Origin of the sequence: Streptomyces sp. NPDC086023 (genome assembly GCF_044540325.1) — a bacterium.
Classification (GTDB): Bacteria; Actinomycetota; Actinomycetes; order Streptomycetales; family Streptomycetaceae; genus Streptomyces.
The window spans coordinates 230,687-286,776 of record NZ_JBITRX010000008.1 but is presented as its reverse complement, the minus strand read 5'-3'; the positions used below and the strand labels follow the sequence as shown (position 1 = coordinate 286,776).

The 56,090-nt window shown below is 74.6% G+C and carries 53 protein-coding genes (2 of these 53 running past the window's edge); 36 read left to right on the top strand and 17 right to left on the bottom strand.

The features are described 5' to 3' along the window. Together eat and ACIF6F_RS18540 are read right to left on the bottom strand one after the other, a co-directional pair. Positions 1–579 carry the start of an ethanolamine permease gene (gene eat / locus ACIF6F_RS18545; protein ID WP_399947735.1) on the bottom strand. Its footprint begins 906 nt before the window's first position, so only the first 579 of its 1,485 coding nucleotides appear in the window; it begins with the start codon at positions 577–579; its stop codon lies beyond the left edge, outside the window. A 175-nt stretch (positions 580–754) separates the two neighbouring features. Continuing rightward, the gene (locus tag ACIF6F_RS18540; RefSeq protein WP_399947733.1) at positions 755–1,492 is read right to left on the bottom strand and encodes a FadR/GntR family transcriptional regulator; all 738 of its coding nucleotides are present in this window, start codon (positions 1,490–1,492) and stop codon (positions 755–757) included. A 77-nt stretch (positions 1,493–1,569) separates the two neighbouring features. On the opposite strand from ACIF6F_RS18540, the gene ACIF6F_RS18535 reads away from it, so the two are divergent. The 4 genes from ACIF6F_RS18535 (at position 1,570) to ACIF6F_RS18520 (ending at position 6,547) form a co-directional block, all read left to right on the top strand. Then, positions 1,570–2,934 (top strand): glutamine synthetase family protein, encoded by a 1,365-nt coding sequence (locus tag ACIF6F_RS18535; protein WP_399947731.1) that lies wholly within the window; start codon positions 1,570–1,572, stop codon positions 2,932–2,934. Positions 2,935–2,954: 20 nt separating this feature from the next. Next, positions 2,955–4,310 (top strand): aldehyde dehydrogenase family protein, encoded by a 1,356-nt coding sequence (locus ACIF6F_RS18530; protein ID WP_399947856.1) that lies wholly within the window; start codon positions 2,955–2,957, stop codon positions 4,308–4,310. Between the two features lie 5 nt (positions 4,311–4,315). After that, the gene (locus tag ACIF6F_RS18525; protein WP_399947729.1) at positions 4,316–5,110 is read left to right on the top strand and encodes a 3-oxoacyl-ACP reductase; all 795 of its coding nucleotides are present in this window, start codon (positions 4,316–4,318) and stop codon (positions 5,108–5,110) included. Positions 5,111–5,227: 117 nt separating this feature from the next. Beyond that, entirely contained in the window at positions 5,228–6,547 is a 1,320-nt protein-coding gene (locus tag ACIF6F_RS18520) for a haloacid dehalogenase-like hydrolase (RefSeq protein WP_399947727.1), read from the top strand. A gap of 50 nt (positions 6,548–6,597) precedes the next feature. On the opposite strand, the gene ACIF6F_RS18515 is transcribed toward ACIF6F_RS18520, so the two are convergent. Both ACIF6F_RS18515 and ACIF6F_RS18510 read right to left on the bottom strand, forming a co-directional pair. Next, positions 6,598–7,575 carry an NAD(P)/FAD-dependent oxidoreductase gene (locus ACIF6F_RS18515; protein ID WP_399947725.1) on the bottom strand — a complete coding sequence of 326 codons (978 nt, stop codon included), beginning with the start codon at positions 7,573–7,575 and terminating at the stop codon, positions 6,598–6,600. Between the two features lie 103 nt (positions 7,576–7,678). Beyond that, positions 7,679–8,881: an amino acid deaminase/aldolase gene (locus ACIF6F_RS18510; protein ID WP_399947854.1), complete on the bottom strand. Its 1,203-nt coding sequence runs from the start codon at positions 8,879–8,881 to the stop codon at positions 7,679–7,681. A gap of 124 nt (positions 8,882–9,005) precedes the next feature. Between ACIF6F_RS18510 and ACIF6F_RS18505 the strand changes: the two genes are divergently transcribed. The 3 genes from ACIF6F_RS18505 to ACIF6F_RS18495 all read left to right on the top strand — a co-directional run bounded on the left by ACIF6F_RS18505 (position 9,006) and on the right by ACIF6F_RS18495 (position 12,929). After that, positions 9,006–9,824, top strand: a complete 819-nt coding sequence (locus ACIF6F_RS18505; RefSeq protein WP_399947723.1) for a hypothetical protein — start codon at positions 9,006–9,008, stop codon at positions 9,822–9,824. Positions 9,825–11,002: 1,178 nt separating this feature from the next. Beyond that, entirely contained in the window at positions 11,003–12,163 is a 1,161-nt protein-coding gene (gene mycP / locus ACIF6F_RS18500) for a type VII secretion-associated serine protease mycosin (protein WP_399947722.1), read from the top strand. A gap of 22 nt (positions 12,164–12,185) precedes the next feature. Further along, on the top strand, positions 12,186–12,929 hold the full coding sequence (locus ACIF6F_RS18495; protein WP_399947720.1) for an SseB family protein: 744 nt from the start codon (positions 12,186–12,188) through the stop codon (positions 12,927–12,929). A gap of 130 nt (positions 12,930–13,059) precedes the next feature. Here ACIF6F_RS18495 and ACIF6F_RS18490 read toward each other — a convergent pair whose 3' ends face one another. Next, on the bottom strand, positions 13,060–13,446 hold the full coding sequence (locus ACIF6F_RS18490) for a DUF1844 domain-containing protein (protein ID WP_399947718.1): 387 nt from the start codon (positions 13,444–13,446) through the stop codon (positions 13,060–13,062). A 420-nt stretch (positions 13,447–13,866) separates the two neighbouring features. On the opposite strand from ACIF6F_RS18490, the gene infC reads away from it, so the two are divergent. From infC to ACIF6F_RS18440, 10 genes are all read left to right on the top strand, one after another. Next, positions 13,867–14,541: a translation initiation factor IF-3 gene (gene infC, locus ACIF6F_RS18485; RefSeq protein WP_399947852.1), complete on the top strand. Its 675-nt coding sequence runs from the start codon at positions 13,867–13,869 to the stop codon at positions 14,539–14,541. Positions 14,542–14,644: 103 nt separating this feature from the next. After that, positions 14,645–14,839: a 50S ribosomal protein L35 gene (rpmI, locus tag ACIF6F_RS18480; RefSeq protein ID WP_030192941.1), complete on the top strand. Its 195-nt coding sequence runs from the start codon at positions 14,645–14,647 to the stop codon at positions 14,837–14,839. A gap of 105 nt (positions 14,840–14,944) precedes the next feature. Further along, on the top strand, positions 14,945–15,331 hold the full coding sequence (gene rplT / locus ACIF6F_RS18475) for a 50S ribosomal protein L20 (RefSeq protein WP_043227974.1): 387 nt from the start codon (positions 14,945–14,947) through the stop codon (positions 15,329–15,331). Between the two features lie 168 nt (positions 15,332–15,499). Then, positions 15,500–16,357, top strand: a complete 858-nt coding sequence (locus ACIF6F_RS18470) for a TrmH family RNA methyltransferase (protein ID WP_399947716.1) — start codon at positions 15,500–15,502, stop codon at positions 16,355–16,357. Positions 16,358–16,412: 55 nt separating this feature from the next. Beyond that, a complete protein-coding gene (locus ACIF6F_RS18465; RefSeq protein WP_399947714.1) occupies positions 16,413–17,597 on the top strand; it encodes an ATP-binding protein in 1,185 nt (394 codons plus the stop codon). A gap of 148 nt (positions 17,598–17,745) precedes the next feature. Further along, a complete protein-coding gene (gene pheS / locus ACIF6F_RS18460) occupies positions 17,746–18,873 on the top strand; it encodes a phenylalanine--tRNA ligase subunit alpha (RefSeq protein WP_399947712.1) in 1,128 nt (375 codons plus the stop codon). Further along, the gene (pheT, locus tag ACIF6F_RS18455; protein ID WP_399947710.1) at positions 18,873–21,401 is read left to right on the top strand and encodes a phenylalanine--tRNA ligase subunit beta; all 2,529 of its coding nucleotides are present in this window, start codon (positions 18,873–18,875) and stop codon (positions 21,399–21,401) included. The genes pheS and pheT overlap by 1 nt, the downstream gene beginning before the upstream one ends. A gap of 195 nt (positions 21,402–21,596) precedes the next feature. Further along, entirely contained in the window at positions 21,597–22,697 is a 1,101-nt protein-coding gene (locus ACIF6F_RS18450) for a PP2C family protein-serine/threonine phosphatase (RefSeq protein WP_399947708.1), read from the top strand. A 281-nt stretch (positions 22,698–22,978) separates the two neighbouring features. Then, positions 22,979–24,313 (top strand): transcriptional regulator, encoded by a 1,335-nt coding sequence (locus tag ACIF6F_RS18445; protein ID WP_399947707.1) that lies wholly within the window; start codon positions 22,979–22,981, stop codon positions 24,311–24,313. Between the two features lie 85 nt (positions 24,314–24,398). Continuing rightward, positions 24,399–24,929, top strand: coding sequence for an NUDIX domain-containing protein (locus ACIF6F_RS18440; RefSeq protein ID WP_399947705.1), 531 nt, complete (start codon positions 24,399–24,401; stop codon positions 24,927–24,929). A gap of 92 nt (positions 24,930–25,021) precedes the next feature. Here the strand turns inward: ACIF6F_RS18440 and ACIF6F_RS18435 are convergent, their stop codons facing one another. Continuing rightward, positions 25,022–25,915, bottom strand: coding sequence for a 3-hydroxybutyryl-CoA dehydrogenase (locus ACIF6F_RS18435; protein WP_399947703.1), 894 nt, complete (start codon positions 25,913–25,915; stop codon positions 25,022–25,024). Between the two features lie 151 nt (positions 25,916–26,066). Here ACIF6F_RS18435 and ACIF6F_RS18430 point away from each other — a divergent pair, with 151 nt between their 5' ends. Beyond that, positions 26,067–27,332, top strand: coding sequence for a glycoside hydrolase family 10 protein (locus ACIF6F_RS18430; protein WP_399947701.1), 1,266 nt, complete (start codon positions 26,067–26,069; stop codon positions 27,330–27,332). Between the two features lie 55 nt (positions 27,333–27,387). Here ACIF6F_RS18430 and ACIF6F_RS18425 read toward each other — a convergent pair whose 3' ends face one another. After that, the gene (locus tag ACIF6F_RS18425) at positions 27,388–27,585 is read right to left on the bottom strand and encodes a DUF1918 domain-containing protein (protein ID WP_399947700.1); all 198 of its coding nucleotides are present in this window, start codon (positions 27,583–27,585) and stop codon (positions 27,388–27,390) included. Positions 27,586–27,797: 212 nt separating this feature from the next. Beyond that, a complete protein-coding gene (locus ACIF6F_RS18420) occupies positions 27,798–28,748 on the bottom strand; it encodes a DMT family transporter (RefSeq protein WP_399947698.1) in 951 nt (316 codons plus the stop codon). Between ACIF6F_RS18420 and ACIF6F_RS18415 the strand changes: the two genes are divergently transcribed. From ACIF6F_RS18415 to ACIF6F_RS18400, 4 genes are all read left to right on the top strand, one after another. Beyond that, a complete protein-coding gene (locus ACIF6F_RS18415) occupies positions 28,747–30,168 on the top strand; it encodes a PLP-dependent aminotransferase family protein (RefSeq protein ID WP_399947696.1) in 1,422 nt (473 codons plus the stop codon). The genes ACIF6F_RS18420 and ACIF6F_RS18415 overlap by 2 nt on opposite strands. 317 nt (positions 30,169–30,485) lie before the next feature. Then, positions 30,486–31,061: a histidine phosphatase family protein gene (locus tag ACIF6F_RS18410; protein WP_399947694.1), complete on the top strand. Its 576-nt coding sequence runs from the start codon at positions 30,486–30,488 to the stop codon at positions 31,059–31,061. Positions 31,062–31,138: 77 nt separating this feature from the next. Further along, on the top strand, positions 31,139–31,930 hold the full coding sequence (locus ACIF6F_RS18405; RefSeq protein ID WP_399947692.1) for an N-acetyltransferase: 792 nt from the start codon (positions 31,139–31,141) through the stop codon (positions 31,928–31,930). Positions 31,931–32,133: 203 nt separating this feature from the next. Next, positions 32,134–32,718: a hypothetical protein gene (locus tag ACIF6F_RS18400; RefSeq protein ID WP_399947690.1), complete on the top strand. Its 585-nt coding sequence runs from the start codon at positions 32,134–32,136 to the stop codon at positions 32,716–32,718. Here ACIF6F_RS18400 and ACIF6F_RS18395 read toward each other — a convergent pair. Together ACIF6F_RS18395 and ACIF6F_RS18390 are read right to left on the bottom strand one after the other, a co-directional pair. Next, positions 32,700–34,559 carry a BTAD domain-containing putative transcriptional regulator gene (locus ACIF6F_RS18395; protein WP_399947688.1) on the bottom strand — a complete coding sequence of 620 codons (1,860 nt, stop codon included), beginning with the start codon at positions 34,557–34,559 and terminating at the stop codon, positions 32,700–32,702. The genes ACIF6F_RS18400 and ACIF6F_RS18395 overlap by 19 nt on opposite strands. 218 nt (positions 34,560–34,777) lie before the next feature. Continuing rightward, entirely contained in the window at positions 34,778–35,326 is a 549-nt protein-coding gene (locus ACIF6F_RS18390) for a GNAT family N-acetyltransferase (protein WP_399947686.1), read from the bottom strand. Between the two features lie 103 nt (positions 35,327–35,429). Here ACIF6F_RS18390 and ACIF6F_RS18385 point away from each other — a divergent pair, with 103 nt between their 5' ends. The 4 genes from ACIF6F_RS18385 (at position 35,430) to ACIF6F_RS18370 (ending at position 37,898) form a co-directional block, all read left to right on the top strand. After that, the gene (locus ACIF6F_RS18385; protein WP_399947684.1) at positions 35,430–36,032 is read left to right on the top strand and encodes a TetR/AcrR family transcriptional regulator; all 603 of its coding nucleotides are present in this window, start codon (positions 35,430–35,432) and stop codon (positions 36,030–36,032) included. 36 nt (positions 36,033–36,068) lie between these two features. Next, positions 36,069–36,572 (top strand): DinB family protein, encoded by a 504-nt coding sequence (locus ACIF6F_RS18380; protein ID WP_399947682.1) that lies wholly within the window; start codon positions 36,069–36,071, stop codon positions 36,570–36,572. 195 nt (positions 36,573–36,767) lie between these two features. After that, entirely contained in the window at positions 36,768–37,151 is a 384-nt protein-coding gene (locus ACIF6F_RS18375) for a hypothetical protein (protein ID WP_399947680.1), read from the top strand. A 24-nt stretch (positions 37,152–37,175) separates the two neighbouring features. Further along, on the top strand, positions 37,176–37,898 hold the full coding sequence (locus ACIF6F_RS18370; RefSeq protein ID WP_399947678.1) for a DUF72 domain-containing protein: 723 nt from the start codon (positions 37,176–37,178) through the stop codon (positions 37,896–37,898). A gap of 15 nt (positions 37,899–37,913) precedes the next feature. Here ACIF6F_RS18370 and ACIF6F_RS18365 read toward each other — a convergent pair whose 3' ends face one another. After that, positions 37,914–38,129 (bottom strand): hypothetical protein, encoded by a 216-nt coding sequence (locus ACIF6F_RS18365; protein ID WP_399947677.1) that lies wholly within the window; start codon positions 38,127–38,129, stop codon positions 37,914–37,916. A 117-nt stretch (positions 38,130–38,246) separates the two neighbouring features. Then, positions 38,247–38,711 carry a DUF6228 family protein gene (locus ACIF6F_RS18360; protein WP_399947675.1) on the bottom strand — a complete coding sequence of 155 codons (465 nt, stop codon included), beginning with the start codon at positions 38,709–38,711 and terminating at the stop codon, positions 38,247–38,249. Between the two features lie 135 nt (positions 38,712–38,846). Between ACIF6F_RS18360 and argC the strand changes: the two genes are divergently transcribed. From argC to ACIF6F_RS18335, 5 genes are all read left to right on the top strand, one after another. Continuing rightward, a complete protein-coding gene (argC, locus tag ACIF6F_RS18355) occupies positions 38,847–39,875 on the top strand; it encodes an N-acetyl-gamma-glutamyl-phosphate reductase (RefSeq protein WP_399947673.1) in 1,029 nt (342 codons plus the stop codon). Positions 39,876–39,960: 85 nt separating this feature from the next. Next, positions 39,961–41,136 (top strand): bifunctional glutamate N-acetyltransferase/amino-acid acetyltransferase ArgJ, encoded by a 1,176-nt coding sequence (argJ, locus tag ACIF6F_RS18350; protein WP_399947671.1) that lies wholly within the window; start codon positions 39,961–39,963, stop codon positions 41,134–41,136. Beyond that, complete coding sequence (gene argB / locus ACIF6F_RS18345) at positions 41,133–42,071, top strand: acetylglutamate kinase (RefSeq protein ID WP_399947669.1); 939 nt, start codon at positions 41,133–41,135, stop codon at positions 42,069–42,071. Before argJ ends, argB begins: the two co-directional genes overlap by 4 nt. Then, a complete protein-coding gene (locus ACIF6F_RS18340) occupies positions 42,068–43,264 on the top strand; it encodes an acetylornithine transaminase (protein ID WP_399947667.1) in 1,197 nt (398 codons plus the stop codon). Before argB ends, ACIF6F_RS18340 begins: the two co-directional genes overlap by 4 nt. A 7-nt stretch (positions 43,265–43,271) precedes the next feature. Next, positions 43,272–43,808: an arginine repressor gene (locus ACIF6F_RS18335; RefSeq protein ID WP_399947665.1), complete on the top strand. Its 537-nt coding sequence runs from the start codon at positions 43,272–43,274 to the stop codon at positions 43,806–43,808. A 77-nt stretch (positions 43,809–43,885) separates the two neighbouring features. Here the strand turns inward: ACIF6F_RS18335 and ACIF6F_RS18330 are convergent, their stop codons facing one another. Genes ACIF6F_RS18330 through ACIF6F_RS18320 form a run of 3 tightly spaced genes read right to left on the bottom strand, consistent with a single transcriptional unit; the run spans position 43,886 to position 48,321 of the window. Further along, the gene (locus ACIF6F_RS18330) at positions 43,886–44,599 is read right to left on the bottom strand and encodes a L,D-transpeptidase (RefSeq protein WP_399947663.1); all 714 of its coding nucleotides are present in this window, start codon (positions 44,597–44,599) and stop codon (positions 43,886–43,888) included. Positions 44,600–44,640: 41 nt separating this feature from the next. Beyond that, entirely contained in the window at positions 44,641–45,222 is a 582-nt protein-coding gene (locus ACIF6F_RS18325; RefSeq protein WP_399947661.1) for a pyridoxamine 5'-phosphate oxidase family protein, read from the bottom strand. A 51-nt stretch (positions 45,223–45,273) separates the two neighbouring features. Continuing rightward, positions 45,274–48,321 carry a hypothetical protein gene (locus ACIF6F_RS18320; RefSeq protein ID WP_399947659.1) on the bottom strand — a complete coding sequence of 1,016 codons (3,048 nt, stop codon included), beginning with the start codon at positions 48,319–48,321 and terminating at the stop codon, positions 45,274–45,276. A gap of 178 nt (positions 48,322–48,499) precedes the next feature. Between ACIF6F_RS18320 and argH the strand changes: the two genes are divergently transcribed. Both argH and bla read left to right on the top strand, forming a co-directional pair. Continuing rightward, positions 48,500–49,930: an argininosuccinate lyase gene (gene argH, locus ACIF6F_RS18315; RefSeq protein ID WP_399947658.1), complete on the top strand. Its 1,431-nt coding sequence runs from the start codon at positions 48,500–48,502 to the stop codon at positions 49,928–49,930. Between the two features lie 153 nt (positions 49,931–50,083). Next, positions 50,084–51,034, top strand: a complete 951-nt coding sequence (gene bla, locus ACIF6F_RS18310) for a class A beta-lactamase (protein WP_399947656.1) — start codon at positions 50,084–50,086, stop codon at positions 51,032–51,034. A gap of 5 nt (positions 51,035–51,039) precedes the next feature. On the opposite strand, the gene ACIF6F_RS18305 is transcribed toward bla, so the two are convergent. Continuing rightward, positions 51,040–51,549: a hypothetical protein gene (locus tag ACIF6F_RS18305; protein ID WP_399947654.1), complete on the bottom strand. Its 510-nt coding sequence runs from the start codon at positions 51,547–51,549 to the stop codon at positions 51,040–51,042. An 83-nt stretch (positions 51,550–51,632) separates the two neighbouring features. On the opposite strand from ACIF6F_RS18305, the gene ACIF6F_RS18300 reads away from it, so the two are divergent. The 3 genes from ACIF6F_RS18300 to ACIF6F_RS18290 all read left to right on the top strand — a co-directional run bounded on the left by ACIF6F_RS18300 (position 51,633) and on the right by ACIF6F_RS18290 (position 55,343). Further along, positions 51,633–52,181 (top strand): TetR/AcrR family transcriptional regulator, encoded by a 549-nt coding sequence (locus ACIF6F_RS18300; protein WP_399947652.1) that lies wholly within the window; start codon positions 51,633–51,635, stop codon positions 52,179–52,181. Next, a complete protein-coding gene (locus ACIF6F_RS18295; RefSeq protein ID WP_399947650.1) occupies positions 52,178–53,722 on the top strand; it encodes a DHA2 family efflux MFS transporter permease subunit in 1,545 nt (514 codons plus the stop codon). The genes ACIF6F_RS18300 and ACIF6F_RS18295 overlap by 4 nt, the downstream gene beginning before the upstream one ends. 136 nt (positions 53,723–53,858) lie before the next feature. Beyond that, positions 53,859–55,343, top strand: a complete 1,485-nt coding sequence (locus ACIF6F_RS18290) for a membrane-associated oxidoreductase (protein WP_399947648.1) — start codon at positions 53,859–53,861, stop codon at positions 55,341–55,343. Between the two features lie 56 nt (positions 55,344–55,399). Here ACIF6F_RS18290 and ACIF6F_RS18285 read toward each other — a convergent pair whose 3' ends face one another. Further along, on the bottom strand, positions 55,400–56,090 hold the 3' portion of the coding sequence (locus tag ACIF6F_RS18285; RefSeq protein ID WP_399947646.1) for a lysophospholipid acyltransferase family protein. Its footprint extends 44 nt past the window's final position; 691 of the gene's 735 nt are visible here — the last part of the coding sequence; its start codon lies off the right edge, out of view; the stop codon is at positions 55,400–55,402.

The window sequence follows — 56,090 nt, the reverse complement described above, 5'->3', positions numbered from 1 at the left end:
GAGCAGCGCGGCCACGGCGATGGCGGTGACCACCAGGCTGAAGCGGAGGGCCTCGCCGACGCCCCAGAGGTGGATGCCGATGAAGACGGCGAAGCAGGCCAGGTAGACCGGCCAGCCCGAGGTCAGGCCGAAGAGGTTCAGGGACTCGACGTAGTCGCCGATGAAGATGGCGATGGCCGCCGGGGCCAGGATGTACTCGATGAGGATCGCGGTGCCGGTGAGGAAGCCGCCCCAGGTGCCGAGCGCCCGGCGGGCGAAGCCGTAGCCGCCGCCCGCCGTGGGGAGGATGGCGGACAGCTCCGCGAGGGAGAAGACCAGGCATGCGTACATGGCGCCCATGAGGAGGGTGGCCAGGGCGAGTCCGCCGAAGCCGCCGTGCGCCAGGCCGGTGTTCCAGCCGGAGAAGTCGCCGGAGACGACGTACGCGACGCCGAGGCCGGTCAGCAGCAGCCAGCCGGCGCTGCCGCGGCGCAGGGTGCGCCGCTCCAGGTAGGCGGCGTCGCCGTCCGGGGCGGCGGCCTCGGGGGAGGCGGTGGGCGGGGGGACGGCGGCGGTGCGCGCCTCGGTGTCGTCGGCCATGTGCGCTCCTGCATCGAGGGGGGACGGGGGCGGCAAGCAATGGTTCGAGGCGATACCTTTGCCCTAGAGGGGTGGTGAGCGCAAGCCCCTGGAGTAAAAGGGGTGTGACGAGCGGCCGGCGGCCGCGCCCTGCACCGCCGCCCTTCCGCCTTTCCCGCCCCTCCCGCCCCGCCCCCTACGCCAGGAACCCGCGCAGCAGGGCCGCCGTGCCGCAGCAGTGCTCACGCATCAGTTCCCGGGCGGCCTCGGCGTCCCGTTCCAGGATCGCGTCGACCAGGGCCGCGTGCTGGCGCTGGGAGTGCTCCAGGTTCCGCACCAGCAGCGGGATGCAGTCCAGCAGGTCGTTGACCGTGGCCCGGACCGCCGCGTACTGGGCGGTGAGCGTCGCCGAGCCGGAGAGCTCGGCCAGCGTCAAGTGCAGCAGGGTGTCCAGCCGCCGGTACTCGCTCAGGGGCGCGTCCTGGGTGGCGGCGAGGGCCTCCCGCAGCCGCCGGGCGCCCTCGGTGGTCAGGCCCTGGGCCGCGCACAGCCCGGCCGCCCCGGTCTCCAGCACCTCGCGGAACCGCAGGACGTCCTCGATGTCGACGCCCGCGACCCGGCGGCGCAGCTCCTCCTCGGCGCCGCCGGCCGGGGTGTCGGGGCGCGGGAGCACGAACGTACCCCCGTACCGGCCGCGCCTGCTCTCCACCAGGCCCTGGTCCTGGAGCACCTTCAGCACCTCGCGCAGGGTCACCCGGCTGATCCCCATCCGGTCGGCCAACTCGCGCTCCGGGGGCAGGCGTTCGCCGCCGGCGACCAGTCCGAGGCGGACGATCCTGAGGATCTGCTGGAGCGCCTCCTCGAAGCCGTTCCCGGCCCGCACCTGGCGCAGCACCGGGCCGAGCAGGTCGTCGTTACCGCTTTCCGGTGTCATCTGGAAATCGCCCCTTCCCAAGCAATGGTCTTCCCGCATACCTTAGGCGCTCTCGGCTCACCGAAGGAGAGAATCCCGTGGTAGACCGCACACCGCCGCTGACGACGGAGGAGCTCCGCGCCCTCGTCGCGAGCGGCGAGATCGACACGGTCGTCCTGGCCTTCCCCGACATGCAGGGACGGCTCCAGGGCAAGCGGTTCGCCGCACCGTTCTTCCTCGACGAGGTCCTCGCACACGGCACCGAGGGCTGCAACTACCTGCTGGCCGTCGACACCGACATGAACACGGTCGACGGCTACGAGATGTCGTCCTGGGACCGTGGCTACGGCGACTTCGCCATGCACCCCGACCTCGCCACCCTCCGCCGCCTGCCCTGGAACGCCGGCACCGCCATGGTCATGGCCGACCTGGCCTGGGAGGACGGCTCACCCGTCGTGGCCGCCCCGCGCCAGATCCTGCGCCGCCAGCTGGAGCGGCTGGCCGAACTCGGCCTCACCGCGCAGGTCGGCACGGAGCTGGAGTTCATCGTCTTCAAGGACAGCTACGAGCAGGCCTGGGACGCCGGCTACCGCGACCTGACGCCCGCCAACCAGTACAACATCGACTACTCGGTCCTCGGCACCGGCCGCATCGAGCCCCTGCTGCGCCGCATCCGCAACGAGATGGCGGGCGCGGGGCTGGTCGTGGAGTCGGCCAAGGGCGAGTGCAACCTCGGCCAGCACGAGATCGCCTTCCGCTACGACGAGGCCCTCGTCACCTGCGACCAGCACTCCGTCTACAAGACGGGCGCCAAGGAGATCGCCGCCCAGGAGGGCATGTCGCTCACCTTCATGGCGAAGTTCAACGAGCGCGAGGGCAACTCCTGCCACATCCACCTCTCGCTCGCCGACGCCGACGGCCGCAACGCCATGGCCGGGGAGGGCCCCGGCGGGACGTCGGAGCTGATGCGGCACTTCCTCGCCGGACAGCTGGCCGCGCTGCGGGAGTTCTCCCTCCTGTACGCGCCCAACATCAACTCGTACAAGCGCTTCCGGCCCGGCTCCTTCGCGCCGACCGCCGTCGCCTGGGGCCGGGACAACCGCACCTGCGCCCTGCGGGTGGTCGGCCACGGCCGCTCCACGCGCTTCGAGAACCGGGTGCCCGGCGGGGACGTCAACCCGTACCTGGCCGTCGCGGCGATGGTCGCCGCCGGTCTGTACGGCGTGGAGAACCGGCTCGAACTGCCCGAGCCCTGCCCGGGCAACGCGTACACCGCCGACTTCGAGCACGTGCCCGGCACCCTGCGCGAGGCCGCCGAGCTCTGGGAGAACAGCGCCGTCGCCAAGGCGGCCTTCGGGCCCGAGGTCGTGGCCCACTACCGCAACATGGCGCGCGTCGAGCTCGACGCCTTCGACTCCGCGGTCACCGACTGGGAACTGCGCCGCTCCTTCGAACGTCTGTGAGGCACCCCTTGTCCGAGACCGTGCACGAGGTCTTGAACCCGGCGACCGAGGAGGTCGTCGCCACCGTCCCGGCCGCCACGGCCGCCGACGTCGACGCGGCCGTCGTACGGGCCGCCGCCGCCCAGCGCGGCTGGGCCGCCGCCGCGCCGGCCGACCGGGCCCGCCTGCTGCGCCGGTTCGCCTCCGTGGTCGACGACCACCGCGAGGAACTCGCCCTGCTGGAGGTCCGCGAGGCCGGCCACACCATCGGCAACGCCCGCTGGGAGGCGGGCAACGTGCGCGACCTGCTCGACTTCGCCGCCGGGGGAGTGGAGCGGCTCTCCGGCCGGCAGATCCCGGTACCGGGCGGGCTGGACGTGACCATCCTCGAACCGCTCGGTGTGGTCGGCGTGATCGCCCCCTGGAACTTCCCCATGCCGATCGCCGCCTGGGGCGCCGCGCCCGCCCTCGCCGCGGGCAACGCCGTGGTGCTCAAGCCGGCCGAGACCACCCCGCTCACCGCGCTGCGGCTGGCGGAGCTGGCGCTGGAGGCCGGACTGCCCGAGCACCTGTTCCAGGTGCTGCCGGGTGCCGGGCCGGTCGCCGGGCACGCCCTCGTCGAGCACCCGGGGGTGGCGAAGATCGTCTTCACCGGCTCGACCCGGGTCGGCAAGCAGATCATGGCGGCCTGCGCGGACCGGGTGAAGCGGGTCACGCTCGAACTCGGCGGCAAGAGCCCGAACATCGTCTTCGCGGACGCCGACGTCGAGGCGGCCGCCGCCGCGGCGCCGATGGCCTTCCTCGACAACACCGGCCAGGACTGCTGCGCCCGTACCCGGATCCTGGTCCAGCGCTCGGTCCACGACCGGTTCATGGAACTGCTGGAGCCCGCGGTCAAGGAGGTCCTGGTCGGGGATCCGATGGACGAGCGGACGCAGGTGGGGCCGCTGATCTCGCGGGCGCAGCTGGACCGCGTACGGTCGTATGTCACAGATGACCTTGCAATGGTCCGCGGCAGTGCCCCCGAGGGACCGGGCTTCTGGTTCCCGCCCACCGTCGTCACCGGGGTCGACCCCACCGCCCCGGTCGCCACCGAAGAGGTCTTCGGCCCGGTCGCGGTCGTACTGCCCTTCGAGGACGAGGACGACGCGGTGCGGCTGGCCAACGCCACCGAGTACGGCCTCTCCGGGTCCATCTGGACCCGGGACGTGGGCCGCGCGCTGCGGCTCTCCCGCGCCGTCGCCGCCGGCAACCTCTCCGTCAACTCCCACAGCAGCGTCCGCTACTGGACCCCCTTCGGCGGCTACAAGCAGTCCGGACTGGGCCGGGAGCTGGGCCCCGACGCCCTCACCGCCTTCACCGAAACCAAGAACGTCTTCATCAGCACGGAGGCCTGAACCCCATGAGCACCGAAGCAACGTCCGAGGTCGTCTGCCGCCGCCTGGTCGGCCGTACCGCGGTCATCACCGGCGCCGGCAGCGGCATCGGCCTGGCCACCGCGCGCCGCCTGGCCTCCGAGGGCGCCAACGTCGTCTGCGGCGACATCGACGAGACCGCCGGCAAGGCCGCGGCCGAGGCCGTGGGCGGCACCTTCGTGAAGGTCAACGTCACCGACCCCGAGGAGGTCGAGAACCTCTTCAAGGTCGCCTTCGACACCTACGGCTCCGTCGACATCGCCTTCAACAACGCGGGCATCTCCCCGCCCGACGACGACTCCATCCTCACCACCGGCCTGGAGGCCTGGAAGCGCGTCCAGGACGTCAACCTCACCTCCGTGTACCTGTGCTGCAAGGCCGCCCTCCCCTACATGCAGCGCCAGGGCCGGGGCTCCATCATCAACACCGCCTCCTTCGTCGCGATCATGGGTGCGGCCACCTCCCAGATCTCGTACACCGCCTCCAAGGGCGGCGTGCTGGCGATGTCCCGCGAGCTGGGCGTCCAGTTCGCCCGCGAGGGCATCCGCGTCAACGCCCTGTGCCCGGGCCCCGTCAACACCCCGCTGCTCCAGGAGCTGTTCGCCAAGGACCCGGAGCGCGCCGCGCGCCGCCTGGTGCACATCCCGGTCGGCCGGTTCGCCGAGGCCGACGAGATCGCCGCCGCCGTGGCCTTCCTGGCCAGCGACGACTCCTCCTTCATCAACGCCACCGACTTCCTCGTCGACGGCGGCATCTCCGGCGCGTACGTCACGCCGCTGTAGGACCGCCGGAAGACCGTCTCCCCTTCTCTCCCCCACACCGGCAGCCGGGCGTCGCACGACGCCCGGCTGTCCTGCTCCACCGTCCGCGACGACCCTCGTACGACAGGAGTGACCCGAGTGACCCGAGTGACCCGAGTGACCAGAGCCGGCGGCCGTCGCCTCCCGGCCGCGGCGGCCGCCGTCGCGCTCGCCGCGGGCGGCCTCGCCGCCGCCACCCCCGCCCAGGCCGGCCCGCCGGCCCCGCAGGGCGGGGCGCACTGCCCCCGGCTGACCGTCACCGAGGGCTGGTACGGGCAGAACCGGGCCCGCCTCCAGGAACTCATCGACACCTACGGCACGTGCGCCCCCTACCGACCGGGCCGGACGCGGCCCGTGGCCGTCTTCGACTGGGACAACACCGTCGTCAAGAACGACGTCGGCGACGCGACCTTCTTCTGGCTGCTGCGCAACGGCAAGGTGCGCCAGCCCGCCGGGCGGGACTGGAGCACCACCAGCCGCCACCTCACCCCGGCCGCCGCCCGCGCCCTCTCGGCGGCCTGCGACCCCCTCGCCGAGCCGGGCCGGCCGCTGCCCACCGGCACCCCGGGCGGCACCCGCTGCGCCGACGAGCTGAACGCCGTCTACGGCACCGCCGCCACCACCACGGCCGAGCCGGCCTTCGCCGGCTGGAACCGGCGGACCACCGAGCCCGGGTACGCCTGGCTCGCCCAGCTCACGCAGGGCTGGACCCCCGCGCAGATACGTTCCTTCGCCGCGGCGGCCCGCACCGAGAACCTGGCCGCGCCCATCGGCGCCAGGCAGCAGGTGGGCAGCACCACCGCCACCGGCTGGGTCCGCTACTACGACCAGCAGAAGGACCTGATCGGCACCCTCCGGCGGGCCGGGTTCGACGTGTGGATCAGCTCTGCCTCCCCGCAGCCCGTGGTCGAGGCCTGGGCCGGGGAAGCGGGCATCGCACCGGACCGGGTGATCGGCATCCGCAATGTCACACGTCACGGTGTACTCACCCCGCGCCTCCAGGGCTGCGGGAGCGTCGCCGACGGGGCCGACACGATGATCACGTACATCGACGGCAAGCGGTGCTGGATCAACAAGGTCGTCTACGGCGTGCGGGGCGCCGCCGCCGAGAGGGTCCTGCCGGCGGCGCGGCGCCAGGTCTTCGCCGCGGGCGACTCCGACACCGACGTGACGTTCCTCCGGGACGCCACGGCCCTCCGGCTGGTCGTCAACCGGAACAAGAACGAACTGATGTGCCGCGCCTACGACAACAGCGACGGCAGGTGGCTGGTCAACCCGATGTTCATCGAGCCGAAGAAGCAGAAGACCGGCCCCTACCCGTGCGCCACCACCGGCTACACCGGCCCCGACGGCACCCCGGGCGCCGTCCTGCGCGGCGACGGCAGCGTCGTCCCGGACCAGCAGGACACCGTCTTCTAGGGCCCCCCACGGCGGGCCGCGCCCCTCGGCCGATCCGCGGGGGCCCGGACTCAGATCCCGCGGAGCGCGCGCCGGGCGGCCACAGCCCGGCGCGTGTCGTCCGCCACCAGGTCGCCGTTGATCTGCGCGGCCGCCCAGGCACCCGCCGCGGCGGCCGCGCCCACCTGGGCCGACGGGTCGGTGACGTTGCCCGCCGCCCACACCCCGGGTACGTCGGTACGCCCGGCCGCGTCGACCGGCAGGTACTCGCCCGCCCCGCTCGGATGCTGCGCGGGCCGCAGCCCGAGCCCGGCCAGGAACCCGGCGCGCAGCACCGCCCGCGGCTGGACCGCCAGCACCTCGCGCGCGACCCGCGTCCCGTCGGCCAGTGCCACCCCCACCAGCCGGTCCGCCTCCGTCTCCACGGCCGTCACCGCGCCCTCCACCACCACGACGTCACGAGCGGCCAGCTGCTCCGCCTCCTCGGCCGTCGGCTCCGGCGCCGTGTGCCGGAAGAGGGTCACGTCCGCACTCCACTGCCGGAACAGCAGCGCCTGGTGCACCGCCATCGGCCCGGAACCCAGCACGCCGACCGCCCGGTCCCGCACCTCCCACCCGTGGCAGTACGGGCAGTGCACCACGTCCCGGCCCCAGCGCTCCCGCAGCCCCGGGACCTCGGGCAGCACGTCCACCAGCCCGGAGGCCACCAGCAGCCGCCGCGCCCCCACCCCCCGGCCGTCCGCCAGCGCCACCCCGAAGGCGGTGCCGTCCGGCGCGCCCCGGCGGGTGACGCCGGTGACCTCGCCGGTGACGACCAGGCCGCCGTACCCGCGCACCTCCTCCCGCCCGCGCGCGGTCAGCACCGCCGGGGCAGTCCCCTCGCGGCCCAGCAGGCCGTGCACGGCGTCGGCCGGGGCGTTGCGCGGCGCGCCCGCGTCCACCACCAGCACCGACCGCCTGGCCCTGGCCAGCGTCAGCGCGCCGCTCAGCCCCGCTGCGCCACCGCCGACGACCACCACGTCGTACGCGTCCTCCACCTGCTCGGCCACCGTGACCACCTCCTCGCGGCCACCCTCCGCCGCGGCGCCGGAAACGGCAAACCCCGTTGCCGAACCGGCAACGGGGCTCGCGGGGGACGCCCCGGCGGCGGGCCTACAGGAAGGTCTTCCCCTCGCCCCGGTACGTCGGCACCGTGGCCGTCACCCGGTCGCCCTCGACCAGGTGCAGCGCATCGAACCGCTCGCACAGCTCACCCGCCTTGGCGTGCCGGAACCACACCCGGTCCCCGATCAGCAGGTCGTCCGCCGGCGCCCCCAGCAGCGGGGTCTGCACCTCGCCCGCCCCCTCCTGGGGGTCGTACCGCAGGCCCTCCGGCAGGTACGGCACCGGCAGCCGGTCCGCGCCCGCCGCGCCCGAGGCCGGGTAGCCGCCGCCGAGCACCGTCACCACGCCCACCCCGGGCCGGCGCACCACGGGCTGCGCGAACAGCGCGGCCGGGCGGCCCGAGAACGAGGTGTAGTTGTCGAACAGCCGCGGCACGTACAGCCCGGAACCGGCCGCGATCTCCGTCACCGCGTCCTCGGCCGCCGTGGTCTGCACGCTGCCCGTCCCGCCGCCGTTGACGAACTCCAGGTCCGGCGCCACCGCCCGGACCGCCCGCACCGTCTCGGCCCGCCGCGCCGCCAGCTCCCGGCGCGCCGCGGCCTGCATCAGCCGGATCGCGCGGGAGCGCAGCGGACGGCCCGCCACCGCGTCCCCGACACCGGCGACGTGCCCCTCGTACGCCATCAGGCCGACCAGCCGGAAGCCGGGGCGGCGGGCGATCTGCCGGGCCAGACCGGCGAGCTGGGCCGGCTCGCGCAGCGGCGAGCGGCGCGCACCGACGCGTACGCGCCCCCCGAACAGGTGAAGCGCGGTGTCGAGCTCCAGGCACACCCGGATCTCCTCGCGCCCGCCCGCCCGGGCCGCGTCGACCAGGTCCAGCTGCGCCGGGTCGTCGACCATCACCGTGACCGCCGCGGCCAGCTTCGCGTCGCCCGCCAGCTCCGCGAAGCCGGCCCGGTCCGCCGACGGGTACGCCAGCAGCACGTCCTCGAACCCCGAACGCGCCAGCCACAGCGACTCCGCCAGCGTGTACGACATGATCCCGGCGAACCCGTCGCGGGCCAGCACCCGCTCCAGCAGCGCCCGGCAGCGCACCGACTTCGACGCCACCCGCACCGGCTTGCCGCCGGCCCGGCGCACCAGGTCGTCCGCGTTGGCGTCGAAGGCCGCCAGATCGACGATCGCGAGCGGCGCGTCCAGGTGCGCGGTGGCCCGGTCGTAGCGGGCCCGGTCAGCGGCGGGTGAGGTCACCGGAGTCGTCATGGGCGCAGCTTGCCAGACCGGATTACCCGGGGGTAGGGGAATGATCGAGCCCGTAGAGTACGGCCAGTGCGCGCGGGCGGCGCGCCGTCGAGCGGGGGGTGTGCGAAGCCGTATGGCCGTCGAACCGGACCTGGCGGACCTGCCGGAGCGGCCGGGCGTGCCGAGGATGCCGGGCGGGCCTGCTCCGATCGGGATGCCGGACGCGCCGGGCGTGCCGGGTTCCGGACGGCGGCCCCGGGGCGGCGTGGCCGCGGCCGTGTGCGGCGTGCTCGGGGTCGGACTGATCGGCGGCGCCGTCGCGGGCACCTGGCTGCTCGGCCGGGCCGAGGCCGTGCCGCCGGTGGACGCCGCGTACCGCAAGGCCGCCGTGCTCTGGCGGTCGGCGGCCGTCGACACCCTCTTCCCGCCCGTCCTCGTGGGCGACGGCGCCGGGCCCGGCGGCGCGGACCGGCGCTGGACGCGGATCGCGGTGGACCCGGACACCCGGTGCGAGACCTGGACCCGGGTGCTGGCCCCCGCGGGCTGCGACCGGGAGCTGCGGGCCACCTACACCGACGCCACGCGCAGCTCCGTGATCGGCGTCGGCCTGGTCTTCACGCCCGCCGACGCGGCGACGATGGGCGCACTGCGGAACCGGCTCGGCACCCGGCCGCCGCTGCCGCCCGCGTACGGGCTCGCCGACCGGCAGCGCGCGGGCTGGACGGTGTCCGTGCTGACCGACGCGCCCGTGGTCGTCTACGCGGTGTCCGGCTTCGCCGACGGCCGCCCGGTCCCGACGCCGGCCCCGGCCGCCGAAGCGATGTCCCCGGACGACACCGGCGCCGTCGCCCAGGCGGGCCTCGGCCACGAGGCGAAGGCGGTCGCGGACCGCCTGGAACGCGCCCTCCGCCGGGACGCTGCGCGGCTGGCGGGGACGGGGGGTGCGCGGTGAGCGGGGGCAGCGGTACGAGGACGAGTGCGGGCGCGGCCCCCGCCGGGGAACTGCGCACCGGCGCGGGCCCGGATGCCGGTCCGGCTGCGGGCCGGGCGGCCGAAGTGGCTGCGGCCGGGGCCCCGGGTACGGGTGCGGCCGCGGGTGCGGGCCCGGCTGCGGCCGCGGGCCCGGATGCCGGCGCGGTTGCGGGCCTGGACGCAGGCGCGGTTGCGGGCCTGGACGCCGGCGCGGCAGCGGCCGCGGGCGAGGCTGTTGATGCGGCTCCGAACCGGGGTACGGCTGCGGGTGCGGGCCCGGCTGCGGGTGGCGGCGCCCTGCGGGGCTGGTCCCCTACCCGCCCTTCCACCGTTCCCCGGGGCCCCGCCCCGGACCCCGGGGCTTCGGCCCCGACTCCGCGGCGCGCGACGCCGGCACCCTGGGCCTCCGTCCAGGGCCGGCTGGGCTCTTCCCCGGCTGCCGGGGCTTCGGCCTTGACCCCGTGGCGTGTGGCGCCGGGGTCCGGGGGTTCCGCCCAGGGCTGGTTGGGCCCCGTCTCGGCTTCCGGGGCCGCGGCCCCGGCCTCGCGGCGCGCGACGCCGGCACCCGGAGGTTCCGTCCAGAGTCGGTTGGGCTCTTCCCCGGCACCCGGGGGTTCCGCCCCCGACCCCGGGGCTTCGGCCCCGACTCCGTGGCGCGGGACGCCGGCACCCTGGGCCTTTGTCCAGGGCTGGTGGGGCTCTGTCCTGGCTCCCGGGGCTGTGGTCCCGACTGCGTGGCGTGTGGCGCCAGCTCCCTGGGGGTCCGCCCTGGCCCCCGGGACTTCGGCCCCGGCCCCGCGGGGTGTGACGCCGGATTCGCTGGGCTGGGCCCCGGCCCGCCTGGGTACCGCGCCGGGCGTCGTCGGTTCCGGCCCTGCCGTTCGGGCCTCGGCCTCCGGGCCGCGGCACGGCGGCCCCGATGCTTCCGGCTGCGCCTCGGCCGTCCGGACCGGCGTTCCCGAGCCGTCGGCGCCGGCGACGGTCGGGCGGGCTTCGCTTCCCGGGGCGCCCGGTGCCGCCTCCGGTCACCCCCGCGTTGCCCCCGGCCCCGTGCACTCCGCGCCGGAGGCGGGGGGCGCGGGGCATGCCCCGGTCCGGGAACGGGCGGGACGCGCGAGCGGCTCCGGGCAGGACGGGCGCGGAGCGTGGCGGCGCGGGGTGCTGCCGAGGCGCGGGGCCGTCCTCGCCTTCGGCCTCGCGGTCGCGCTCGGGTCCGGGAGCGGGACCGCCCGGGCCGACGGGATCCGGGACCGGGAGTGGGGGCTGAACGCGCTGCACGCGGAGCGGGCCTGGGAGACCACGCGCGGGCAGGGCGTCACCGTCGCCGTGCTCGACACCGGGGTCGACGGCAGCCACCCCGACCTGCGCGGCGCCGTGGTGCCCGGCACCGACCTCATCGGCTTCGGCGCGCAGCGCGGCCAGCGCTCCTGGGCCCGCCACGGCACCGCCATGGCCGGCATCATCGCGGGCCGCGGCCACGGCACCGGCCGCCGGCAGGGCGTACTCGGCATCGCGCCCGAGGCCGACATCCTGCCCGTACGCGTGATCCTGGAGGAGGGCGACCCGGGCCGGGAGAAGGCCCGGGCCGACAAGGGCGGTGCGCTCGCCCAGGGCATCCGCTGGGCCGCCGACCACGGCGCCGACGTCATCAACCTCTCCCTCGGCGACGACAGCGAGTCCGCCCACCACGAGGCCGCCGAGGACGAGGCCGTCCAGTACGCCCTCGCCAAGGGCGTCGTGGTCGTCGCCTCCGCGGGCAACGGCGGCGAGCAGGGCGACCGCGCCTCGTACCCCGCCGCCTACCCCGGCGTGATCGCCGTCACGGCCGTCGACCGCGACGGCACCAGGGCCCCCTTCTCCACCCGCCGCTGGTACGCCACCGTCAGCGCCCCCGGCGTCGACATCGTGATCGCCGACCCCGACCGCAGCTACTACGAGGGCTGGGGCACCAGCGCGGCCGCCGCCTGGGTCTCCGGCACCGTCGCCCTGGTCCGCGCCGCCCACCCCGACCTCAGCCCCGCCCAGATCAAGCGGCTGCTGGCGGACACCGCCCGCAACGGCCCCGCCGGCGGCCGGGACGACGCCCGCGGCCACGGCCTGGTCGACCCCGCCGCCGCGCTCGCCGCCGCGGAGGACCTCACCCCCGAGCCCGCGGTCCCGGTGCCGTCCCGGTTCCCCGCCGCCCACTTCGGGCCGGGACCGGACCCGGCCCGCCCGCCGGAGCCGCGCGGCCGGCTCGTCGCCCCTGCCGCGGCGGCCGCCGGAGCGGCCCTGCTCGCGGCCGGCCTGGTTCTCGGGCGCCGACGGCGCGCCCGGTAGCAGGGGATAGGGTCGGGGGATTGTGGCGCACGAAAAGAACATCCCGGACCCCGGTTTCTCCGACGACGACGGCTCCGCCGACCCCCGGCTGAGCGCGGCCCTGGCCGCCTGGGCCGAGGACAGAACGGCCGAACCCCGCCTGCTGGAGGCCCTCAGGGACGCCCGCCTGCTGGTGCCCGTCGTGGCCGTGCTCGGCGAGGTGGAGACCGACCCCGAGACCGGGCTGCGCCGCGAGAAGACCAGCGACATGGCCGTGCCCACCCTCACCGCGGGCGAGCGCAGGGCCCTGCCCGCCTTCACCTCCCTCGCCTCGCTGGCCCTCTGGGACCCCAAGGCCCGGCCCGTCGCGGTGCCGCTGCACCAGGCCCTGCGCGCGGCCGCCCACGAGAAGGCCGACACCCTGGTCATCGACCTCGCCGGCCCCGTGCCCTACCAGCTCACCGGCTCCGCCCTGCTGGCCCTGGCCGAGGGGCGCACCACCGCCGACCCGCTCCGGGACCCCGCCGTCACCGAGGCGGTGCGCGCGGTGGTGGCCGCCGAGCCCGCGGTGGTACGCGCCCACCTGCTGCCCGGCGGGTCCGGGGCGGACGGCGTCCTCGCCGTGGTCCTGGACGCCCCCGCGGACGCCGTCCCGCACGCGGCCCGCCGGGTGGCCGAGGCGCTGGCGGCCGACGAGACGCTGCGGGCCCGGCTGGTGCGGGGCCTGAACCTGGCGCTGCTGCCGGCCGATGCCGCCGCGCCGGGCGAGCCGCTCTTCGCACGCTGAGAACGCACGCCGCGCGCGTTCAGAAGAACGCCGCCCACGCCGGAGCCGCCGCCCAGGCCGGCGCGCCCCACGCGCGAGAGGGGCCCGGGGAGAACCCCGGGCCCCTCTCGGTGCCGTACTGCGGGAGCGGTCAGGCGTAGACCGGGCCCGTGAACTTCTCGCCCGGGCCCTGGCCCGGCTCGTCCGGCACGATCGAGGCCTCGCGGAACGCCAGCTGGAGCGACTTCAGGCCGTCGCGCAGCGGGGCCGCGTGGAAGGAGCTGATCTCGGTGGCGCTCGCGGTGACCAGCCCGGCCAGGGCGGTGATCAGCTTGCGGGCCTCGTCCAGGTCCTTGTGCTCGGAGTCCGGCTTGTCCAGGCCCAGGTTGACCGCGGCCGCGCTCAGCAGGTGCACCGCCACCGTCGTGATCACCTCGACCGCGGGGACGTCCGCGATGTCACGGGTCAGGGTGTCGTAGTCGGGAGCCTCGGGGGACCCGGAGGCCTCGGGGGCGGGGGAGGGCGTCGCGTCAGTCATGCCTCACACGATAAGCCGGGCGGACGGAAGCGGACGACGCCCACCCGGTCCGGCCGGGGAACGCCCACCCGGTACGTCCGGCGAACACCCGGCCGCCGTCCCCGACCGGTTCCGGCCACCCGGTTCGCACCCGGGCCGTCCTCCTGCTAACCTTGTGTGACGACCGGCCGGATACGTGTGTAACCGGCCCACAAGTGGAGGCTCCGCACTCCCACCTGACCGTCCTCCGGGACGGCGGGTCACCGGTCAGGTGGCATCCATCGTTCCGTACGGACGATGGAAAGCCGCCCGAGTCTGCGCCCCGTGTGGTTCATGCGGCGGTGCTCCGGTTGTATGAGGAGCTCCCGCCTGTGTTCCGGTCGGGGCATTTTTCGTGTTCCGGCGCGGTTGGGTCGAACGACACAGACGTCACGCGGCTGTCTGCCAGGCAGCCGTTGGTGCAACCGAGGAGGATCCATCAGCACCGAGCCCCGCATCAACGACCGGATTCGCGTTCCCGAGGTGCGACTTGTCGGTCCCAGCGGCGAGCAGGTCGGGATTGTTCCGCTCGCCAAGGCGCTCGAGCTCGCGCAGGAGTACGACCTCGACCTCGTAGAGGTCGCGGCGTCCGCCAGGCCTCCGGTCTGCAAGCTCATGGACTACGGCAAGTTCAAGTACGAGTCGGCCATGAAGGCCCGTGAGGCGCGCAAGAACCAGGCGCACACGGTCATCAAGGAAATGAAGCTCCGGCCGAAGATCGACCCGCACGACTATGACACCAAGAAGGGTCACGTCGTCCGGTTCCTCAAGCAGGGCGACAAGGTCAAGATCACGATCATGTTCCGTGGTCGCGAGCAGTCCCGGCCGGAGCTCGGCTACCGACTGCTGCAGCGCCTGGCGGAGGACGTCCAGGACCTCGGTTTCGTCGAGTCGAACCCGAAGCAGGACGGCCGCAACATGATCATGGTCCTCGGTCCGCACAAGAAGAAGACCGAGGCGATGGCCGAGGCCCGCGAGGCGCAGGCCGCCCGCAAGGCCGAGCGCCAGGGTCAGCCCGCCGCGGAGTCCGCCGAGGTTCCGGCCGAGGCCTCCGCCGAGGAGACCGCCGAGGCCTGATTCCGGAGCAGCCTGCCCCGGATCAACCGACACAACATGACGCTCCCGTTCGCCGGTCCGCGAGGACCGGTGGGGGCGCCACCGACGAGGAGATAACGGCGCTATGCCGAAGAACAAGACGCACAGCGGTTCCAAGAAGCGCTTCAAGATCACCGGCTCCGGCAAGGTGCTCCGCGAGCGCGCCGGCAAGCGCCACCTGCTCGAGCACAAGTCGTCCAAGCTGACGCGTCGCCTCACCGGCAACGCCGAGATGGCCCCGGGCGACGCCGCGAAGATCAAGAAGCTTCTCGGCAAGTGACGTCAGCCGCTCCCCCTGCCGGGAGCGGAGACGTCTGGACCGGGACCCAATCGAATTTCCGGGCCGTGTGAGGACAACCACGGCCCCGCTACAAGGAGTTAACAAGTGGCACGCGTCAAGCGGGCAGTAAACGCCCACAAGAAGCGCCGGGCGATCCTCGAGGCGGCCTCCGGCTACCGCGGTCAGCGTTCGCGCCTGTACCGCAAGGCCAAGGAGCAGGTCACCCACTCGCTGGTCTACAACTACAACGACCGCAAGAAGCGCAAGGGCGACTTCCGTCAGCTGTGGATCCAGCGCATCAACGCCGCTGCCCGTCAGAACGGCATGACGTACAACCGCCTCATCCAGGGTCTGAAGGCCGCCAACATCGAGGTGGACCGCAAGATCCTCGCGGAGCTGGCCGTCAACGACTCCAACGCGTTCGCCGCGCTGGTCGAGGTCGCGCAGAAGGCCCTCCCGGCCGACGTGAACGCGCCGAAGGCCGCCGCGTAAGGCCTCGCCGGCCGCCTTACAGGCCGGCAGTCACGGACCCGCAGGCGACATGCCTGCGGGTCCGTGTGCGTTCACACGTACCGTCGCCCGGCCGTCCGGCGGGACCGGACCGCATCCCGGAACCGGCCGCCCGTCCGCCGTCGCCCCGACCAGAGAGACCGCCGCGTCATGAGCACCCCCGCCGAGCCGATCTCCCCGCGATCCCCGCGCGTGGCCGCCGCCAGGCGCCTCGCCCGGCGCAACTTCCGCACCAAGGAGCGCCGCTTCATCGCCGAGGGCCCCCAGGCCGTGCGCGAGGCCGTCGCCCACCGCGGCGAGCACGGCCCCACGCTGATCGAGCTCTTCTCGACCGCCGAGGCCGCCGAGCGGTACGCCGACATCATCGACGCGGCCCGGGACGCGGGCGCCCGCATCCACCACGCCTCCGACGAGGTGCTCGCCGAGGTCTCCCAGACCGTCACCCCGCAGGGCTTGGTCGGCGTCTGCCACTTCCTCGACTCGCCGTTCGAGGAGATCATCAAGAGCCGGCCCCGGCTGGTCGCCGTGCTCGCCCACGTCCGCGACCCCGGCAACGCCGGCACCGTGCTGCGCTGCGCCGACGCCGCGGGCGCCGACGCCGTGATCCTCACCGACGCCTCGGTCGACCTGTACAACCCCAAGTCCGTCCGGGCCTCCGTCGGCTCCCTCTTCCACCTGCCGGTCGCCGTCGGCGTCCCGGTGGAGCAGGCCGTGGCGGGCCTGCGGGAGGCGGGCGTACGCATCCTGGCCGCCGACGGCGCGGGACAGGAGGACCTGGACGCCGAGCTCGACGCCGGCACCATGGGCGGCCCCTCCGCCTGGGTCTTCGGCAACGAGGCCTGGGGCCTGCCGGAGGAGACCCGGGCCCTGGCCGACGCGGTCGTGCGGGTCCCCATCCACGGCAAGGCCGAGAGCCTGAACCTCGCCACGGCCGCCGCCGTGTGCCTGTACGCGTCCGCGCGTGCACAGCGGGCTCCCGGAGGGTGCCGCTCCGTGACCCCCAGCTAGTAATGTGACGCCCCGGGGGCCCACTGCGCTCCTCGGAGATGTGGGGTACGGGGACATGACCGTCGGGACGAACAGCTCACCGAGGGCCGCAGGGGCGGCCGGAACTCCGCCCCTGCCCGCAGCGCAGCCCGGAGACCTGCCGCCCGGCGTGCCGGGCGTCCCCGCGCAGCCCGGCCCCGCCGCCGGGGCGCTGCCCGCCGTGGACCCGGACGACCTGCCCGACGGGCTGGTCATCGCCGACGCCGCCGGCCGCGTCGTCTGCTTCAACCGGGCCGCCGCCCGCCTTACCGCCACCGACCCCGCCCGGGCCCTCGGCAGCCGCATCGAGCACGCCCTCCCGCTGGAGGACCTCGACGGCCGCCCCTGGTGGACGCTCACCGACCCGTACGGCGGCCTCGCCACCCGCCGCGGCCAGCCCGAGCGGAACCTGCTGCTGCCCGGCGGCCGGGAGGTGCTGGTCTCCGCCCGGTACGTCCGCACCCGCCCCACCGGGCCCGTCAGCAGCCTCGTGGTGAGCCTGCGCGGCACCGAGGCCCGCCGCCGCACCGAGCGCAGCCACGCCGAGCTGATCGCCACCGTGGCCCACGAGCTGCGCTCCCCGCTGACCTCGGTCAAGGGCTTCACGGCGACCCTCCTCGCCAAGTGGGAGCGGTTCACCGACGACCAGAAGCGGCTGATGCTGGAGACCGTCGACGCCGACGCCAACCGCGTCACCCGGCTGATCGCCGAGCTGCTCGACATCTCCCGGATCGACTCCGGCCGGCTGGAGGTGCGGCGCCAGCCCGTGGACATCGCGACCGCCGTCGGCCGGCACGTCCAGGCCCTCACCGCGAACGGGCAGGCCCCCGAGCGCTTCCTGGTCCGCATCGGCCGCCCGCTGCCCGACCTGTGGGCCGACCCCGACAAGATCGACCAGGTGCTCGGCAACCTGCTCGAAAATGCGGTGCGGCACGGCGAGGGAACCGTCACCATCGACGTGGCACCCGCGCACACCAAGAACGAGAAGGGGACGGCGGTCACGGTGACGGATGAGGGCCCCGGCATCCCCGAGGAGTCCATGGGCCGCGTGTTCACCCGCTTCTGGCGGGGCAGCAAGCGCGGCGGGACCGGGCTGGGCCTGTACATCGTCAAGGGGATCGTCGAGGCCCACGGCGGCACGATCACGGTCGGCCGCGGACCCGGCGGCGGCGCCGAGTTCCGATTTACCCTGCCCGTGGGCGCGCCTGCCTACCTCTCGTAACGTCCCGAGAGTCTCGCCAGGCGGCCCACGGGCTCCTCCACGCCCGCCCGCCCCGTAGACTCGTCCTTTGGCACCTTTGCGTCCCTTTGACGAACTCAACCGGTCGGAGCGGGGACCACCAGCCAGCCCATCGGAAGTACGGGAAGAGATGTCGGCACCGAACAAGTCGTACGACCCTGTCGAGGTCGAGGCACTGAAACCGGAAGAGATCGAGCGCATGCGGGACGAGGCGCTCGCCGCCTTCGCGGCCGCCGGCGACCTCGACGCACTGGCGCAGGCGAAGACCGCCCACACCGGCGGCACCTCGCCGCTCGCCCTCGCCAACCGCGAGATCGGCGCCCTGCCGCCCCAGGCCAAGGCCGAGGCGGGCAAGCGCGTGGGCCAGGCCCGCGGCGCCGTGAACAAGGCGTTCGCCGAACGCCTCGCGCAGCTGGAGGCCGAGCGCGACGAGCGCGTGCTGGTCGAGGAGGCGGTGGACGTCACGCTGCCGTACGACCGCACCCCCGCCGGCGCCCGCCACCCCCTGACGACGCTGATGGACCGCATCGCGGACGTCTTCGTCGCCATGGGCTACGAGGTGGCCGAGGGCCCCGAGGTCGAGGCGGAGTGGTTCAACTTCGACGCCCTCAACTTCACGCCCGACCACCCGGCGCGCCAGATGCAGGACACCTTCTTCGTCCAGGGCCCCAAGGGCGTCGAGGGCGACGAGTCCGGTGTCGTGCTGCGCACCCACACCTCCCCGGTGCAGGCCCGCTCGCTGCTCGACCGGGAACCGCCCGTGTACGTGGTGTGCCCGGGCCGGGTGTTCCGCACGGACGAGCTCGACGCCACGCACACCCCGGTCTTCCACCAGATCGAGCTGCTGGCCGTCGACGAGGGCCTGACCATGGCCGACCTCAAGGGCACCCTCGACCACATGGTCCAGGCGCTCTTCGGTCCGGACATGACCACCCGTCTGCGCCCGAACTTCTTCCCGTTCACCGAGCCGTCCGCCGAGATGGACATGCAGTGCTACGTGTGCCGCGGCGCCTCGGTGGGCAACCCCGACCGCCCCTGCCGCACCTGCTCCAGCGAGGGCTGGATCGAGCTGGGCGGCTGCGGCATGGTCAACCCCAAGGTGCTGACCGCCTGTGGCGTGGACCCGGAGAAGTACAGCGGCTTCGCCTTCGGGTTCGGCATCGAGCGGATGCTGATGTTCCGCCACAACGTGGAAGACATGCGAGACATGGTCGAGGGTGACGTCCGGTTCACCCGGCCGTTCGGGATGGAGATCTGATGCGGGTCCCGCTTTCTTGGCTGCGGGAGTACGTCGACCTGCCTGCGGGCGAGACCGGTCGTGACGTGCAGGCCAAGCTCATCGACGCCGGTCTTGAGGTCGAGACCGTCGAGCAGCTCGGCGCGGGCCTCAAGGGCCCCCTGGTCGTCGGTCAGGTGCTGACCATCGAGGAGCTGACGGAGTTCAAGAAGCCGATCCGCTTCTGCACCGTCGACGTCGGCCAGGCCAACGGCACCGGCGAGCCCCAGGAGATCGTCTGCGGCGCCCGCAACTTCTCCGTGGGCGACAAGGTCGTCGTGGTCCTGCCCGGCGCCGTCCTGCCCGGCGACTTCGCGATCGCCTCGCGCAAGACGTACGGCAAGACCTCCCACGGCATGATCTGCTCCGGCGACGAGCTGGGCATGGGCGACGACGGCTCCGGCGGCATCATCGTGCTGCCGCCGGAGATCGAGGTCGGCACCGACGCGATCGAGCTCCTGGAGCTCGTCGACGAGGTCCTCGACATCGCCGTCACCCCGGACCGGGGCTACTGCCTGTCCCTGCGCGGCGTGGCCCGCGAGACCGCCACCGCGTACGGCCTGCCGCTGCGCGACCCGGCGCTGCTCGACGTGCCGGCCCCGAACTCGTACGGCTACCTCGTCAAGGTCGCCGACCCGACCGGCTGCGACCGCTTCACGGCGCGCACCATCACGGGTCTCGACCCCGAGGCGAAGTCGCCGATCTGGCTCAAGCGCCGCCTGCAGAAGGCCGGCATGCGCCCGATCTCGCTGGCCGTCGACGTCACGAACTACGTGATGCTGGAGCTCGGCCAGCCGCTGCACGCCTACGACCGCTCCCGCCTGGACGGCCCCATCGGCGTCCGCCGCGCCGAGCAGGGCGAGGCGTTCACCACCCTCGACGGCGTCAAGCGCACCCTCGACGCCGAGGACCTGGTGATCACCGACAACAGCGGGCCGATCGGCCTCGCCGGTGTCATGGGCGGTGCCAACACCGAGATCGCCGACTCCGTCACCGACCCGGAGACGGGCGTCGTCACCGGCACCACGGACGTCGTGATCGAGGCCGCGCACTTCGACCCGATCACGATCTCCCGCACGGCCCGCCGCCACAAGCTGTCCTCGGAGGCGTCCAAGCGCTTCGAGCGCGGCGTGGACCCGCAGGCCGCGGCGGCCGCCGCGCAGCGGACCGTCGACCTGCTGGTGCTGCTCGCGGGCGGCACCGCCGAGGCGGGCGTGACCGAGCTGACCGCCCCGGCCGCCCCGCGCACCGTCGCGATGCGCGCGGACCACCCGGACCGGGTGGCCGGCATGGACTACGGCCGCGAGACCGTCGTACGCCGCCTCCAGGAGATCGGCTGCGACGTGTACGGCCAGGACGAGCTGGTCGTCACCGTCCCGTCGTGGCGTCCCGACCTCGCCGAGCCCAACGACCTCGCCGAGGAGGTCATCCGGCTGGAGGGCTACGCCAACCTGCCGTCGACCCTCCCGCAGGTGCCCACCGGCCGCGGTCTGACCGCCCGGCAGCAGCTGCACCGCCGGGTCGGCCGCGCGCTGGCCGGCGCCGGCTACGTCGAGGCGCTGAACTATCCCTTCATCGGCGAGGGCGTCTTCGACCAGCTCCAGCTGCCCGCGCACGACGCGAGCCGCCAGGTCGTCCGGCTGGTCAACCCGCTCTCCGACGAGGAGCCGGCGCTGCGCACCACGCTGCTGCCGGGCCTCCTCCAGGCGCTGCGCCGGAACGACAGCCGCGGCAGCCACGACCTCGCGCTCTTCGAGACCGGCCTGGTCTTCCGGGCCGGCACGGAGCCGGGCGTCGCGGTGCGGCTGCCCGTCGACCGCCGTCCCACCGCCGACGAGGTGGCCACGCTCAACGCGGCGCTGCCCGCGCAGCCGCGGCACGCCGCGGTCGTGCTGGCCGGTGCGCGCGAGCAGGCCGGCTGGTGGGGGAAGGGCCGTCCCTCGGAGTGGGCGGACGCCGTCGAGGCCGCCCGTTCCCTGGCCCGCGAGGCCGGCACCCCGCTGGTGGTCCGCCAGGGCCAGTACGGCCCCTGGCACCCGGGCCGCTGCGCCGAGCTGCTGGTCACCCTCGACGGGGTCGAGCAGGTCATCGGCCACGCCGGCGAGCTGCACCCGCGCGTGACCAAGGCGCTGGGCCTGCCGGCCCGCACCTGTGCCATGGAGATCGACCTCGACCGGCTGCAGAGGGCCGGCGGGGACGCGCTCCAGGCGCCGCGCATCTCCACCTTCCCGGTGGCCACCCAGGACGTCGCGCTGATCGTCGACTCCTCGGTCCCGGCCGCGACGGTGGAGGCCGCGCTGCGCAAGGGCGCCGGTGAACTGCTGGAGTCGCTGCGGCTGTTCGACGTGTTCACGGGCGAGCAGGTGGGCGAGGGCAAGAAGTCCCTCGCGTACGCGCTGCGCTTCCGTGCCTCGGACCGCACGCTGACGGCCGAGGAGTCCACGGCCGCCCGCGACGCCGCGGTGGCCCTGGCCGCCGAGCGCACCGGGGCGGTACTGCGCGGAGCGTAGTCGGCCGGCATATTCGCTGGTGAGGGGCGCATCCGGATTCGGATGCGCCCCTCGTGCTGGGGTTGCGGGCGGGGGTCTCACTCGTTCGGGTGAGTTCTGTCGCGCAGGGCCTTGAGGGATTGCGGCCGCTGGACACAATCGATCCGGCCGTGGGGCAACCGGCCCTCTACCTCAGGTTCCGGGGAGGCCGACGGCATGATGGGAATCCGGGCCTGGCTGGCCCTGCGGGTCGCCGGCCCGGCGCGCGGTGACGTGCCCCGGGTGCGCCGGGCGTGCCTCCTTGCCTGGGGTGCCGCCACGGTCCTCTGGGAGCTGGCCTCACCGGCCTCCGCCGGCCCGCTGCTGCCGCGCCTCGCCACCTGTGCCGCCTTCCTGCTGCTGGCCACCGGCGCCGCGCTGTCGATCCGCCAGGGGCTGCTGGGCGAGCTGCGCCGTACCCAGGAGATCGCCGGGGCCGCCCAGCGGGTGCTGCTGCGGCCGCTGCCGCCGCGGATGGACGGTCTGGCCCTCGCCTCCGCCCAGGTTTCCGCGAGCCGGGGCGCCGCGGTCGGCGGGGACCTGTACGACGCGGTCCCGACGGCGTACGGGGTGCGGGTGGTCATCGGGGACGTGCGCGGGCACGGGCTGCCCGCACTGGGAGCCGCCGCCGCGGTGCTGGGGAGCTTCCGCGAGGCGGCGTACGACGAACCGACCCTGGGCGGGGTGCTGCGGCGCATGGAGCGCGCCCTGGGCCGTCACCTGCGCGACCGGTCCCGTGCCGAGCACCCGGCCGCCTGCCCGGCCGAGCCGGACTCGCCGGCCGCCGAGGAGTTCGTCACCGTCCTGCTGCTGGAGATCGACGCGGACGGCTGCCTCCGGGCCCTCAACTGCGGCCATCCCTGGCCCTATCGGCTGCGCGGTCCCACGCCCGACCGCCCCGGCCGGGCCGAACCGCTCGCCGGCGCCGAGACGTTGCCGCCGCTGGGCGTGCTGCCGCTGCCCGACCGCCTGCCGCCGCAGCTGCGCACCTGGCGGGGGCCCGGTGACTCGCTCTTCCTCCACACGGACGGCGCCGCCGACGCACGGGACCGCGACGGCGGGTGGTTCCCGCTGCGCGCCGCCCTCGCGAGGGCAGCCGATACGGCGTGCACGCCCGCGGGCCTGGTCGCGGACGTGCACGCCGCGCTGCTGCGCCACACCGGCGGGCGGCTCGCCGACGACGTCGCCCTGCTGGTGGTGCGCAACGACCGCCGCCCGGTGCCCGCGCAACCGAACGGGCAGGCGGTGTGCCGGGCAGCGAGCCCGCACGGGACCTGACAGGTTCCGAGAGCGGGCCCTCATGGCGGCGGCCGCAGGTGCGCCGCCCGCCCTGCCGCGGAGTGTCGGGCAGACAGCAGGGCGGGCGGCGCTGGTACGGGCCGTCGCACTGTACGAGGGGGAGCCGACGGCCCGGGCTGCCTCTTGGCGAGGCGCTTCAGTCAACCGGTCCGGGCCCCGCCGCGGCAGGGTGCGCCGCGCATTTATGCGCGCACTCGATTCACACCCCGTGTGAACTTCCGGGCCACTAGGCTGACTCCGACGAGCCCTTGGAGGGGCCCATGCAGCCCAATGTCCTGCTCGACGCCCTCCTCGACGAGGCGGGCATCTCACACGCGGGCCTCGCGGCCCGCGTGAACCTCGCGGGCCGGTCGCGGGGACTGGCCCTGCGGTACGAACACACGGCCGTGGCACGGTGGTTGAAGGGCCAGCGCCCGCGCGGCCGCGTGCCCGACTTGATCTGCGAGGTGCTGGCGGACCGGCTGGACCGCCCGGTCACCCTCGACGACATCGGCCTCGGGCTCCCGGGCCGGCCGGGGGGCGCCTCGCCGCTCAGCGGGTTCGTCGACCGGGCCACCGCCCTGTGGCGCTCGGACGACCAGGGCCGCACCCGGCAGCTCGCGCCGGTCGCGCTCACCGGCACCCCCGCGGTGATCCCGGTGTGGGAGTGGGAGAACCCGCCCGAGGACGCCGACGTGTCCCGGGCCGGGCCGACGCCGGTGGGCCCGGAGCACATCGAGATGCTGCGCGCCGCACGGGCGCACTACGAGCTGATGTACCGCCGGGCGGGCGGGATGGCCACCCGGGCCCGGATCGTGCGCTTCCTCGGCAGTGAGACCGCGCCGCTTCTGCGGGGCAGCTACCCGGACGCCCTGGGGCGGCAGTTGCACCGGGCCACCGGCTCGCTGGTGGCGGTGGCCGGCATCTGCGCGTACGACTCGGACGCGCACGGGCTCGCGCAGCGCTACTTCCACCAGGCGCTGCGGCTCGCGAAGGCCAGCGGGGACCGGGGGCTCGGGGCGTACGTGATCGCGCTCATCGTCAACCAGTCGCTGTACCTGCGCGAGTACCGGCAGGCCGTGGCCTTCGCGGAGGCGGCGCTGCGGGCCACCGGGTCCCGGATCAGCCCGGCGCTGGCCGCCGACCTGTACGCGATGCAGGCGAAGGCGTACGCGCACCTCGGCGACGCCCCCGGTGCGCTGGCCTGTATCCGCCGGGCGGAGGACGCCGCGGGCCGGATCCTGCGGGGCAGCGAGCCGGCCGAGACCGGGTACGTACAGCCGGGTCTGGTCAACGTCCAGGTGGCCGAGGCGCTGCTGAGCCTGGGGGACCTGCCCGCGGCGTACGAGCAGGCCGCGGCGGCCGTGGACACCCCGGCGCACGACCGGGGGCGGGTGCACCGGCTGGCGATGCTCTGCGAGGTGCAGCTCCGGCAGGGCGAGCCGGACCGGGCGGCGGAGGCGGCGCGTGAAATGGCCGAAAAGGCGCGGGGGATGGAGTCCCGGCGGCTGCGCGAACGGCTGGCCGCGGTCCGCGCCCAGCTGCTGGGCAGCGGCAGCGCGCGGGCGCAGGAGACGGCGGAGCTGATCGACGGGGCGCTGAGGGTCCCGCTGTAAGGGCCGCCGGGACCGCCGTCGGTTCCGCCGCACCGGGCCAACTGCTGCGATGTTGCCACCCATTCGAACGGAAGGTGGCAGAACCGTGCAGTGGACGAACCTGAGTGAACAGACGGTCTACCGCAACCGGTGGTTCCAGGTGAACCTCGCCGACGTCGAACTGCCCGACGGGCGGCACCTGGACCACTTCCTCATCCGGCTGCGGCCGGTCGCGGTGGCGACGGCGGTCAACGAGGCCAACGAGGTGCTGCTGCTGTGGCGGCACCGGTTCATCACCGACAGCTGGGGCTGGGAACTGCCGGCCGGGGTGGTCGAGGACGGCGAGGAGATCGAGGCGGCGGCCGCGCGGGAGATGGAGGAGGAGACGGGCTGGCGGCCGGGCCCCCTGCGCCACCTGCTGACCGTCGAGCCCTCCAACGGGCTCTCCGACGCCCGGCACCACCTCTACTGGGCGGAGGAGGCGGAGTACACCGGCCCACCGGAGGACGCCTTCGAGTCCTCGCGACGGGAGTGGGTGCCGCTCAAGCTCGTGCCGGACATGATCGCCCGGGGTGAGATACCGGCCGCCAACATGGCGGCCGGCCTCCTCCTGCTCCATCACCTGCGGCTGGGCTGACGGCCCCCGCCCCACGCCCCCGCCCTCCGTCCGGGTGGGCCCGGACACCGGCGGGGGCTGGTCCGTACGGCTGAACCGGCTGTGCGGTCCGGTCAGCCGTACGGGTAGAAGCCCGAGCCCGTCTTGCGGCCGAGGCGGCCGGCGTCGACCATCCGCTGGAGCAGCGGCGGGGCCGCGTACAGGGGCTCCTTGTACTCGGCGTACATCGAGTCGGCGATCGAGACGATGGTGTCCAGGCCGATCAGGTCGGACAGCTTCAGCGGGCCCATGGGGTGGGCACAGCCCAGCTCCATGCCGTTGTCGATGTCCTCGCGGCTGGCGATGCCCGACTCGAACATCCGGATCGCGGAGAGCAGGTACGGCACCAGCAGCGCGTTGACCACGAATCCGGACCGGTCCTGGGCGCGGACCGCGTGCTTGCCGAGCACGTCCCGCACCAGGGCCTCGGACCGCTTGACGGTCTCGTCGCCGGTGGTCAGCGCCGGGATCAGCTCGACGAGCTTCTGCACCGGGGCCGGGTTGAAGAAGTGGATGCCGATCACCTGGTCGGGCCGCGAGGTCGCGACCGCCAGCTTCACCAGCGGGATGGAGGAGGTGTTGGACGCGAGGATCGCGTCCGGACGGGTGACGACCTGGTCGAGGACCTGGAAGATCTCCGTCTTGACCTGCTCGTTCTCGACGACCGCCTCGATGACGAGGTCACGGTCGGCGAACTCGCCGAGGTCGGTGGTGAACGAGAGGCGGGCCAGGGTGGCGTCCCGTTCCTCCTCGCTGATCTTGCCGCGTTCGGCGGCCTTGGTCAGGGAGTTGTACAGCCGGGTACGTCCGATCTCCAGGGCCCCGCCGGTGGTCTCGGCGACCTTGACCTCGAGACCGCTGCGGGCGCACACCTCGGCGATGCCCGCGCCCATCTGGCCACAGCCCACTACGCCGACGCGTGCGATGTCGGTAGGGAGGTCCGTCACATCGTGCCTTTCGCTGTTCATCCTCGGCGGGTCCCCCGTGGTCAGTGGTTACTGCGTTCCGGCGCCCGCCACGCCCCCCGACGTTACTCCCGCCCCTCCGGGCCTCGGCGGGCCGGGGCGGGCATGCTGTCCGGATACGATCTTCCATTACGGTGTGAAATCGGAGTGTCACATGACGTACATGGCTCGTCGGGGTCTGCTCACCGGTGCCGCAGGGGCGCTGGCCGCCGCCGCGACCGCGGGGACGCCCGCCGCCGCGGCCGCCCGCCCCGGGACCGGGGCCGCCCCCGCCGCCACCCGCCGGGCGGGCGAGGGGCCCGAGTTCCGGGGGATGTGGCTGGCCACCGTGGCGAACCTGGACTGGCCCTCACGGGCCGGGCTCAGTGCCCAGCAGCAGTACCGCGAACTCGTGGCCTACCTCGACACGGCGGTCAGGCGCCGGCTGAACGCGGTGATCCTCCAGGTGCGGCCCACCGCGGACGCGTTCTGGCCGTCGGAGTACGAGCCCTGGTCGGCCTCCCTGACCGGCACACAGGGCCGCGACCCCGGCTGGGACCCGCTCGGCACGGCCGTCCTGGAGGCGCGGTCGCGGGGCCTGGAGCTGCACGCCTGGTTCAACCCGTACCGGGTGGCGAACCACACCGACCCCGGGAGGCTGGCCTCGTGGCACCCGGCCCGGGTGCACCCCGAGTGGACGGTGGAGTACGGCGGGCGGCTCTACTACAACCCGGGGCTGCCAGAGGTCCGCGCCTTCGTGCAGGAGGCCATGCTCGACGCGGTTGCGCGCTACCCGCTGGACGCGGTCCACTGGGACGACTACTTCTACCCGTACCCCACCGCGGGCGCGTACTTCGACGACGACGCGGCCTACGCGGCGTACGGCGGCAGCTTCGACTCGCGCGGGGACTGGCGCCGCGACAACGTCGACACGCTGGTAAGGGAGATGAGCGAGGCGGTCGCCCGGGTCCGGCCCGGCACCCGGTTCGGGATCAGCCCGTTCGGGGTGTGGCGCACGAAGGACCGCGACCCGCTCGGCTCGCCCGGCGGCCCGGCCCTGTGCTCGTACGACGACCTGTACGCCGACACCCGGCTGTGGATCCGGCGCGGCTGGCTCGACTACGTGGTGCCGCAGGTCTACTGGCACATCGGCAACACCGGTGCCGACTACGCCAAGCTCGTGCCGTGGTGGGCCGGCGCGGTCAAGGGCACCAGGACCGACCTGTACATCGGGGAGGCCCTCTACCGGGCCGACGCGCAGAGCCCCACGCCCGCCTGGCGCAAGGAGGGGGAGCTGTCCGCCCACCTCACGCTGGCCGCCCGGCACGCCGAGGTCCGCGGCCACGTCTACTTCTCGGGAAAGCAGGTGGCCGCGGACCGTATCGGGGCCATGGGGAGGGTGGTCAGGGACCACTACCCCACGGCGGTGCCGCCGCGCTGACCCCGGGTCGCCGCCGGGGCGGTCGGCGGCGTCCTCCGGCCGCCGCCGGGCCGGGTCAGTGATGGGGTTCGGCGGGATGCCGTACCACGCAGTCGGGGCCGGGGGACATCACTGCCTCGTGACCGTCCTCGAACCGGACGCGATAGGGAGGCGTACCGTTCTCTCCCAGGACCTGGGTGATCTCGCCCACCTTGTCGTGCTGACCCACGACTCTGCCGTGCTGGACCAGTTGGTCGCCCTCGGTCGCTCGCATGTGCTGACCTCCCTCGGAGGCGGTCTGGATCGGTGACAGCAGTTTACGGCGGTTTGTGGTGATTGAGCCCGTTCGGGCGCGCCCCGGCCGCCGTCGCCGGTCCTGGGCGGGCGGCACCGGCGGGCCGCATCGGCGGGCGGCGGGGTGTCCGCGGCGAGCGCCGCTCCCGCGGGCGGTCGGGCGGGCGCGGCGAGGGGGGTACCGGCCGCCGGTCAGGTGCGCGCCCGCTGGGTCACCGCGATGCACACCAGGACGCCGGCGGCGGCCAGCGGGGCGGCGGGGGAGAGGTGTTCACCGAGCAGGGCCACCGACCACACGAGCGTGAGGAGCGGCTGGGCGAGCTGGAGCTGGCTCGCCCGGGCCGCGCCGATCTCCGCCATGCCGCGGTACCAGACGTACAGCCCGAAGAAGGTCGACCCGGCCGCCACCCAGACCAGCCCGGCCAGCCCCTTGGCGGTCAGGTCCACCGGCTCGTACGCGAGCCCGGTCGCCGCCCCCGCGAGCGACAGCGGCAGGCACAGCACCAGCGCCCAGCCGATCACCTGCCAGCCCGGCATCTCGCGGGCCAGCCGCCCGCCCTCGGTGTACCCGGCGGCGCACACCACGAGGGCGCCGAACAGGTAGGCGTCGCCGGCCGACAGGGCACCGCCGCTCTCCTTGAGGGTGAAGCCCAGCACCACCACGGCGCCGGCCACGGCCGCGGCCCAGAAGGTGCGCGAGGGCCGGGCCCCGGTGCGTACGGCGGAGAACGCCGCGGTGGTGAGCGGCAGCAGGCCCACCACGACGGCGGCGTGGGAGGTGGTGGAGGTCTGGAGCGCCAGGGTGGTCAGCAACGGGAACCCCACCACCACGCCGGCGGCGACCACGGCGAGCCCGGCCCAGTGGGCCCGGGCCGGCAGCGGGACGCGCAGGGCGAGCAGGAAGGCGCCCGCGAGGGCCGCGGCGAGAACGCTGCGGACAGCTACGAGCGACCAGGGGCCGAAGCTGTCCAGGCCCCAGACGGTGCCCGGGAAGGTGAGCGAGAAGGCCGTCACCCCGAGGCCGGCGAGCAGGGTGCCGCGGCGGGTGGCGGTGCGCGCCACGGTCCGCGGGATCGGGGCCGGTCGGTGGGAGCCGGCGACCGCTATCGTCCTGGGGTGCGTAGCGCTATTCTGTGCTGTCATGGAACAGCGTAGCAGTGTGGCCGAACTGGCCGCTTCCCTGCGGTCTGAACTGAACCGCTACTCGATTGGTGGAAAGCTGCCGTCGAGTCGGGTGCTGGTCGAGCAGTACCGGGTCAGCCCGGTGACCGTCTCGCGCGCCCTGGCCCAGCTCGCCGCCGAGGGGCTGGTGGTCACCCGGCCCGGTGCCGGGGTGTTCCGGGCCCGGCCGCGCGCACTGTCACCGGTGACCGGTGACACCTCATGGCAGGAGGTCACGCTCAGCGCGGACCTCACCGGCGAGTCGGTGCCGCGCTCCGTCGACGCCTCCGGGGTCCTGGTCAGCCTGTCCGCGCCGCCGACCGGCGTGATCGAGCTGAACGGCGGCTACCTGCACCCCTCGCTGCAGCCGGAGCGCGCGATGGCCGCCGCCCTGGCCCGCGCGGGCCGCCGGCCCGGGGCCTGGAACCGGCCCCCGGTGGAGGGCCTCCCGGAGCTGCGGGACTGGTTCGCCCGCGAGATAGGCGGCCAGGTCACCGCCGCGGACGTGCTGGTCACGGCCGGCGGCCAGAGCGCCCTGACCACCGCCCTGCGCGCGCTCGCCGCCCCCGGCGCGCCCGTCCTGGTCGAGTCGCCCACGTACCCCGGCATGCTGGCCATCGCCCGGGCCTCGGGCGTCCGCCCGGTGCCCGTCCCCGCGGACGCCGAGGGGGTGCGCCCGGAACTGCTGGAGACGGCCTTCCAGGCCACCGGGGCGCGGGTGTTCGTCTGCCAGCCGCTGTTCCAGAACCCCACCGGGGCCGTGCTGAGCGCCGAACGGCGCGCCGAGACCCTGCGGATCGCCCGCGCGGCGGGCGCCTTCGTCGTCGAGGACGACTACGCCCGCCACATGGGCCACGAGGACAGCGGCCCGCTGCCCGCGCCCATGGCCGCCGACGACCCCGACGGGGTGGTCGTGCACGTCCGCTCGCTCACCAAGGCCACCTCGCCCAGCCTGCGGGTGGGCGCGCTGGCGGCCCGCGGGCCGGTCTTCGACCGGCTGCGCGCCATCCAGGTCGTCGACAGCTTCTTCGTACCCCGGCCGCTCCAGGAGACGGCCCTGGAGCTGGTCGGCGCGCCCGCCTGGCCCCGGCACCTGCGCACGGTGGCCGCCGCCCTGCGCGAGCGCCGGGACGCGCTGGCCGGGGCGCTGGCCCGGGAGGCCCCGGCGCTCACCGTCCCGCACCTGCCCGCGGGCGGCTACCAGCTGTGGACCCGGCTGCCCGACGGCACCGACGAGGCCGGCTTCGCCGGTGCCGCCCTGCGGGCCGGGGTGGCGGTGGCGCCGGGCCGCCCGTACTTCAGCGCCGAGCCGCCGGCGCCGTACGTCCGGCTGGCCTTCGCGGCGGTGGCGGGGCCGGCGGAACTCGCCGAGGCGGCCCGGCGGCTGGCGGGCTGCCTGTAGGGCGGCGCCCCGCGACCGGGCCGGTGTCCCCGGGGCGGAGGGCGCACCGGCCCGCCCCGGTGTCCCCGGGGCGGGCCGGTGCGCCCTCCGCCGGGCCGGTGCGCCCTCCGCGGGCCGGTGTCCCGAGGGCGGGCCGGGCGTCCTGGTCCCGCCGGTGCGTCCCGGTCCGGCCGGTCGTGTTTCGGCCATGCCGTCGCCTTTCGGTCGGGCCTGTCCCGGCCCGGACGGCGCGGTCCGGACGGCGCGGCCCGGCGGTCCCGTGAAGCCGCCGGGCCCAGACGCTTGACCCGTCGGCACCGGCGCCCCACCATCACCGCATGAACGTTCGGGTCTCGCTCGTCGCCGCAGCCCGTAGTTCCTCGCTGCTCGCCGAGCGCTTCGACGACGACCGGCCGCTGGACCACAGCGGATGGCAGGCGGTGGAACTGGCGGCGCACGGCCTCGTACCCCTCGGCGCCGCGGACCTGCGCTACTGCTCGCCGACCCCCCGCAGCCGTGCCACCGGCGCGGCCCTCGGGTACGCGCCGCTGGCCCAGCCCGCGCTGCGCGAGTGCGACATGGGCCGGTGGCGCGGCCTGACCCTCGCCGAGGTCACCACCCGCGAGCCCGCGGCGGTCGACGCCTGGCTCGCCGACCCCGGCTGCGCCCCGCACGGCGGCGAGTCGCTGCTGGCCTTCATCACCCGGATCGGCTGCTGGCTCGACACCCGGCCGGCCGACGACGGCGGCGCGATCGTGGCGGTGGCCGAGCCCTCCGTCGTACGCGCCGCCCTGGTGTACGCGCTGAAGGCGCCGCCCCTGACCTACTGGAACGTGGACGTGCGCCCGCTGGCCGCCGTCACCCTCACCGGTTGGGCCGGCCGCTGGCACCTCTCCCTCCAGGCGCCGGTCTGAGGAGACGGGAGCGGAGCCGGCGGCAGCGCGGGAAAAACCGCTTGAGCAGCCATGATGCGTCTGCCTAGCGTGCCCGCATGGACGCGAACGACGATCTGACCACCAACAGCCCGGCCGACGAGGGCCTGATCATCACCACCCTGGCCGAGCGGCCCGAACTGCTCGGCGCCCTGTGGGAGATGAAGGACACCTGGCCGGCCTTCGCCGTCGAGGACCCGATCGGCTGGCTGCTCTTCGGCAGGATCGCCACGGAGCTCCAGGACTACGTACTGGTCGCCACCGACCCCGGGGGCGCCGTGGTCGCCCGCGCCTTCAGCGTGCCGTTCGCCCTGGACCGGCCGGGCCGCGGCGAACTGCCCGCCCGCGGCTGGGACCAGATCCTGCTGTGGGCCTTCTCCGACCTGCGGCACGGCGTGGCCCCCGACACGGTCAGCGCGATCGAGGTCAACATCGAGCAGGACCACGTCGGCTCCGGCATCTCGGGGCGGATGCTCGCCGCGATGCGCGAGAACGCACGCTCCCGCGGCTTCCGCGAGGTCGTGGCGCCCGTACGCCCCAACGCCAAGCACCTCGAACCCGAGGCGGACATCCACGAGTACGCCTTCCGCACCCGCCCCGACGGGCTCCCGCACGACCCGTGGCTGCGCGTGCACGTACGGGCCGGCGCGACGGTCGAGAAGGTGGCCCCCGCCTCCATGACGATCACCGGCTCCCTCGACGACTGGCGGACCTGGACCGGCCTGCCCTTCGACACCCGGGGCCCGGTGACCGTCCCGGGCGCGCTGGTGCCGGTCCGCTGCGAGCCCGAGCAGGGCTACGCCGTCTACGTGGAGCCCAACATCTGGGTGCGCCACCGCCTCGACGGCTGAGGCGGGGGGCGGGGCCGGCGGCCGTCCGGTACGCCGCTCTGCCGGCCAGCAGGGGGGCGTACCGGAACGCGGCCCGCCGGTCGTTGTGCCTCCGTTGGCCGGCGGCCCAACGGGCCCCCCACGGAGGGCCAACGTCCCCGCAACACCCGGCTGTGAGTGTGGCGTGTGTTGAGCACGACCCCACCGAGTCAAGGGAGTACCACGTGGCACAGCGTCGTTCCGTGCAACGCCAGGGGCTGTGGCGGATCCTCTTCGCCGCGCTCGCCGCCGTGTGCGCGGTCGCCTTCGGGATGACCGCCTCCGCCAGCGCCTCGGGCGGCGGCACGCCGTACGCGGACCAGGCCGCCCGGGCGGGCCTCACAGCCGCCCAGACGAAGTCGCTGCAGAAGCAGGTCGACGGCTACCTCGCCAAGACCGGCGGCCGGCAGTCGGCGGCCAACGAGATCACCCTGCCCAGCGGCGGCACCCTCACGGTCGCGCTGCCCGGCGAGCGCAAGGCCCGCAGCCTCGCCTCCGCGGGCGCCGCGTTCGTGGACTGCCCGTACTACTACTTCTGCGCGTACCAGTACGAGAACTACGGCGGCACGCAGATCCGCGAGGACAGCTGCGGCACCCACACGTCCATCCCGTGGGCCGGCTACGGCTCGTACATCAACAACCAGACCTCGGGCACCCAGGCCCGCCTGGAGAACAGCAGCAAGCAGGTCCTGTACTACTCCCGCGGCGCGTACGCGGCCGTGCCCACCGGCGTCTACTGGACCCCGGTGTACTACTTCAACCCCTGCTGACCGGGGGCAGCTCCACGGCCGGCCGCCGTCCCCTCGCGGACGGCGGCCGGCCGCTTCGCCGTGGCCGCACCCTCCCGGGCGAAGAGCCGGGTCAGGCCCTCGGCGCGGTACCACCCCGGCGCGTCCGTCTCCAGCAGCTGTACGTCGGTCAGCGCCTCCAGCAGCGACTCGGTGTCCCGCTCGGTCATCCCCAGCGCCCGCGCGGCCGCCCGCACGGAGACCGCCCCGACCGCCCCGACCAGCGCGAACAGGGGCAGCAACCGGCCCCGGACCGCCCCGCGCAGACCGCGTGCGACCCCCTCGTACGCGCCCTGGAGGCAGCAGCGCACCGAGCGCTCCCCGTCGTCCAGCTCGTCCAGCCGCCGCCGTTCGTCCGCCAGCCGCACGGCGAACTCGGCCGCGCTCCAGCGGGGCCGGGCCAGCATCCGCGCCGCCACGATGGACAGGGCCAGCGGCAGTCCGTCACAGTGCGCGGCCAGCGCGGCGGCCGACCCTGGGTCGGTGCACAGCCGTCCGTCGGCCACCGACGCCGCCAGGAGCGCGACGGACTCGGCGGGCGCCAGCGGGCCCAGCCGGACCCGCAGGTCCACGGCGGGGGCGGCGGGCTGGGCCCGGGAGGTGATCAGCACACCCGCAGCGGGGCCGGCGGGCAGCAGCGGGCCGATCAGGGAGGCGTCCTCCGCGTCGTCCAGCAGGAGCAGCACCCGGCGCCCGGCGGTGGCCGTCCGGAACGCGGCGGTGAGCTCGTCCGGGGTCAGTCCGTCCAGGCCCCGGTCCCCGGCGGGGGTCCCCAGCGAGCGCAGCAGCCGGCGCAGCAGCGGACCGGTGCCGGGGGCGGTGCGCAGGGGCACCCAGCACTGGCCGTCGGGGTAGCGGGGGGCCAGGTGGTGGGCCACGTGGACGGCGAGGGCGGTCTTCCCGATGCCGGGCGGTCCGGAGACCGCGGCGATGCCGCCGTCCGCCAGGGCCTCGGCGAGCAGTGCGGCCTCGGCGGTGCGGCCCGTGAAGTACAGGGTCTCGCGCGGGAGTTCGGTGGGCGGCGGGGGTGCTGCGGTGCGGGGCGGGTGCGGGTGCGGGTGCGGCTGTGGGTGCGGCTGCGGCAGCGGGGGACGTGCGAGGGGCGGGCGCAGCTCCGGTGCCTGGGTGAGGATCAGCCGCTCGGCGGTGCGTAACTCGGGGCCGGGATCGATGCCCAGCTCGTCCGCGAGCAGGCGGCGCCCCTCCTGGTACAGGGCCAGAGCCTCCGCCTGGCGCCCGGCGAGGTAGAGCGCGTGCATCAGACGGGCCCGCGGCAGCTCGCGCAGCGGGTGGGCCGCGACGAGGAGCCGGAGCCGGGTGACCGCCGGGGCGGTGCGGCCGAGCGCGAGGTCGGCCTCGGCGGCCAGCTCCTGGGCGGCTGCGCGCAGCTCCTCCAGCCGGGCGGTCTCCTCGCGCAGCGCGTCCAGGTCCAGGTCCTCGTACGCCGGTCCGCGCCAGAGCCGCTCGCCCGCCTCCAGCTGCTCCGCGCACCCGGCCGGGTCGCCCCCGTCGTACAGGCGGCGGGCCGCCGCGTACCGGCCCTCGAACTCGGCGGCGTCCAGTTCCCCCGGCGCCAGGACCAGGGTGTGGCCGCCCGCGGAGCGGGTGAGCCGCCGGCCGTCGCCGAGGGACTTGCGGAGTTTGTGGACGTGCCAGCGGAGCATCGCGGCGGCCGATTCCGGCGGGTCCGCGCCCCACAGGGCCCCGGCCAGCAGCTCGCCCGAGGCCGCCGCCCCCTGCCGTCCGAGCAGGACGGCCAGCAGCGCGCGCTGCTTCGCCCCCTGCACGACGGTCTCGCGCCCCGCGCCGTCCTCGACGGTCACGGGTCCGAGCACCTTGAATCGCACGCCGCCCCCAAGTGCGTCGTCCCCCGATGCGCACCAGCAGCGGGAGGATAGTTCGGGGGACGGGGCCTGTCGACATTGCGGACGTCCCGTCCGGTGGGCGGACGCGTGGGACGCCGGCGGGCAGGGAGGCGGGGGCCGGGAGGCGGTGGGCCGGGACGGTGGGGGCGGGGCGGCGGGGGCGGGGCGGCGAGGGGTCAGGCGGCCGCCGGCCAGTCGCGGGCCAGGACCGACCAGATCTCCTCGTCGTGGCGCGTGCCGCGGTACGGGTACCACTCGCGCAGCACGCCGTCGCGGGTCATGCCCAGGCGGCGGGCCGCCGCGATGCTGCGTTCGTTGCACGAGGTGGCCCACCACTCCACGCGGTGCATTCCGCGCTCCCGGAACGCCCAGTCGATCAGCACCCGGCAGGCCCGCGTGACCAGGCCCTTCCCCTCCGCGGCGGGCTCCAGCCAGCAGCCGATCTCGGCGACGCCGGACGTGGTGTTGAAGGACACGAACATGACCCCGCCGACCAGGGTGTCGCCGAGCCAGATGCCGCAGATGCGGCCGTCGTCCCTGCACTGGCGGTCGGCGTAGCGCTGGAGGGTGGCGGTGGCCGATTCGAGGTCGGTGCTGAACGTGGCCCACGGTATCCACGGGTCGACGTGGTCGCGGGCCCGGTCGATGTGGGCCAGGAACTCGGGCGCCATCCAGGGTTCGAGCGGGCGCAGGGTGGCGTCGTCGGTCAGGGGGATCGCGTACACGGGGCCTCGATTCGGGTGCGGTGCGGTGCAGTCGTGCGGCGTGCGCGGTGCGCGTGGGTACGTAACGAGCGTTCGGTACGTGAGTGTAGGTAGGGTGACCCCCATGCCGCCAGCACGAGGAGACCGCGATGCCCGCCGCGAGGACGTGTCCGAGGCGGTGTGGCGCGTCCTGGCCGGCAAGGGGTTCGGCGGTCTGACGCTGCGCGCGGTGGCCGCCGAGATGGGCGTGTCGACCGGGATGCTGATGCACTACTTCCCGACGAAGCGGGCCCTGGTGGTGCACGCGCTCGACATCCTGGAGCGGCGCAGTGCGGAACGGCCGCGTCGGGCCAGGCCGGTGGCGGGGCTCGCCGCGCTGCGCGCGGTGCTGCTGGACGTCCTGCCGCTGGGCGCCGACGACACGGCGCGCAACCGCATCTGGGTCAGCTCCTGGGACCTCGCCCTCGCGGACGAGGGCCTGGGCGCGGAGCAGGCGGAGCGGTACGTGCGGATGCGGGAGGCGCTGCTGCCGCACCTGGAGGCGGCCCGGGAGCGGGGCGAGGTCGATCCGGACGCGGATCCCGCCCGCCTGGCCGCGACGTGCGTGGCCTTCGTGCACGGGCTGGTGGTCCAGGCCCTGTTCGACCCGCGCCGGTTCACGGCCGAGGAGCAGACGCGGGCCGTCGACGGCTTCGTGCGGATGCTGGGCGCCGTACCGGAAAAATGACGGGACGGCCCCTGACCGCACTGACATGATCATCGGATGGACGATCAGCAGCGGGTGGCGCCCTCGACGGTGGCAGACGACCGGACCTCCCTGACCTCCTTCCTGGACTACCAGCGGCAGACGCTGGCCGTGAAGTGCGCCGGCCTGACGGCCGAGCAGCTCAGGATGCGGGCCGTGCCGACCTCGGGGCTCACCCTGCTCGGCCTGGTGCGGCACGCGGCCGAGGTGGAGCGCGGCTGGTTCTCCAACGTCGTGCTGGGTGAGCCGCGGGGCGCGCTGTGGGCGGCCGTCGACGGTGAGTCCGCGGACTTCCTGGTGGCGGACGCCGACCCGGAGGAGGCCTTCGCCTGCTGGCGGGCCGAGTGCGACCGGTCCCGCGCGGCCGTGGCCGGCTTCGCGTCGCTCGACGAGACCGTGAGCTTCCGGGGCGAGAGGTACTCGCTGCGGTACGTGCTGACCCACATGATCGAGGAGTACGCCCGCCACAACGGCCACGCCGACCTGATCCGCGAGGCGATCGACGGGGCCACGGGCGAGTGACGGCCCGGCCCGTGCGCGGCGCGGCGGCCGCCCAGGCTGCGGCGGGGCACGGCGTGGGGGCGCCCGGCGTGGCGGGGCACGGTGTTGCGGGGCACGGCGTGGCGGCGGCCCGCGCCCGGCGTGCCGGGGGCCCCGCGGGCTTCCGGTAGGGACCGCCGGGACAATCCCGGCGGCCGCCTGCCGAAGGAGCCCTGCGTGTCACGTACCGCCCATCACATCCGCAGCCGGCGTGCCCTGCGCCTGCCGGCCGGCGCCCGCCCCTGGCGCGCCGTGGACCTCACCGTGCCGCGCCACGGCCGCCGCGAGCTGAGCGACGCCGCCGGCGAGGGGCGCCGGCCGCTGCCGCGGTACGTGCGCGTGCGCGTGGCCGTGTACGCCTACCCCCGATCCGGCAGCGACCGCGGACTCACCGTGGAGGCCACCCGGGAGGAGCGCCGGAAACGGGCGCGGCTGCGGGCCGCGACCGGTCGTGTCCGCAGGCTGGTGTACGCCCCCGAGGGCCCGCTGCTGCTGCGGGGGGCCGAGCGGGTCGACGTACCGCCGGCGCGGCACCGCCGGTCCGTGCTCTGGCACGCCTGAGCCGGGACCGCGCACCATGGAGGCATGGCGGTGCTCGTCGGGACCTCCGGGTGGCAGTACCGGGACTGGCGCGGGGTGCTGTACCCGCCGGGCTGCCCGCAGCGGCGGTGGCTGGAGGAGTACGCCCGCAGCTTCCCGACCGTGGAGAGCAACAACGCCTTCTACCGGCTGCCGGAGGAGCACACGTTCGCCGCGTGGCGCGAGCGGACCCCCGACGGCTTCGTGATGGCCGTCAAGGCCAGCCGGTACCTCACGCACATCAGGCGGCTGAGGGACCCGGCCGAGCCGGTGGACCGGCTGATGGCGCGCTGCGCGGGCCTCGGCGACCGGCTGGGGCCGGTGCTGCTGCAGCTGCCGCCGACCCTGCGGGGCGACCCGGAGGCCCTCGACGCGTGCCTCGCCTGCTTCCCGGCCGGCGTCCGGGTCGCCGTCGAGCCCCGGCACCCCTCCTGGTGGACGGACGAGGTGCGGGAGGTGCTGGAGTCCCGGTCGGCGGCCCTGTGCTGGGCGGACCGGGACTCGCGCCCGGTGACGCCGCTGTGGCGCACCGCCGACTGGGGCTACCTCCGCCTCCACGAGGGCCGCGCCCGGCCCTGGCCGCGCTACGGGCGCACCGCACTGCGCTCGTGGGCGGCCCGCCTGTCCGACACGTGGCCCCGCATGGCGGACGTCTACGCGTACTTCAACAACGACCCGGGCGGCGCGGCAGTGGAGAACGCCCGCACCTTCACGAACCTCACCGCGTGACGCCCGCCGCACCCGTCACGGGCCGGGCAGCTCCGCCTCCCCGACCGCGGCGAGGAGCTGGACCGGGAACTCCGGATCGGCCTGGCCGACGGCGAGGGCGAGCCAGCGCTCGGTACCCGGCGGCCGCCAGACCTCCATCCCGCCGGCGAGCCCGGACAGGAGCGCCAGCGGCTCGGGTGCCCGGTACTCGGGGTCGGGATGGTCGAAGCCGAGGTACGGCCGGAGGTCCACGGTCCGGGCGGGTCCCCAGCGGGCGATGAGTACGGCGGCCAGCGCGGCGCCCGGCCGCAGGGCAGATCCGGGCCCTGGCGCCGGCAGTGCGATCCGCCGTACCGGCCGGTGCGCTGTCTATGCCCGCCCCGCGAGGAGGTGCCGGATGTCGGCCGCGAGGGTGGCCATCTGCTCACCGGCCTCCAGCCACACGGTCACCGACGCGCTCCAGTCGCCGGCGGCATGACGCCACGGCCGCACGGTCCAGGTGAGCCCGACGTGCCCGCCGGACCCGAACACCGCCGACACGGCCAGGTCGCGGTCCGGGGTCCGCCACGTGCGTGCGCCGTCCCACCCCCGGTAGTCCGCGGCCAGTGCGTCCAGGAACGCCGCGAGGCCGTCCTCCCGCCTCCAGGCGACGACGTCGTCGACGCGGGCGGTCAGCCCCGGGGCCTGCAGCTCGACGGAATGGTGGACGCAGTCCGCGTCGACGGCTCGCGGCCCCCCGAACCGCACACGGGCGGACGCGTCGCGCCGACAGCGAACGGCCACGCTGAGGTCGTCGTCGAGGTGCTCGTCGGTGCCGTGGACGCGAGAGGTCATGGGCGAAACCCTAGGTCAGGGCGCGGGCGCCCCTTCCGCCGGTGCCGGCCTCGCGGCACGCTCCGCGGCCGGAAAAGGGCTTTGCATAAACGTGCGGCGATACGTATAGTCATGCCATCAAGGATGGAGGGTCCGATGGTGGTACGTGCAGCGGTGGCTGGGGCGAGCGGGTACGCGGGCGGTGAGCTGCTGCGTCTGCTCCTCGCGCACCCCGGGGTCGAGATCGGGGCGCTCACCGGGGCCTCCAACGCCGGCCAGCGCTTCGGCGGCCTCCAGCCGCACCTGCTGCCGCTCGCCGACCGGGTGCTGGAGCCGACCACTCCCGAGGTGCTCGCCGGTCACGACGTGGTGTTCCTCGCGCTGCCGCACGGGCAGTCCGCCGCCGTCGCGGAGCAGCTCGGCGGCGACGTGCTGGTCGTGGACATGGGCGCCGACTTCCGGCTCGCGGACTCCGCCGACTGGGAGCGCTTCTACGGTTCCCCGCACGCCGGGACCTGGCCGTACGGCCTGCCCGAACTGCCGGGTGCCCGCGCCGCGCTGGAGGGGTCCAAGCGTGTCGCGGTGCCCGGTTGCTACCCCACGGCCGTCTCCCTCGCGCTCTACCCCGCGTACGCGGAGGGCCTGGCCGAGCCCGAGGCGGTGATCGTCGCCGCCACCGGCACCTCCGGCGCGGGCAAGGCGCTCAAGCCGCACCTGCTGGGCTCCGAGGTCATGGGCTCGATGAGCCCGTACGGCGTCGGCGGCGGCCACCGGCACACCCCGGAGATGATCCAGAACCTCTCCGCCGTCGCCGGCCGGCGGGTCTCGGTGTCCTTCACCCCGACCCTCGCCCCCATGTCCCGGGGCATCCTCGCCACGTGCAGCGCCAAGGCCGCGCCCGGCACCACCGCCGAGTCGGTGCGGGCCGCCTACCTGAAGGCGTACGCGGACGAGCCCTTCGTCCACCTGCTGCCCGAGGGCCAGTGGCCTGCCACGGCCTCCGTGTACGGCTCCAACGCCGTGCAGATCCAGGTGGCGTACGACGAGGCCGCCGACCGGGTGATCGCCATCAGCGCCATCGACAACCTGACCAAGGGCACCGCGGGTGGCGCGGTGCAGAGCATGAACATCGCCCTGGGGCTTCCCGAGTCCACGGGTCTGTCCACGACCGGAGTCGCTCCGTGAGGTCCCGCGCCCGCCGCAGGGAGGTGCCCAGGGCACGCCCCGCCGACGGGCCGCAGACGAACACGACGACGATCAAGGAGAAGCAGTGAGCGTCACCGAAGCGCAGGGATTCTCGGCGGCGGGCATCGCCGCGGGGATCAAGGAGAACGGCAACCCCGACCTGGCCCTGGTCGTCAACCACGGCCCCCGCCTGGCCGCCGCCGGAGTCTTCACCTCCAACCGCGTCAAGGCCGCCCCTGTCCTCTGGTCCGAGCAGGTGCTGCGCGGCGGCGCCGTCAGCGCGGTCGTCCTCAACTCCGGCGGGGCCAACGCCTGCACCGGCCCCCGGGGCTTCCAGGACACCCACGCCACCGCCGAGAAGGTCGCCGAGACCCTCAACGCCGCGGGCGTCGCGGGCGCCGAGCACAACGCCGGCGAGATCGCGGTGGCCTCCACCGGCCTGATCGGCGTCCTGCTCCCCATGGACAAGCTGCTCCCGGGCGTCGAGACCGCCACCGCCGCGCTCTCCGCGGACGGCGGCGAGGCCGCCGCCATCGCCATCAAGACCACCGACACCGTGCACAAGACCGCCGTGGTCAGGAAGGACGGCTGGACGGTCGGCGGCATGGCCAAGGGCGCGGGCATGCTCGCGCCGGGCCTGGCCACCATGCTCGTCGTCCTCACCACGGACGCCGACCTGGACAGCGCCGCCCTCGACCGCGCCCTGCGGTCCGCGACCCGCCTCACCTTCGACCGGGTCGACTCCGACGGCTGCATGTCCACCAACGACACCGTCCTGCTGCTCGCCTCCGGCGCGGCCGGCACCGTACCCGCCGAGGACGAGTTCGCCGAGGCCGTCCGCACCGTCTGCGACGACCTGGCCCGGCAGCTCATCGGCGACGCCGAGGGCGCCAGCAAGGACATCCGCATCGAGGTCGTCGGCGCGGCCACCGAGGACGACGCCGTCGAGGTCGGCCGGTCCATCGCCCGCAACAACCTGCTCAAGTGCGCCATTCACGGCGAGGACCCCAACTGGGGCCGCGTCCTCTCCGCCATCGGCACCACCAGGGCCGCCTTCGACCCGGACCGGCTCAACGTCGCCATCAACGGCGTCTGGGTCTGCAAGAACGGCTCGGTCGGCGAGGACCGGGAGCTGGTCAGCATGAAGGACCGCGAGGTCCGCATCACCGCCGACCTCTGCTCGGGCAGCGAGTCCGCCGTCATCTGGGCGAACGACCTGACCGCCGAGTACGTCCACGAGAACAGCGCGTACAGCTCGTGAGCGCCGACAAGGCCGGCCTGCCCGGCACCGGAACCGCGCGCAGGCACACCGCGCTGCCCAAGGCGGAGATCCTCATCGAGGCCCTGCCCTGGCTCACCCGCCACCACGGCAAGACCGTCGTCATCAAGTTCGGCGGCAACGCCATGATCGACGACGAGCTGAAGGCCGCCTTCGCCCAGGACGTCGTCTTCCTGCGGCACGCGGGCCTCAAGCCCGTCGTCGTGCACGGCGGCGGCCCCCAGATCAGCGCCCAGCTCGACCGGCACGGCCTGGTCAGCGAGTTCAAGGCGGGGCTGCGGGTCACCACGCCCGAGGCGATGGACGTCGTCCGCATGGTCCTGGCCGGACAGGTGCAGCGGGAGCTGGTCGGGCTCCTCAACCAGCACGGCCCGCTCGCCGTCGGCATGACCGGCGAGGACGCCCATACCATCACCGCGACCCAGCACCTGCCGGAGATCGACGGCGAACGCGTGGACATCGGCCGGGTCGGCGAGATCACCGCCATCGACACCGGCGCGATCCAGGCGCTGCTGGACGACGGCCGGATCCCGGTCGTCTCCTCCATCGCCCGCAGCGCCGACGACGGCCACGTTTACAACGTCAACGCCGACACCGCGGCCGCGGCCCTGGCCGCCGCCCTCGGTGCGGAGACGCTGATGGTCCTCACCGACGTGGAGGGCCTCTACGCGGACTGGCCGAACAGCGACGAGGTGATCAGCCGGCTGACGGTGAGCCAGCTGGACAAGCTGCTGCCCGAGCTCTCCAGCGGCATGGTCCCGAAGATGGAGGGCTGCCTGCACGCCGTGCGCAACGGCGTGAACACCGCCCGCGTCATCGACGGGCGGGTCCAGCACTCGATCCTGCTGGAGATCTTCACGGACGAGGGCATCGGCACGATGGTCGTGCCCGACGACAACGGAGGGGGAACGAAATGACCGGCAACCAGGAGCTCGCGCAGCGCTGGAAGAACACGCTGACCGACAACTACGGCACCCCCGCGGTCGCGCTGGTGCGCGGCGAGGGCGCCCAGGTGTGGGACGCCGACGGCCGGCAGTACACCGACTTCGTCGGCGGCATCGCGGTGAACGCCCTGGGCCACGCCCACCCGGCCATCGTCCGGGCCGTCTCCGACCAGGTCGCCACCCTCGGCCACGTCTCCAACCTGTTCGCCTCCGAGCCCGTCCTCGCGCTCGGCGAGCGGCTGCTCCAGCACTTCGGCCGGCCGGGCCGGGTCTTCTTCTGCAACTCCGGCGCGGAGGCGGTCGAGGCGGCCTTCAAGATCGGGCGGCTGACCGGCCGTACGCACATGGTCTCCACGCAGGGCGGCTTCCACGGCCGCACCATGGGCGCCCTGGCCCTCACCGGCCAGCCCGCCAAGCAGGGCCCCTTCCTGCCGTTGCCCGGCGACGTCACCCACGTCCCGTACGGCGACGCGGACGCCCTGCGGGCTGCGGTCACCGAGGACACCGCCCTGGTGGTCATCGAGCCCATCCAGGGCGAGAACGGCGTGGTCGTCCCGCCCGCCGGGTACCTCAAGGCCGCCCGCGAGATCACCCGGGCCACCGGCACCCTGCTCGTCCTCGACGAGGTGCAGACCGGCGTCGGCCGGTGCGGCCAGTGGTTCGAGCACCAGGCCCACGAGGGCGTCGACCCCGACCTCGTCACCCTCGCCAAGGGGCTGGGCGGCGGCCTGCCCATCGGCGCCGTCGCGGCCTTCGGCCCGGCCGCCGACCTGCTCCGGCCCGGCCAGCACGGCACCACCTTCGGCGGCAACCCGGTCGCGTGCGCCGCCGGACTCGCGGTCCTCGACACCATCGCCGCCGACGGACTGCTCGACCAGGTCAAGGACCGCGGCGAGCGGCTGCGCTCCGGAATCGAAACCTCCGGTCACCCGCTGGTCTCCCACGTCCGCGGCGCGGGCCTGCTGCTGGGTATCGTGCTGACCGAGCCCCTCGCGCCCCAGGTGCAGCAGGCGGCTCAGGACGCCGGCTTCCTGGTCAACGCGCCCGCCCCCGACGTCGTACGTCTGATGCCCGCGTACGTCGTCACGGAGGCCGAGGTGGACGCGTTCGTCCGGGCGCTGCCCGGCATCCTCGACCACGCACGCGGCGGACGGACCGGAGAATGAGACGACGATGAGCCAGGCGCAGGACAACGAGCACGCGGGACCCTCCGTCCCGCAGACCCGGACCGCCCGCCACCGCCGGATCGTGGACATCCTCAACCGGCAGCCGGTGCGCTCGCAGAGCCAGCTGGCCAAGCTGCTCGCCGACGACGGGCTGAGCGTCACCCAGGCGACGCTCTCCCGCGACCTCGACGAGCTGGGCGCGGTGAAGATCCGCAACACCGGGGGCGAACTCATCTACGCGGTCCCCAGCGAGGGCGGCTTCCGCACCCCGCAGGCACCGCTGGGCGAGTCCGCCAAGGAGGAGCGCATGCGGCGCCTCTCCGGCGAACTGCTGATCTCCGCCGAGGCGTCCGCCAACCTCGTCGTCCTGCGCACCCCGCCGGGTGCCGCGCAGTTCCTCGCCTCCGCGATCGACCAGGCCGAGCTCCACGCGGTCCTCGGCACGATCGCCGGCGACGACACCCTGATGCTCATCAGCCGCGACCCGGCGGGCGGCCAGGCCCTCGCCGACCACCTGCTGAAACTGGCCCAGAAGGAATCCTGAGCCCGGCATTCCGTCCGTGCCCCCGGGGAAACCCGGGGGCACGGACGTGTCCGGGACGGGGCACGGCCGTGCCCGGCCTAGTACCGGGTGATCGCCAGCGGGCCGGACGGGGTGCCGATCGCGATGTGCGGGCGCCGGTCCGGGTCGGCCCAGCGCAGGATCCGGCGCATCGCGTCCTCCGGCACCGACACGCAGCCGGCCGTCGCGCCCGTGCCGTTCACGTGCAGGAAGATGCCCGCGCCCCGGCCGCGTACCGGGCGGTCGTAGTTGAAGCCGACGACCAGCGCGTACGCGTACTGGCGGCGGTACGTCACCAGGTGCTCGGCCTCGCCCGGCGCGCAGTCGGCGGGCAGCGGCTCCACCCAGCGGTTGTACCGGGCCGAGGCGTTGTCCTGGCACCACCAGGACCGGTCGGTCACCCGGCGGTAGCGGAACTCGGTTCCGGCCGGGGCGCGTTCGATGCCGAAGGCGTACGGCAGGCCGTACAGGCCCGTCGGCGTGGTGCTGGTGCCCTGGACCCGGGCCGACCCCTCGGCCAGCCCGTTCGCGCCGAACCGCGCCGGGGCCTCGCCCTCCTTGAACCACCGCCCCGCCCGCAGATCCCACCAGGTCACCACCCCCGTGGTGGACCCCGGTGCCGGCGCGACGGCGGTGATCAGCTGCGTGCCCCCGCCGGTGTCGGCCAGCCGGTACGGGAGGGCCGACGGCATGGTGTCGGTGGGCGTGACGGGCGTACCGGTGGACAGCCCCAGCAGGAGGGCGGCCCCGGCGGCGAGGAGGGCGGTGCGCATGCGGTCGTGACCCCCGGACGGTCGTGGAACGGGACGGTGCGTCAGACGGTACGCGGCGGGAGGGGCAGCGGCAGCGCAGGCAGGCCGTCCAGGCTCTGGCCCACGTACTCCTTCTTCTCGCAGTACGCGGCGAACTCCTCGTCCGTCTTGCGGCCGAAGTACTCGGCGTGCAGCGTGCGTTCCTCGCGGTAGTCCATGAAGGGCACGGCGTAGCCGCAGGTGTCGGAGATGCGCCGGGCGTGCACCAGGATCACGGCACGGGCGGAGGGCCCGTCCACCGCACCGAACAGGCCGATGAGTCCGGGCCAGCGCGCGTCGTCGCGGAAGACGGCCTCGGCCTCGCCGTGGACGCGCACGATGTTCGGCGGGCCGGAGAAGGCGCACCACATGAGCGTGATCCGGCCGTTCTCGCGGACGTGCGCGATGGTCTCGGCGCCGCTGCCGCCGAAGTCGAGGTACGCCAGGGTCTGCTCGTCGATCACGACGAGCGTGCCCGAACGGCCCTTGGGGGAGAGGTTGATGTGGCCGTCCCCGGACAGCGGTGCGGTGGCGGTGAAGAAGACCGGCTGCTCCTCGATGAAGGTGCGCAGCCGGCCGTCTATGCGGTCGTATGTCTTTCCCATGGCCGGATTATCGTCCAATGGGGCCGGTCCGCCCGCCGGTTGCCCTGCGCCTCAGGGGAGCGGATTCCGCCACCGCCACGCCTCGTGGGCGGACAGGGTGCGCCGGTAACGGCGCGCCAGCTGCCGCAGCTCCAGCTCCCCCGACGGGTACGAGCGCAGCGTCGCCCGCCAGTTCCAGGACCGCATCACCCGCCCGGCGGTGTCCCGCAGCACCGGATCCGAGCCGGGGTCCTCCAGCAGTCCGACCGCGATGCGCACCGCGTCGTAGGCTCCCTGCCGGGCCAGCAGCCGCAGCGCGGCGCTCCGGGTGTGCGGGGCGTGCTCCGGGCGGCAGCGCTCGTACAGCGCGTCCGCCGGCACGGCGCCGGCCCGGTCGTACAGCGCGCGCCGCGCCTCGCGGACCACGGCCGACGACGGGTCGTCCAGCAGCGCCGGCAGGAGTGCGGGCGGTGCCGCGTCCAGCAGCACCAGCCCGGCCACGGCTGCGGCCCGTACGGAACCGTCCGCGTGCCCGAGCAACTCGGTCAGCACGGGTGCGTCGGCCCGCTCCCCGCACTCGGCGAGCCCCAGCACCGGCTCGGGTACGGGGCCCTCCGCGACCAGCGCCAGGTACGCGGCCCGCGGGTCGCCCCCGTCCTGCCGCAGCAGCCAGCGGGCGCAGGCCCGCACCTGGGCGGACCGGTCCGCGAGGTACCCGGACGCCTCCCCGGCCCGCCCCGCGCCCCGGAGCGCGGTGACCCCGGCGGCGCGTACGTACCCGGACCGCGCCCCCAGCAGCGCCTCCACCGCCGCGCGGTCCGTCCCGCCGGCGGCCATCAGGGCCAGCGAAGCATCGGCCCACAAGGCCCGCACCACCGCGTCGTCCTCCCCGGCGGCCCGCCGCGCCAGCTCGGCGGCGCCGGGCAGACCGGGCGCGGCGCCGGGGCGACGGGGCGGGGTGCCGGGATGACCGGGCGGGGTGCCGGGACGACCGGCAGCGGATCCGGGCACCCCGGGGAGGGGCCCCGCCGCGGAGGCCCCGGCGCGCCCGTACCGGCCCGCCTCCCGCAGCAGTTCCAGCTCGACGCGGGCCGTGAACCGACGGGTCTCCGCATCGGCCCCGGCCAGCAGCCCGGCCCGTACCGCGGCCGCCTCCGGGGCTCGCAGGGCCTCCTGGAAGCGGGCCACCGCCCAGTCGCCGCGCGCCCGAGCGGCCAGGTGGACCACCATCGGGGTGAGCGCGCACAAGGTGCCGGCAGGGTCGGCGCGCAGGGCCTCCGCCAGCAGCCTCCTGGCGGCATCCCGCACCGGCGCCGCCCAGTCGGCACACCGCACCGCCACCAGCGGCAGCAGCCCCGGGTCGCCCGCGGCCCGCGCCAGGGCCCCCTCGCGGACCCGGCCCGAGGGATGGCAGAGTGCGGTCTCGACGCGGGACAGGAACCGCTCGGGCCCGTATGCGGCGATGTACCGCGTGCCGATGTCCAGCGCCGCCCAGGCCGCGGGGTCCTCCAGCTCCAGCACCTGCTCCCGCGGGGTCCCGTCCGCCAGGGCCAGAGCGGCGTCGCGCCCCGTGTACACGTCCCACCGCAGGCGCCGGGCCAGCTCCGCCCGGGCCCACGCGCGCACGGCCGGGTCGGCGTGGCGGTCCAGCGTCCGCGCCACCCGGCGGCGGACGACGACGGGCCGCCGTGCCAGGAGCAGCAGCGCCGCCCGCCACACCGCGCGTGACCGGTCGGGGGCCAGCAGGGCGCCCAGCTCGGGCTCGGTCAGGGCATCGCCGTAGGCCAGTACGGCGCCGCGCACCGCCTTGGCCAACCCCGGTTCGGCATCGGCGAGGAGGGGCAGCAGCCGGTCCGGCGTGACCACGTGCCGGCGCCGGAGCCCGGCGAGCGCGGCGGCGCGGACCGGCGCGTCCGCCTGCCCGGCGAGCCGCCACAGCAGGGCGGTGTCGGCCGGGTCCCCGCACTCGGTCAGGCCGAGCACCGCCCCCTTCGTCGGGGCGGCCGCGCACAGCTCCCGGTAGTACGCCCGCGGGTCCCCGCCACCAGCGCGCAGCGCCCGCCGGCCGACCGCGCGCAGCTTCGCGGCGCGGTCGGTGAGGAGCGGCTCCAGCTCCGCGTACCGGCCGGCGCGCACCAGTTCCTCCGCGCCGAGCAGCCGTACGGCCAGGGCGGGGGAGGCCAGCAGGTCCTCGGGGGAGGGGAGCGGAGTGCCGGCGGCGTACGTCCGCACGGCGTCCAGCGCCCGGCGGCGCAGCGCCTTGTCGCCGGAGGTGCCGGCCAGGCGCAGCAGCCGGGGCAGCACGTCCGCGACCGGCTGCCGCAGCAGCAGGTCGAGGGCCGGCCGGCGCACGTCGGCCTCGGGATCGGTGGCCGCGAGGTGCTCCAGCGTGTCGGCGCACAGCATGCCGGAGAGGACTGCGATCCGGCGGAAGCCCGCCTCCGGGTCGTCGGCCGCCAGCAGCTCCGCCCGCCAGTCGGGCAGCAGTCCGTACCGCACGGCCGCCCGCAGCGCGGCCCGCCGGACCTCGTCGTCGCAGTGGCCGGTCAGCCACTCGATCCGCTCGGCCGGTACGCCGCCCAGCCGGTCCACCACCAGCTCCCAGCCCCACTGACCGTGCCGCTGCGGCCCCACCAGCAGAGCCAGGTCGGCGAGCGGGCGTACCGCCTCGGCCGGGGCGGCGGCCAGCAGGGCGCGGGCGCGCTCCCGCACGGCCTCGACGTGGTCGGCGCAGCGGATCAGGACCAGCGGCAGCACCTTCGGCCGGTCCGCGGCGTACGCGAGCGCGTCCTCCCGCACCCGCTCCTCGGCGTGGCAGAGGGCCAGGCACAGCTCGGCCTCGCCGGGCGGCTCGGTCGAGAAGGCGATCACGCCGTCCGGGCCGGGCGCCGGCGCGCTCCTCCAGTCCGCCGGCTCGTGCATGTCGAACCAGTGGAAGCCGACCCGGATCCGGCCGGACACGCGCCAGCGCCGGTCCGTGTCCGAGCCGACCTGCCTGCTGAGCCGCAGCCACTCCTCGGCTCCGCCGTCGCCGATGGCGTCCAGCAGCGAGCGGCCGTGCAGCAGGCGTTCGGCCGGAGTGAGGAATGTGGTGCGTCCGAGGGTGACTATCCGGGTCATGCGGGGATCGTAGGCGGCGGAGGCCGCCGGGTCTCCTGTATATCCGTGCAGGTCAGCGCCCGCGGATCGAAGTCGATTGACGAAACATACGGAGTACCGCATAGTTATGCCTGTCGCTGAGACTTCCACCCGTGCCACCCGTGCCGAGCGGTGCACCAGCCCCTGAGGAGCGCAAGCAGTGAGCAGCAACACCGGTGACGTCCGGCTCTGGGGCGGGCGCTTCGCAGACGGTCCGGCCGAGGCCCTCGCGAAGCTGTCCGCGTCCGTGCACTTCGACTGGCGGCTCGCCCCGTACGACGTCGCCGGCTCCCGCGCCCACGCCCGCGTCCTCCACAAGGCCGGCCTGCTGACGTCGGACGAGCTGGAGCGCATGATCGCCGGCCTCGACCTGCTGGAGGCGGACGTCGCCTCCGGCGCCTTCACCGGCACCATCGCCGACGAGGACGTGCACACCGCCCTGGAGCGGGGCCTGCTGGAGCGGCTGGGCCCGGACCTCGGCGGCAAGCTGCGGGCCGGCCGGTCCCGCAACGACCAGGTGGCCACCCTCTTCCGGATGTACCTGCGCGACCACGCCCGGATCATCGGCGGACTGGTCGCGGAGCTCCAGGACGCGCTGGTGGGCCTCGCCGAGGCGCACGCGGACGTGGCCATGCCGGGCCGCACCCACCTCCAGCACGCCCAGCCGGTGCTGTTCGCGCACCACGTGCTGGCGCACGTCCAGTCGCTGTCCCGGGACGCGGAGCGGCTGCGGCAGTGGGACACCCGGACCGCCGTCTCGCCGTACGGCTCGGGCGCGCTCGCGGGCTCCTCCCTGGGCCTGGACCCGGAGGCGGTCGCCGCCGACCTCGGCTTCGAGCGGGGCTCCGCCGGCAACTCCATCGACGGCACGGCCTCCCGCGACTTCGTCGCCGAGTTCGCCTTCATCACCGCGATGATCGGGATCAACCTCTCCCGCATCGCGGAGGAGATCATCATCTGGAACACGAAGGAGTTCTCCTTCGTGACCCTGCACGACGCCTTCTCCACCGGCTCGTCGATCATGCCGCAGAAGAAGAACCCGGACATCGCGGAGCTGGCGCGCGGCAAGTCGGGCCGTCTGATCGGCAACCTGACGGGCCTGCTCGCCACCCTCAAGGCCCTCCCGCTCGCCTACAACCGCGACCTCCAGGAGGACAAGGAGCCGGTCTTCGACTCGTGCGACACCCTTGAGGTCCTGCTGCCGGCGTTCACCGGCATGATGGCCACCCTCACGGTCAACCGGGAGCGGATGGAGGAGCTGGCCCCGGCCGGCTTCTCCCTCGCCACCGACATCGCGGAGTGGCTGGTCAGGCAGGGTGTGCCGTTCCGGGTGGCGCACGAGGTCGCGGGCGAGTGCGTGAAGGTCGCCGAGTCCGAGGGCAAGGAGCTGGACGAGCTGACGGACGAGCAGTTCGCGAAGATCTCCGAGCACCTGACGCCCGAGGTCCGCACGGTCCTCGACGTGCCCGGCGCCCTCGCCTCCCGCAACGGCCGCGGCGGCACCGCGCCCTCGGCGGTGGCCGTCCAGCTCACCGAGGTCAAGGCGGACCTGGTCATCCAGCACGCCTGGGCCGCCGCGAAGCGCAAGTAGACCCACGCAGCCCCCTCCCCTCCCCGATCCATTTCCCCTCCCCCCTCGACAGGGCGGTACGGCGGTCCTCCCCGGCGCCGTGCCGCCCTGTCGGCCTTCGGTGCGGACCCGCCGGGAACCGCGCGGCGGCCGGCCCGCGTGGTCCCCTTCGTCATGATCGGCAAGTACGAGGAGACGATGGTGGACGACAACACGCACCCGTCGCGGCGCGCGTTACTGGGCCTGGGCACGGCAACCCTGCTGGCGGCCGGGCTCGCGGGCCCGGCCCACGCCGCGGCCGCCGGTGCCCCGCACGGGGCCCCGGTCCGCGCCCGGCTGCGCGAGCTGGAACGGGAACACTCCGCCCGCCTGGGCGTGTTCGCCCGCAACCTGGCCACGGGGCGGACCGTGGTGCACCGGGCCGACGAGGCGTTCCCCCTCTGTTCGGTCTTCAAGCCCCTGGCTGCCGCGGCGGTCCTGCGCGACCTGGACCGGGACGGAGAGTTCCTGGCCCGCCGCGTCCGCTACACCGCGGCCGACGTGGCGAAGGCCGGCCACAGCCCGGTCACCGGACTGCCCGGGAACCTGGCCGAGGGCATGACGGTCGGGGCGCTGTGCGCCGCCGCCGTCAGCGAGAGCGACAACACGGCGGGCAACCTCCTGCTGCGCGAGCTCGGCGGCCCCACGGCCGTCACCCGCTACTGCCGCTCCCTCGGCGACCGCACCACCCGCCTCGACCGGTGGGAGCCCGAGCTCAACTCGGCGGAGCCGTGGCGCACCACCGACACCACCAGCCCGCGCGCCGTCGGCCGTACGTACGCGCGCCTCCTCGTCGGCGACGCGCTGCCCGGCCGGGACCGCGAGCTGCTGACCGGCTGGCTGATCGCCAACACCACCAACACCGAGCGCTTCAAGGCGGGCCTGCCGGCCGACTGGACGCTCGCGGACAAGACCGGCGGGGGCCACGAGTACGGGGTGGCCAACGACGTGGGCGTGGTGTGGCCGCCGGACGGCCCGCCGGTCGTCATGGCGGTCCTCACGACCAAGCCCGGCTCGCCGGCCGGCCCCCGGGACAGCCTCCTGGTGGCCCGCACCGCCCGGATCCTGGCCGAAGCCCTGGCCTGACCCGGCTACCTCGCCCACTCCGCCAGCGCCGCGAAGTCCTCGGCCGTGAGGCCGACGCGCTCGTCGACGTACCGCAGCAGCGCGTGGGCGGGGTGGAGCTGCGCGACGTACTCGCGGTCCAGGTCCGTGATGTCGTCGTCGATCCAGGCGAACGGGCGCCCCGCCGCGTACTCCAGGACGTACTGGGTCTTCCAGAAGGTGCCGCGGGGCGCCCGGCCGTGCATCTGCGGCCAGCGGATGAACGGCAGCTCCGGCAGCCCCAGCCGCGGCGCTATCCAGTCGTTCGCCTCGCCCATCCACGTGGTGGCCCACACCAGCTCGTACCGGTCGGCGAGGGCGAGCAGCCCGGGGCCGTGGGCCGGGTTCAGCCAGACCCGCAGGGGCCTGCCGTCCGTCCAGCCGGTGGGGCGCATCCGGTGCGTGGTGTATCCCTCGGGGCGGCGCGTGGGCTTCGCCGCGTACGGGTTCAGCGGGCCGTCGACGTCGATCAGCAGCAGCGGCTTGTGAGGGTGCATCGGCACAGCCTTTCCCGGGTCTCCTGGGACCCGCCATCCAATAAAATGAGACATTGGCGTCTCACTTGGGGTATGATTGTCTCATGGCCATGGATCGTGACCAGGTGCTCCGCGACGCGGCCGCCCTGCTTGCCCGCAAGTCGACCGCGACGATGGACGAGGTGGCGAAGGCCGCCGGCATCGGCCGCGCCACGCTGCACCGGCACTTCGCCGGGCGCGACGCGCTGGTCAGGGCCCTCGAAGAGCTCGGCATCCGGGAGTTCGAGCAGGCCTTCGACCGGGCGCGGCTCGACGAGGACAGCGCGGTGGACGCGCTGCGCCGCCTGATCGCCGAATCCGAGCCCAACGCCCAGCTGCTGGCCTTCCTCGTCACCGAGAACCAGCTGTTCGAGGGCGACCAGATCAACGAGGGATGGGCCCGGCTCGACGCCCGCGTCTCCGCGCTCTTCCGGCGCGGCCAGGACGAGGGCGACATCCGGATCGACCTCAGCCCCGCCTGGCTGACCGAGGCCCTCTACGGCCTCGTCGGCGCCTGCGCCTGGTCCGTGATGGACGGCCGGGTCGCCGCCAAGGACTTCCAACACATGGTCACCGAGCTGCTGCTCGGTGGCGTACGACGGAGTGAGAGATGACCAGTACAGAACAGCTGCGAGCAGTGGAAGGCCCGGAGGTGAGGAGCCCCGGCCGCTGGCTCGCGCTCTCCGTGCTCGTGCTGGCCGTGCTGCTGGTGGCGGTCGACGCCACCGTACTCGGTCTCGCGACGCCCTTCCTCAGCGAGGACCTCAAGCCCTCCGGCGCCCAGCTCCTGTGGATCGGTGACGTCTACTCGTTCGTCATCGCCGGTCTGCTGGTCTCCATGGGCAGCCTCGGCGACCGCATCGGCCGCAAGAAGCTGCTGCTGACCGGAGCCGTCGCGTTCGGCGCGGTCTCCGTGCTCAACGCGTACGCCACCAGCCCCGAGATGATGATCGTCGCACGGGCCCTGCTCGGCGTGGCGGGCGCCACCCTGATGCCCTCCACCCTCGCCCTGATCCGCAACATCTTCCACGACCCCAAGGAGCGCAGCCTCGCCATCGGCATCTGGGGCGCCACCGCGTCCGCCGGCGCGGCCGTCGGCCCGGTCGTCGGCGGATTCCTGCTGGAGCACTTCTGGTGGGGCTCGGTCTTCCTGATCAACCTGCCGGTCATGGCCGTCCTCGTGCTCGTCGGCGCCAAGCTGCTCCCCGAGTCGAAGAACGCTGTCGCCGGGCCCTGGGACCTGCTCAGCGTCGCCCTGTCGCTGGTCGGCATCATCGGCCTGGTCTACGCCGTCAAGGAGGCCGCCGGCCACGGCCTGAACGGCCAGGTGCTGGCCGCCGCGCTGATCGGCGCGGGTGCGCTCTGGGCCTTCGTACGCCGCCAGCTGACCCTCCCGGCGCCGCTGCTCGACATGCGGCTCTTCCGCCACCGCGGGTTCTCCGGCGCCGTGCTGGCCGACCTGCTCACCGTGTTCGGCCTGTCCGGACTGGTCTTCTTCCTCTCCCAGTTCCTCCAGCTGGTGCAGGGCCGGCAGCCGCTGGAGGCCGGCCTGGCCGAACTGCCGGCCGCCGTCGGCGCCGTGGCCACCGGCCTGATCGCCGGCCGGGTGGCCCGACGGTACTCGGTGCGGTCCGTGGTCACCGCCGGCCTGGCCGGCATCGGCCTGGCGCTCGGCACCCTGACCCTCATCGACGCCCACAGCGGCTACCCGGTGCTGGGTGCGGCGCTGCTGGTGGTCGGCGTCGGCGCCGGCTTCTCCTTCACGGTCACCGCCGACGTGATCCTGTCCAGCGTGCCCAAGGAGCAGGCCGGTTCGGCCTCCGCCGTCTCGGAGACCGCGTACGAGCTGGGCGCCGCCCTCGGCATCGCCCTGCTGGGCTCGATCGTGACCGGCGTCTACCGGGGCTTCCAGGTCCCGGCCGAGGTGCCGGCCGACGTCGCCCAGGCAGCCCACGACTCGCTCGGCGGCGCCATCGAGGCGGCCGGGACCCTGCCGGACGCCACGGCAGGGGCGGTCACCGCGGCCGCTCAGGACGCCTTCGTGGAGGGCCTGCGGATGGCCTCCGGCGTCGGTGCCGCGGTGCTGCTGGCCACCGCAGCGGCTGCCTGGTTCCTGCTGCGGGGCCAGAAGCTGGCGGACGGCGTCGAGCACTGACGCGACCGGGGAAGCGACCTCGCCCGGAGAACGACGTCACGGAGGGAACCGGACCGGCCGGGGCTGACGCCCCGCCAGGCCGGTTCCCTCCGGCCCTGGTTGACAGTGTGATCATGAGCCCGGCACGATCCGGCTGGTGGAGATCACCGACCTGACCCCCGCGGAACGCCGCGTCTGGCAGGCGTTCCCGCTCGACGAGCCCGTGGACTTCCGCGAGGGCGCCGAGGAGGACCCGGCCGACGGCGCCTCCTGGGGTCCCGAGCGGACCATCAGGGCCGAGGTCCTGCGGTCCCTGCTCCTCACGGCCCCGACCCAGGAGGGTGCCGCCGCCGGCCTCAACCTCCACGGCGCCCGGATCACCGGCACCCTGCGCCTGAAATACGCCGTGATCGACCAGCCCGTACGCCTGCGCTCGTGCCACTTCGAGGCGGAGCCCGACCTCTACGCGGCCCGGATGCGGGCCCTGGTCCTCACCGACTCCGTCCTCCCCGGCCTGGAGGCCTCCAACCTCGACCTGGAGGTGTACTTCCGGCTCTCCTGCTGCCGCGTCACCGGCCAGCTCAAGCTCTCCGGGGCCCGCATCGGCGGCGGGATCTTCCTCAACGACGCCGTGATCGGCACCCCCGGAGCCTCCCTCCGGGGCGAGGAGTCCCAGCCCACCAGCCTGCTGCTCAACCACACGACCGTCGGCACCGACATCCGGGCCAAGCGCCTCACGGTGCACGGCCGGTTCCTGCTCAACGGCACCACCGTGACCGGCCGGGTGCTCCTCGACGGCGGTTCGTTCTCCAACCCCGGCGGCAGCGCCATCCACGCCGAGACCCTGTCCGTCGGCACCGACCTGTCCGCCAAGGACATCCGGGCCGAGGGCCGGATCGACCTCAAGGGCGCCCGGATACCCGGCCAGCTCGACCTGCACCGAGCCGTCCTGTCCAACCCGGGCGACCAGGCCCTGCGGATCAGCAGCGCCGACGTCGGCGAGCTGTGGCTGCGCGACGCCGAGCCCGTCAAGGGCATCGTCAACCTGCGCCGCTCCCAGTTCGACATGCTCCACGCCCCGCCCGCCGCGTGGCCCGAGCGCGTCCGCCTCGACGGCCTGACCTACCGCACGCTGGCACCGCACCGCCCTCCCGAGGAACGGCTGCCGCTCCTCGAACGCGACGACGCGGGCTACCTGCCGTACGCGTACGAGCAGCTCGCCGCCGCGTACCGCACGGCGGGGGACGAGGCGGCCGCCCGTACCGTCCAGCTCGCCAAGCTCCGCCGCCACCGCCGCACGCTGCCCCGGTTCGCCCGGCTGTGGGGCCACCTCCAGGACGCCACGGTCGGCTACGGGTTCCGGCCGATGCGGGCGGCCGGCTGGCTGGCCGCCCTGCTGCTCGCCGGCTCGCTGGCCTTCGCCGTCCGCACCCCGCCACCCCTCAAACCGGGTGAGGCCCCCGAGTTCAACCCGGCCTTCTACACCCTCGACCTGCTGCTGCCGATCATCGGCTTCGGACAGGAGGCGGCCTTCGCGCCCCGCGGGTGGCAGCAGTGGCTCTCGTACCTGCTGATCGTCACCGGCTGGACCCTCGCGACCACCATCGCCGCGGGCATCACCCGGTCGCTGAGCCGCCAGTGAACGCGAGGAGGGCCGGACCCCCGCGGGGATCCGGCCCTCCTCGACGGACGGAGCGGTCAGGCCGCCTTGGCCTTGGTCGCGTACATGTCCACGTACTCCTGGCCCGAGAGGCGCATGACCTCGGACATCACCGAGTCGGTGACGGCGCGCAGCACGTAGCGGTCCCGGTCCATGCCCTCGTACCGGGAGAACTCCATCGGCTCGCCGAACCGGACGGTGACCTTGCCCGGGCGCGGCAGGCCCGCGCCGCCCGGCTGGAGCTTGTCGGTGCCGATCATCGCGAACGGGACGACCGGCGCGCCGGTCATCAGGGTCAGCCGGGCGATGCCGGTGCGGCCGCGGTACAGGCGGCCGTCGGGGGAGCGGGTGCCCTCGGGGTAGATGCCGAAGATCCGGCCCTCCTCCAGGATGCGGCGGCCCGTCATCAGGGCGGCGACCCCGCCGTTCGCGCCGTCGCGGTCCACCGGGATCATGCCGACGCCCGTGAAGAACCAGGCCATCAGGCGGCCCTTGAGCCCCTTGCCGGTGACGTACTCGTCCTTGCCGATGAAGCACACCTGCCGCTCGCAGACCAGCGGGAGGATCATCGAGTCGATGAACGTGAGGTGGTTGCCCGCGAGGATGACCGGGCCGGTGCCCGGAATGTTCTCCACGCCCTCCACCTGGGGGCGGAACATCAGGCGCAGGAGCGGTCGAAGAGATCCCCTGATCAGCGCGAAACGGGACAACAGAGCCCTCCGGCGTCGT

Coding starts and splice junctions, on each gene's coding strand:
- pheT (WP_399947710.1), top strand. CDS start 18,873: ATGCGGGTCCCGCTTTCTTGGCTGCGGGAGTACGTCGACCTGCCTGCG.
- ACIF6F_RS18360 (WP_399947675.1), bottom strand. CDS start 38,711: ATGACCTCTCGCGTCCACGGCACCGACGAGCACCTCGACGACGACCTC.
- ACIF6F_RS18430 (WP_399947701.1), top strand. CDS start 26,067: ATGACGTACATGGCTCGTCGGGGTCTGCTCACCGGTGCCGCAGGGGCG.
- ACIF6F_RS18540 (WP_399947733.1), bottom strand. CDS start 1,492: ATGACACCGGAAAGCGGTAACGACGACCTGCTCGGCCCGGTGCTGCGC.
- ACIF6F_RS18295 (WP_399947650.1), top strand. CDS start 52,178: ATGACCAGTACAGAACAGCTGCGAGCAGTGGAAGGCCCGGAGGTGAGG.
- ACIF6F_RS18435 (WP_399947703.1), bottom strand. CDS start 25,915: ATGAACAGCGAAAGGCACGATGTGACGGACCTCCCTACCGACATCGCA.
- ACIF6F_RS18425 (WP_399947700.1), bottom strand. CDS start 27,585: ATGCGAGCGACCGAGGGCGACCAACTGGTCCAGCACGGCAGAGTCGTG.
- pheS (WP_399947712.1), top strand. CDS start 17,746: ATGTCGGCACCGAACAAGTCGTACGACCCTGTCGAGGTCGAGGCACTG.
- ACIF6F_RS18525 (WP_399947729.1), top strand. CDS start 4,316: ATGAGCACCGAAGCAACGTCCGAGGTCGTCTGCCGCCGCCTGGTCGGC.
- ACIF6F_RS18410 (WP_399947694.1), top strand. CDS start 30,486: ATGAACGTTCGGGTCTCGCTCGTCGCCGCAGCCCGTAGTTCCTCGCTG.
- ACIF6F_RS18420 (WP_399947698.1), bottom strand. CDS start 28,748: ATGACAGCACAGAATAGCGCTACGCACCCCAGGACGATAGCGGTCGCC.
- ACIF6F_RS18320 (WP_399947659.1), bottom strand. CDS start 48,321: ATGACCCGGATAGTCACCCTCGGACGCACCACATTCCTCACTCCGGCC.
- ACIF6F_RS18470 (WP_399947716.1), top strand. CDS start 15,500: ATGAGCACCCCCGCCGAGCCGATCTCCCCGCGATCCCCGCGCGTGGCC.
- ACIF6F_RS18330 (WP_399947663.1), bottom strand. CDS start 44,599: ATGCGCACCGCCCTCCTCGCCGCCGGGGCCGCCCTCCTGCTGGGGCTG.
- ACIF6F_RS18305 (WP_399947654.1), bottom strand. CDS start 51,549: ATGCACCCTCACAAGCCGCTGCTGCTGATCGACGTCGACGGCCCGCTG.
- ACIF6F_RS18300 (WP_399947652.1), top strand. CDS start 51,633: ATGGCCATGGATCGTGACCAGGTGCTCCGCGACGCGGCCGCCCTGCTT.
- ACIF6F_RS18405 (WP_399947692.1), top strand. CDS start 31,139: ATGGACGCGAACGACGATCTGACCACCAACAGCCCGGCCGACGAGGGC.
- argC (WP_399947673.1), top strand. CDS start 38,847: ATGGTGGTACGTGCAGCGGTGGCTGGGGCGAGCGGGTACGCGGGCGGT.
- ACIF6F_RS18490 (WP_399947718.1), bottom strand. CDS start 13,446: ATGACTGACGCGACGCCCTCCCCCGCCCCCGAGGCCTCCGGGTCCCCC.
- ACIF6F_RS18415 (WP_399947696.1), top strand. CDS start 28,747: ATGGAACAGCGTAGCAGTGTGGCCGAACTGGCCGCTTCCCTGCGGTCT.
- ACIF6F_RS18325 (WP_399947661.1), bottom strand. CDS start 45,222: ATGGGAAAGACATACGACCGCATAGACGGCCGGCTGCGCACCTTCATC.
- ACIF6F_RS18340 (WP_399947667.1), top strand. CDS start 42,068: ATGACCGGCAACCAGGAGCTCGCGCAGCGCTGGAAGAACACGCTGACC.
- ACIF6F_RS18335 (WP_399947665.1), top strand. CDS start 43,272: ATGAGCCAGGCGCAGGACAACGAGCACGCGGGACCCTCCGTCCCGCAG.
- ACIF6F_RS18385 (WP_399947684.1), top strand. CDS start 35,430: ATGCCGCCAGCACGAGGAGACCGCGATGCCCGCCGCGAGGACGTGTCC.
- ACIF6F_RS18445 (WP_399947707.1), top strand. CDS start 22,979: ATGCAGCCCAATGTCCTGCTCGACGCCCTCCTCGACGAGGCGGGCATC.
- ACIF6F_RS18370 (WP_399947678.1), top strand. CDS start 37,176: ATGGCGGTGCTCGTCGGGACCTCCGGGTGGCAGTACCGGGACTGGCGC.
- ACIF6F_RS18380 (WP_399947682.1), top strand. CDS start 36,069: ATGGACGATCAGCAGCGGGTGGCGCCCTCGACGGTGGCAGACGACCGG.
- ACIF6F_RS18505 (WP_399947723.1), top strand. CDS start 9,006: ATGGCCGTCGAACCGGACCTGGCGGACCTGCCGGAGCGGCCGGGCGTG.
- bla (WP_399947656.1), top strand. CDS start 50,084: ATGATCGGCAAGTACGAGGAGACGATGGTGGACGACAACACGCACCCG.
- ACIF6F_RS18465 (WP_399947714.1), top strand. CDS start 16,413: ATGACCGTCGGGACGAACAGCTCACCGAGGGCCGCAGGGGCGGCCGGA.
- ACIF6F_RS18450 (WP_399947708.1), top strand. CDS start 21,597: ATGATGGGAATCCGGGCCTGGCTGGCCCTGCGGGTCGCCGGCCCGGCG.
- rpmI (WP_030192941.1), top strand. CDS start 14,645: ATGCCGAAGAACAAGACGCACAGCGGTTCCAAGAAGCGCTTCAAGATC.